This is a genomic window from Butyrivibrio sp. AE3004 (genome assembly GCF_000703165.1).
In the GTDB taxonomy this organism is placed as follows: Bacteria; Bacillota; Clostridia; order Lachnospirales; family Lachnospiraceae; genus Butyrivibrio.
Genome location: NZ_JNLQ01000002.1, coordinates 1,139,547 through 1,197,217, shown reverse-complemented (window position 1 = coordinate 1,197,217; position 57,671 = coordinate 1,139,547). Strand labels below are relative to the sequence as shown.

Below are 57,671 nucleotides of genomic sequence, written 5' to 3'. Positions count from 1 at the left end.
CTCTTTTTATTCGGATCAAGAGTTCTTGTGGGTACTTTCTCATATACCTTTGCGCAAAGTCCCAAAGCTTCCTCGGGCTTTATGCGCTCAAATTCCTTAACAGGAGCCAGGGCCTCCTCACATTTGCAGATAACTTCTGTTTTCTCAAGTGTAAATTCGCCTGCCAGTTCAGCGTTTCTGACATCTGTTCCGACATAAACCCTGTAGGTTCCCTTCTCCATAACATATGATGACTTGTGTTTTGTTTTTCCGCTGTCATCATAGGAAGACAACCAGTACTTGGGTATGTCAAAGCAGGTGCACTGCATCTGTCCGGCACCAAGAAGATCGGTTTTTGAAAAGCCGCACAAAACTCTCTTGGACTTTCCAAGCACTCCCTGAGGAGCTTCAACATAAACCTGTACAACTTCTTTTCCGGAAATATCACCTGTATTGGTAACCAATACCTCCAGTGAGATACCCTCAATCTCATCATAGGAGAATTCACCTATACCAACATCAAATGTGGTATAAGAAAGTCCAAATCCAAAGGGATAAAAAACAGAATCCTTATCAAAAGTTTCAAAATAACGATATCCCACATATATATCTTCAGACTGAAAATTTCTCTTATCTGATCCAAAATTTTCAGTTGAAGGATACTTTGAAATATCCTTTGCGATTGTATCAGAAAGCTTTCCGGAAGGAGTCACAGCACCTGAAAGTACATCGAGAACGGCATTTCCGCCTTCCTGACCTCCCTGCCATACGTAAAGCACAGCGTCAGGTCCGATTTCCTCAACCCACTTCATGTCTATGATATTTCCTACATTGAGAAGAACTATGGTTTTTGAGAAAGCTTCGCATACCTTCTTAAGAGATGCCTTCTCTTCATCCGTAAGAAGATAACTACCCTGCTCATTTTTATTATCCTGGTCTTCTCCTGCTGTTCTTCCGATTATAAAAACCGCAACCTCTGATTCCTCTGCAGCCTTTTTGGCAAATTCGTCACTAAAAGGCATTTCCTTTTGGAACCAGGGCTCTGCTGCCCAACCGATTCCTGTATCAAAAGGATTCTCTTTTACAAAAGCTTCGTATGCTTTTCGAACAGTAAGGTTCATTTTAAATTTCTTTGAAGCTTCGAGTGCTTCATAAATTCCGACAACATAGTCTACATTGACCATACCGCCCGAGCCTGTTCCACTCTTATAATAATTCATCTGGCTTCTGCCGAAAACAGAAAGCTTTGTTCCCTTTTTAAGCGGCAGTGTATTATTGTCGTTTTTTAAAAGAACAATGCCCTCTGCGGCTGCAGCTCTTGCTGTCTTCTTGAATTTCTCTATATCCCAGTTTTTTGCCATATATCACCTCATATAAAAATACTTAGAAGATTGAATTTAAACATTTATTTCAGCGATAAGTCCAAGCTCAGCTTTATTTGCTTCAAGGATAGGATTTACAACTTCGTTAAGGAATCTCTCAACCTGATGAGCACTGCATCCTGTATACTTCTTGGGATCCATGCACTCCTTAATCTTTTCCTCTGTCATATGGAAAGCAGGATCCTTAACGATCATTTCAAGCAGATCATTGTCAAGTCCGTCCTTCTTTACATGATCACCTGCGATCATTGAAAGCTCTCTGATCTTTTCATGGAGTTCCTGTCTGTTACCGCCAAGCTTCACTGCATCCATCATGATATTCTCTGTAGCCATGAAAGGAAGCTCAGACATAAGTCTCTTCTCGATAACCTTGGGATAAACCACAAGTCCGTCTGTTACGTTCATGCAAAGATCCAGAATACCGTCAATTGCAAGGAAACCTTCGGGAATTGAAAGTCTCTTGTTAGCAGAGTCATCAAGTGTTCTCTCAAACCACTGTGAGATCTCTGTGATAGCGGGATTGAGTGTATCTACGATCACGTATCTTGAAAGAGAACAGATTCTCTCACTTCTCATAGGATTTCTCTTGTAAGCCATTGCAGATGAACCGATCTGCTTTGCTTCATGGGGTTCTTCCACCTCTTTGAGGTGCTGAAGGAGTCTTATATCCTGAGCCATCTTGGTTGCTGAAGAAGCAATGCCTGCAAGAACATTTACAATCTTCATGTCAATCTTACGGCTATAGGTCTGTCCTGATACAGCCATGCAGCCCTTAAAGCCCATCTTGTCTGCCAGCATTGGATCAAGCTTATCAACCTTTGCGAGGTCACCGTCAAAAAGCTCAAGGAAAGATGCCTGTGTACCTGTTGTTCCCTTAGAGCCGAGAAGCTTCATATTATCAAGAACATAGTCAAGGTCCTCCAGATCTATTGTAAAATCCTGAAGCCACAGTGATGCTCTCTTACCTACTGTTGTGGGCTGTGCAGGCTGAAAATGTGTGAATCCGAGTGTAGGAAGATCCTTGTATTCATCAGCAAACTTTGCAAGACTTGCAATCACATTAAGCAGCTTTTTACGAACAAGCTTAAGTGCCTCTGTCATGATAATAATATCTGTATTATCTCCGACATAGCAGCTTGTTGCTCCAAGATGTATGATCCCTGCTGCCTTGGGACACTGCTGGCCATATGCATAAACATGACTCATTACATCATGGCGTACTTCTTTCTCACGTGCCTTGGCAACATCATAATTGATATCTTCAGAATGAGCTTTGAGTTCATCAATCTGCTCCTGTGTGATATTAAGGCCAAGTTCCTTTTCTATTTCAGCAAGTGCGATCCACAGTTTTCTCCAGGTTCTGAATTTCATATCCTGTGAAAAAATGTATTGCATTTCCTTGCTTGCATAACGCTCAGAAAGCGGACTGCTGTAACGATCTGTACTCATATTAATCCTCCTTTAAATAAAAAAGCGATTTACGCGTAGCTTCACGTTGTTCTCGCTACGCTACGTACGAACTCTCATCCATTTATCGCTCAAATTCTCCGCGAATATCCTCATCCGGTGGTGCAACAGGATAGTCTCCTGTGAAACAACCTTTGCAAATATCAAATTTATGTCCGACTATCTCTTCAAGGCGTTCCTCTTTCAGATATCCAAGAGAATCTGCCCCGATAATTTTGCAAATTTCGTCAATGCTTCTATTATAAGCGATCAGCTGGTCTCTGGCAGGCACGTCCGTTCCGAAGTAACATGGCCATAAAAACGGTGGTGAGCTTACACGCATATGAACTTCCGTAGCGCCTGCTTCACGAAGCATCCTTACTATTCTGTCAGAGGTTGTTCCTCGAACAATTGAGTCATCTATCATGATAACACGTTTACCCTTAACTGCGTTACTAAGTGCGTTGAGCTTTACCTGAACGCTGCTCTCACGGCTCTTTTGTCCGGGTTTTATGAAGGTTCTTCCGATATACTGATTTTTTACAAAAGCCTGACCGTATGGTATTCCTGATTCCATTGAATAACCAAGAGCCGCACAATTTCCGGATTCCGGAACCCCGACAACAACATCTGCCTCTACAGGTGAATCCATTGCCAAAAAGCGTCCTGCCTTTATTCTAGACTCATATACACTTACGCCGTCTATGATGCTGTCAGGTCTTGCAAAATAAATATACTCAAAAATGCAATGACCATGCTTAACACTGCCACACATCTGTCTGTTGGACTCAATGCCCTTCTGAGGTGAAATTGTCACAATCTCACCCGGTTCCACATCTCTTATAAACTCTGCACCTATTGTATCAAGAGCACAGGTCTCTGATGCCAGAATGTAGCAGTTATCCCTCTTACCGATAACAAGAGGTCTGAACCCGTTGGGGTCTCTTGCTCCTATAAGCTTTCTGGGAGACATTACAACAAGTGAATATGCACCCTTTATTTTCTGCATTGCGTTTGCAACGGCACGCTCAACACTTGGCGTATTAAGTCTCTCCCTTGCGATGTGGTATGCAATTACCTCAGAGTCGATGGTAGTCTGAAAAATCGCGCCGGTGTAAGCAAGTTCCTCTCTAAGCTCCGGAGCATTAACCAGGTTACCGTTATGGGCCATCGCAAGTGTCCCCTTAACGTAATTAAGGACAAGGGGCTGAGCGTTTTCTCTGGTGCTGCTGCCTGCTGTGGAATATCTCACATGCCCTACACCTATATCACCATGCATCCCTGAAAGAATATCATGATTAAACGCTTCATTAACCAGTCCCATGTCCTTATGACTCGTTACTTTTCCTTTGGGTCCCATTGTCTCGCTGACAGCAATACCGCAGCTCTCCTGCCCTCTATGCTGAAGTGACAACAACCCGTAGTAGATAGACTGAGCGACATCACCGCCATCGAAATCATACATTCCGAAAACGCCGCATTCTTCACCTATCTTATCGTTTTCATTATAAAATATTTCTGCCATAGTCTTTTTCCCGTAAATATTGTAATGCCATCCGCACTGATCTCATAGTGCAATAGCATTGCGTAAAATATTTGGACCAACAATCACAATACTACAATATCTTATTTTTATGTGCAACAAATAAATGTCGATATCATGCATATCTATGCACAATACCGACATTTCACTTATGCTCCGGGATATCTTTGTTCAAACCGATCAACCATAGCAAGAATTTCCTGTCTGTAGATCGGATACTGTTTAACAAGATCCTCGATTTCATTTTTAGCATTACCGGCTACAACATCACGGTTATAGTCCATCTGCTTTCTCAATTGTTGTCTCTGTTCAATAAGCTCGTGGCGAATCTCAACCTCTTCGCCATGATTAACAAGCGCAATTGCCTGGTGTATCCATATCTCCGGATCCTTGATGCGATATTTTCTGAGTGCAAATACAAGGTCTCTCTGATTTATGTCGAGCTGTCTTGTTGCCATCGCAAAACGCTCACGCTCAGTTTTTTCCTGAAGATATTTATCATAAAGCTGGATAAGTTCCCTGGAATTATTCACACCGTATTTCATGCATTCGTAATCTATAACATTTCTGCTGTTTATGTAACGGATTTTTACGGTATTCTCCAGTTGTATCAGTCTGGCTATGGTATTAAGTACTACCTTTTTTTCTCTTCTAAGATCATGAATCTTCTGATTAAGAAACAGGAAGGATAAAGCAGCCACAATTATAGCAACCATATATCCATATATAACATTTAGTTTAAGAGCAAGAGAAAGAATTGCCAGGGAAACAGTAATAACGCCAAGGGCAACCGCTACTATCAGCATAAGCTTTTGCATGTTTTCAGAGGTAACCTCAATATCCGCCTTTCTGAAATCGTATGCCTGCCGCTCCTCATCAAGACGTTTTAAATCATTTTTTACCTTCCGGTGATATTCCTCAGCTTCCTTAAGTGCTTCAGCTCCTTTTTTTACCTGTTTTTGCAGGCGATCGATCTTTTCAAACTCCTGATCTGTCATCCTGCTTTTTCTTTGATTAAAGTTCTTTTGCTGGTTCTCACTGTCTATTATTCTCTGTGCACATTCATTTATCTCAGCTCTGTTTTCGGGAGGAAGAGAATCTATCTCCTCCATGTCACGAAGATGTGATGTCACTATGCGATACTCGAACTGAAGTGCATCCATATCCCTGCTGGCCTCAGCCATCTGCTGCAGACAGTTTTCAACATATTCCTGCCTCTGCTCGGGATCGTCTATGTCTATATTTTTTCTCGTATAGACAATATCATTCCAGTTTTCAAGCTCATTTTGCTGATGACGTTCCTGACGATATGTACTTTTTTTCTTGAAAATATCAAAGAACCCCATTACTCAACCAATCCCCGGTACTCTTCCTTCATATCTGTGGTAATACGCTCCACCTCATCGTAATATTCGCTCATCTTCGCTCCCGAGCGATACAATTCCAAACTCCGAAGCTTTATGTTGGCGCTGCTTGCATCGTAAAGGTCATTTGCCTCATCCATACGCTGCTCAAGCTTTAGCGAAAGATTATGCGCCTCTTTATGAGCGCCGATAAATGCAACATACTCTTTTTCATCCATGATCATGCGCTTAGCTGCAAGATATCCTAAATAAGACTCATCATCTCCGCCATCCTCCCATGCCTTATGGAATAATTCAGCCGCTCTGTCATACATGAAAAGATGTGCATACATCACGCCCTGATTATGCTCTATTTTTGCTTTGACGTTTTTATCCATCTCCGACATATGCTTCTGCAGATAGCCATATTCCGCAAATGCCTGGTGAAGATGCCCCTGTTTCATAAGATATTCAGCTCTGGACATCCGCTTTTCATAAATGTCCATATCGGCATTATTCTTAAGGATCTCTTCTACAGAGCTTATCTCTTCCTTAGAAGAATAGCCCACATATTCCAAAATCAATCCCGCAAAGGCTGCTGCCGAACAATTATGTACAAGCATGCTTCGAAGCTCATCCGAAAGCTTACGAAGCGAGAGTTCGTCGCTTATCCAATCCACAAGACTCATATCAAATGAATCCGTATCTATAAGAAAAGCATTCTGCGTAATACAGTAGCACAATTCCTCTATTGAATAGATTCTGCGACCTATTTTCTCAAGATAATATGGTTTTAATGCGTACCTTCCGGTACAAAGTATAGGTGCACTCATACCGAAATCTCCTCATCAAAAAACATGCCGGAGGATTCAAATAATTCTCCGAATCCCATATCTTCTATATGTATATTAACCTTATCTGCTGCGCTCATCGAAACCTTCATCCTGACTCTTGTAGCTCTGGGCGGACGCTCCGGAAGGCCTTCAAGCTCAATTCTGTGTGTGTGTTTATCTCCTGCCGTAAGTGGTGTTATGACTATATCCAGCCAGTTCTCATCATCAAGGATCATATCCATTGAAGTTGTAACATCAAACCAGTTCTCACCGGCATCCAGAAGCGCATGATATACTTCCTGTCCCTGTTTTTTTACCATGATACCAAGATTGGACTTTAGCTTGCCGGCATCAAGAAGCACATATCTTCCCGCTCTGTCGCTTGGTCCAACCTTTTCCCTTGCAGCTATGCTGGCACCTTTACTAAAAAGGTTATTGCCCTGAAATACTCTTCTCGTTCTGCACAAATACTCAAGAGATTTGGACATCCACTGCTCTCTGAAGCCATCACCCAAAAGGAATACGGAACTTACAATCCTGCCCTCCATAAGTCCCTCGGAAAATTCCAAAAATCTGCTATCAAGCCTGGTCACCTGTTTAGCCCTGTCATCGGTATTCTCTGAAAGCTTTCCCTCTGAAAGAGCCATTTGATCATAAGTACTCTTGTCTATTGTAACAACGATCGGTTTGGTCCTGTGATTGAGCTTCATATCATAAACTGTCATCTCTCCAAAGCTGTAATCGCAGGCGATTACAGCATGGGAAAGCAGTTCATCAGGCTGATAAAGCATGTAATGATAAAGGCTGTCCTCATAGCTCTGGTAAAATGCATTTTTAACGGGAAGTGACAGTGCACCTGTAACCTCCGATAAAACTTCTATCATTCTGGAATCCATTGTCCTTGTAGTAAAGGCGATAGCATCCACCATATCCATAGACATCTCCATGGATAAAAGAGACAATGTTCTTTTTACAAACAATGTAAGAAGAGAGACCGGGTCATATCCTGTCCCGTCAACATCAACGCGCTTTCCGCATCTGGCATTCTCTATCAGATTATCGACTCTTACGCCCTCTCCCGACTCAATCTTGGAAATGGCCTCTTTTCCGTAAAACCACTGATTGACATCCTTTCTCTTGCAAAGAACGGTAGGTATGTTGTATGCCTCAGCTCCCGCAAGCGTTGATAAGGTTTCGGGCAGATCAGAATCAGATGCAAGAAAACTAATCTGGGAAACTTCCTCCCCCAGATCATATCCAAGCACGTATCTTCTTGCAGTTTTTGATTCTCTGAAAAATGACATAATTTAAAGCATCCTAAATAGTTTATTTGTGAGGAACCGCTTCTTGTAGTATTCAGCAAGAAGTCTGTCCACGGTATCATAATCCTGAAGAGTCTTACCTATCATAATATCGTTTATAATAGAATATCTTCCAGCTACCGTATCCTGAACAATATCATTCTTGGATATTGTTCCGCTTTCAGTAAGCTTACCTCCGCGTCCGTTATAATTCTCTTCTGTTATGTAGTACTGAATCTGCTCACCAAAGAACAGAATAAACGACGCATCGAAAATTCCCTGATACATTTCCTGCATTGGTACTGTCTTGTATTCCTCATTTTCATCCTCACTGGAAATGTAGTGAACAATACATTTTGTTCCGGGAGTGGTACGATATTCAATTATTGATTTATCGCAAAACCGTTGCATTTCCGGAAGCTCATTCTGATAGTACATAAAGAATGAGAAAAAGATATCTTTATCCAAAAAGCTCTTCAGAAATGCTCTCACAATGGCAGGCTCCGTTTTGAGGTTGTCATGATTGGATTCCGTAAGGAATCTGAGATATGCCATCTTGCACACATCAGGCAGTGTTACACCTTCCCTGGCAAGAGCCCCTATCCTCTCAAATACGTAGCTGTCGGTTACCATGTTATCAACAAAATAGTCATGAGCACACTTTGCAATAAATGCTCTCTCCAGCTCATCACCACCACCGCTTTTTTCGACATAGCCTTTGAAAAGCTCTATCTTATCACCGATATGAGCACCTGTATAAAGCAGCTGCACAAGCATTCTCTTTGCAAGTCCATAGGAATCTATTCCGGTTGAAACCGCAGTCTTCCAAAGGTCCCTCATCTCTTTGATGGTCCCGGTATAGCTCTCTGTAAGGAATGCTATTAACTGGTCATCATATTTGGACTGTGCGAAGGCATACCAGGCTATCCTTGAGTTATCCTCCGTGCATTCAAGAGAATCATTGTCCAAAAGTCTTCCGCACAGTCTCATGACAACTCTCGGATCGAGCTTATATGTTCCAAATCTGCTAACAAGGTTATAGGCTTTCTCGTAGTTGCCGGACATAACCATGAGCTCAAACATATTACTTCTGTCAGCGGTACCAAGCTTATCAAGCTCAACTTCATCCATGTATTCGGATAACTGACGTTCAAAGTTATTATCGTAGTAAAATCTGATAAGACTCTCTCTTATCCTTCTTCTGCATATACCTCTGATCTGCGGGCTCTCAGCCAGTTCCCTGTACCTTCCCACATTTTCCATTGTGATGGTATAGGAATTTTTCTCAAGCTCTCCCAAAAACAGATCTATGCTCACCTGCCCTTTTTGAATATAAGGCACAGCATAGGAAGCAAGCTGTCCCACGAGCATAAGCTTAGAATTACTGAAAGGAATTCCCTCAGCAAATCTGTAATCGTCTACGTCCGAAAGAAAAACAGAGTAATCACTGCCGTACAAAGGTACATATGCAACGCCTGAAACAAGAGGATATTCAACTTCTTTCTCAAGCTTGTCATAGACAACAATTACTTTTGTCATGCGATCATTGTCTGTTTTTATCTCATTACTGTAGAGGATGCGCATAACCTTATCACAGTTACTTGCATCGACCATCTGTCTGGTAAGAAGATTTTTATATAAATAACCAAGGTCCTTATTTATCCGGCCCTTATCAAGCTGTTCAAGCAGATATCTCTCAATCTGGATCCTGTAAGAATCATAAAGATCCGGATATTCATCTCTGTGCTCATGAAGATATCTGTAAAGTATTGCATTCTTCTCATAATCAAGGTCACTCTGATATGAAAAGAACATGAGAACCATCTTGGAAATATCACATGGAAGCATCCCATCCTCATCAAGGTAAATGGAAGCCATATAATATTCGTAAAGCCTCGTTATGTGAAGTTCGTTGTCAACGCCAAGAGCATACCAGGCAAAAGCCTTCTTATCCGTTCTGTTACCTTTTATCAAAAGCGAGCAGACGGCTTCCAAGGATTCCTTATCCTCTCTGAGCTCATAGCATTGCATGAGAATTCTGCAAAGCCTCTCGTTATAGTTCCTCTCCCTGGAGCCGAGATAAACAACCTGATCGATCAGTGCAGGCTGAAGTATTCTCTTCTTCGCTCCGTACTGAAGTGTCTGAAGTTCAAATTCTCCCATTCTTGAAAGCATTGTGGGAGACTCTGTCATAATATTCAGACTCTCTATAAATAGAATTGGACTTCTGCAGCCATCATAAAATTGCTGTTCCAAAAGCATCCATCTGCTTGAAAGGCTGGACGAATATTCCTCTGAAATATAAAGAAGAAGCCACGCTATTCTCCAGTTATCCGAATTTCTGGAAAAGATTCCCTCCATCATTCGGGAAACTTCATTTATCGAGTACTCATCCCTTGTAATTAGTGTAGTAAGGTACAGATAATAACAATAAAGCGTATCATTATCGGGATATTCCTCTTCCAAAACAGTCTTCATCTGGTCGAGTATCCATTTCCCCTCACTGACTCTTGAAGCAGTGATAAGATACTGGGCAGTATAGAGTCTGAATGCGGGATCCTTTGAGTCTATCGCATTCATTCTGTTTACAAGCTTACCGCTCTCAGACAGCCATTCTCTGGAGCCTATTTTTTTGCTTCTAAACGCCTCATAGGTTTTGACAAGCTCTACCGTCAGCTTCTTTTTCTCCATCTCCGTTGTTGACAGATGCTCTATTCCGAGATTCATCCTGACAGTTACGGGAATTACCACCTTTGTGTACGGTGTCTGGAAAGTAACAGCGCCATAATTATTACCGTCGTGCAACATATCTGCATCAATCCTGAATTTAAAGAAGCAGTTATTACCGATAAAATCATTGTCGGTTATATCCAGTGAGTCAGCAGACAGAAATGGCCCGTCAAACAATACTTCAAGGCGTGTATAACCCCAACCGTTTCTCGTAAGCATAATTGTATGCTCAGATACAGCTGTCGGATTTTTTATATCTATCTCGGTCCTGTCCGGAATATAAGAAATAGGCTGTTTTTTCTTTATGGAAATAAGAAACTCTTCCATGTTGGGTTCTGACATTGGAATAGCAGAAAGTCCACGATAGAGACTTTCAAATCCATCATCATTTTCCTCAAAAACATGGATAAACTCATCCGAATAGAAAAGCTTTTTGGCTTCATCCCAGTCTGTTTTTGCCAGATTCACAAAGTGAAACATGTTGCGAATCGGTCCCATGCTGGACATAACATGGCTTATCTCCACGCTTACAACAAAAGGAAGCTGATATTCTCCCTGATTTGAAATTACGTTGAACTCGCCCTTTATGGCATCTCCGGCACTTAAACCCGAGCCGTCGAATCTGTAGCCAACTTCATATTCATATCCGGAAAAATCAGCTGTTATGACCTGCATCCTGAGTTCAGAGCTGGAAACTACTCCCTGAACCGGTTTGTCCTTAGGTCCATAGATAATAAAGCTTCCCTCTGCGATCTCACCGGGCTTGATATTGAGTTCCAGCCTGGGAAGAGAGAAACTTAAAGATCTTTCATTATTTTCAAATTGTCCGTTTAATATGCGATCAATAATACTATTCACGAAAAGATTCCCCGAAGAAAACATATTCCTAGCTATTATACCATAAAATAAAGCTACTCAAAATTTTTGAGCAGCTTTATTTTATAATATTTTTAATCCTGCCTCAGTGCCTCAATCGGATCCATTCTGGCAGCTCTTCTTGCCGGATATATTCCAAAGAAAAGACCGTCCGCTATAGAAATAGAAACTACAAGGATCACATTTGAAAAACTGATGATAGGTGGAAATGACATAAACATTCCTACCACTTTTGTAAAAATAAACCCAAAAAGCATTCCTATCATACCACCAAGCAATGTGATAACTGCCGACTCTGTAAGAAATTGCAGCAATATGTAGGATGTTCTGGCACCGAGAGATTTTCTGATACCGATTTCCCTTGTCCTCTCAGTTACAGTTACAGTCATTATATTCATAACTCCTATGCCGCCAACAAGAAGGGAAATAGCAGCTATTAGTGCTACCACCAGAGTAACAATATTCAGAATATTGTTATACGCTCCCGCTATACTTGCAAAGGACTGTATCTGAACCGCACCTTCTCCTCTCACATCAATAATGTTCTCGGTAGCACTTTTTGCCTTTAAGGCAGTTTCATCAGCTGTTCCGGGCGTTGCATACACCTTAAAGCTTGTTATCTTATCGCCTGCCTGTCCCAGCTTTTCTGTCAAAAAAGTATATGGCACATAAAGCGAAATCCAATAGTATGCCTGCTCTTTTTTTCTCACTGCTTCACGTGCATTTTTGATTTCTTCATCCTTACTCTTTGTAACACCGATGACTGCACATTCCAGACTTTTGGGTCCTACATTTAGCGTAAAGCTTTTTTCCAAAACATCATCCGTATAAAAAAGCAATATTGCATCTTCCTGGGACAATACACATACAGCTGCCCCGGAATCAACCTCATCCTGCCTGAAAAATCTCCCCGAATACATTCCTTCGGTATTTTCTCTGGCAATATCAGGCATACCACCGGTAAGTCCAACATTACTCTCCTGCCTTTCGGTTACTATAGTTCCGTTCGCGCTAAGCGAATTTGTTATTCCGAGAACTTCGGGCACTGCTTCCTTTATTTTCTGTAAATCCCCGGATTCCAAATATCTGTCAGTTTTCTTTGCATCAATGTTGATAGTAATCCCGCCTGCAGACATATCATCAAGTGAGGAGTTTACATATCCCTTCATTCCGTTTCCTATTGAAAGAATAGTAATTACCGATGCTATACCTATGATTATACCGAGCATTGTAAGAAATGTTCGGCCTTTATTCTGTTTTATGCTGGAAATTGCACTTTTTAAATATTCCATAAGCCTTCATCCATTCTTAGACCAGTCTTTTTTCTAATCAGCAGGGCGCTTCCTCAGTTACGTGAAAGGGCATCTATAGGCTTTAATTTAGCGGCTTTCCTTGCAGGATATATTCCGAAAAACAATCCTATCATTATGGAAAAAGCTGCAGCACCCGTCACTATAACCGGGTCAATTACAGGCTTTAGATCAAGGAGTATGCAGCCCACATAAGCAACACCTATGCCCAGCGCTATCCCCACTATTCCTCCCATAAGAGAAATGATTGCTGACTCTGCAAGAAATTGCACCATAATGGCCTTTGTTCTCGCACCTATTGATTTCCTGATACCAATCTCTCTTGTTCTCTCCGTTACCGAAACCAGCATTATATTCATAACACCAATTCCTCCTACAAGAAGAGATATCGCCGCAACAAGCGACATGAATGCGGTGATAGCGCTCATTATCTGATCAACCTGGCCGGAAACATCCGACATACTCATGTAAAAAACAGCATCCTTACCGCGGAGGCCAAGCCTGTTTTCAAGAAATCTGGAAATACTTTTTACTATCGTATCAGGCTGATCCGATTTCCAAAAAATTTCCATAGTAGAGAACTCTGACGCATCTCTTCCAAAAGCATTTGCGTATGTGGTGAGTGGCATTTCAACCATTGCAAAATACCCTTCCATTTCAAGCATCTGCATGATCATATTTGACCAGTCTTCCTTGACACCGACTACTTCAAGTTCAACCGATGAGCCTTCAATCGACATTTCAAGAGTCTTCCCGACTGCATCCTTTGTCCCGAAAAGATGCTGCGCATCATTTTCCATAAGAACACATACTTTTGCAGCCTGATTCACCTGGTCTTCCGTAAAATAATTACCTGTCTTTATCTTGGTTCCAACAGAATACTGATAATCTGCACCTGCTGCAGTTATTGCTGCGTCATAGGCTCCTCTGTTGCCTGTAACAACCCCCATCTCAGAAGTTGAAAAGGTCGCACCCAAAAGACCCGGAAATTCTTCTTTTACAGCTTTAATATCCTCATTATTAAGCCATCTGTCGGAAACAGAAGCATCAATATAAATATCAGCAACATTACCACCGATAGCACTGACCTCATCGGCAACATAGGCCGACATTCCGTTACCTATCGTAATAACAGCTATAACCGACGCAATTCCAATTATGATTCCAAGCATAGTAAGACATGTTCGCATCTTATTGCCCAGAATATTTTTCATAGCACTTTCTATGTATTCAAAAAAAGTATCCATAGAGCCTTCCGTTATTCTGCGCTGCTTACCGCTGTTACCTTTGTGCCTTCAGTAAGTGTTGTGGGATCATCTGTGACTATTTCATCACCTTCCTTTATTCCTTCGGTAACCTCTGCATCTGTTGTTGTGGAAAGCCCGATAGTTACAGGTCTTCTTACAAGTACACCATCCTCTATAACAAATACATAATCTCCAACAGAATCAGTTCCGATATATTCATAAGGAACCACAACTACACCTTCCGCTTTATCGGTATGTATCTTATTGCCCGCTTCAACTCCGAGAATTATGCTGTCATCAGGATTTTTAATCTTTATCTGTCCATCAACCACCGGTACTCCGCTCGAGTTGTTTTTTGCAGTTCCGGAAATTTTTGAAACCTCACCCTCGTATTGTTTTCCGTTTATTGTGACATCAACCTTCTGGCCTTTTTTGATCTTGCTAAGATCAGACTTTGATATCTGAATATCTACCCTTACATCATCCGTACTTTCAATTGTCATTACCTTTGTACCGGGAGTGACGGTTGCACCCTCCTCCGTACCGATCTCTGTAATTACACCTGAAAAATCTGCTTTGATTCCGCCCTGTACAGCCTCAATATCCGCAATGGTATCTGTATTTTCAAGTTCAGCAAGTTCTCTTTGTGCCGCAAGTGAACTCTTTTCACCGGCAGTAAGAGCACCAAGCTCAGCTGAGGACTGTTCGCTAAGATCCTGTTTTTCCTCATTCAGAGCCGTAATCTGTCTGTTCCACTCCTGGATTTCAGGGTCATTGCTTATGGCATATGTCACTTCAGCTATAGCATCCTGGATTTCCAGTGCCATCTGGCTTTCACCGTCATCTGTTCTTCTTTCGTTTGGTGCCTCATTTTTCTGTGCAGCATCATAGCTGTCAGAAACACGATTTTGATCCACGTCCTGACTGACCTTTTGAAGATCCGTAAGTGTCTGATTCATTCTGGATGTTTTTTCCTGAATCTTATCATTAAGAGCATCCACTTCTTTTGTAATCACATCAAGACGATTGTTTATATCATGAATACTTCTTCCCTCAAGGACATCAGTTGCTTTGCCGTTCTTTTCGATACTACCGCTGTAGCTTCCGTTTGCCTGTTGAAGATTTAGCTCTGCCTGCTTTTTTGTTTTTTCAAGATTCGCTTCATCATAAGCGTAGATCACATCACCCTTGCCTACTCTGTCACCAACGGTCAGTCCAAGTTTACCGATAGGTGCCTGAAGCTTTGCGTAATAAGTTTTAGTCTCGTCCGAGGCCACATTACCACTTATCGAAACGATTACCTCTATATCACCTTTACCGACTTTAGTAATGTTTACGGATTTTGGTGCATTTTTTGCTTTGATATTTGCAAAAACAATACCTCCTATAACGAGTGCTGCAACACCAAGTACTATAAATTTTAAATAGCCTTTTTTCTTACCGGGTACGTAGGTTTCGTTATTCTCAGTAGTAATCCCCTCTGCTGTTTCCGAGCTATTTCTCTTTTTCTTTCCAAAAACCAGATTCATACTCTCTCCTCTTCTATAAACACATAATTACAATGAAAAGCTTTCATTTATCTCGTCATTAGCAATTTTTCCATCACTAATGGTAATTATCCTCTTCGCCTGTTTGGCTATTCCCGGATCATGTGTGATAAGAATAACCGTACGCCCCTCTGCATAAAGATTCTTGATCGTATTTATTATTTCTTTACTGGATCCGCTATCAAGATTTCCTGTTGGTTCATCCGCAAGCAGAATAGGCGGAGCCTGAGCAATTGCTCTTGCTATGGCAACTCTTTGCTGCTGACCACCTGAAAGTTCGGAAGGCTTGTGCGTCATTCTTTTTCCAAGTCCTACATGCTCCAAAGCCGCAACGGATAACTCTCTCCGCTTTTTCTTCGGAACACCTCTGTACATCAAAGGCAGCTCGACATTTTCAAGCGCAGTAAGTGACTGTATCAGATTAAAGCCCTGGAAAATAAATCCAATCTCCCTGTTTCGCACATCTGACTGTTCATCATCTGTCATATGTGACACATCCATACCATGCAAAAGATACTTTCCACTGGTTGGCGTATCCAGACAGCCAAGCATATTCATCAATGTGGATTTGCCCGAACCGGACTGACCGATAATGGCCACAAATTCCCCTTCTTCTATTGTAAGACTCACATGATCAAGAGCCCTGACTTCATTTTCACCGGGATTATATATCTTGCATATATCTTTCACTTCGACTAATGCCGGCATTATTTCCTCCAACCTTCTTTTTTCAATAAATAAACATTTTATATTCTATACCAAATCTATATATCAAACAATCATAAACCACTACATATTGATTGAATTGTACACCACTAACAACCATAATATATAACGTAATGAAATACAAGATGTCTTCATATCATTCTTTTATGTCACATGATAAAAAATAATATCACGCAAAAAAGCAGACCGGATTCCTTACACGAAATCCGGTCTGTTTTGCACTCATTTTAAATTATTTTGCAAGAAGCATCATTATATCATTGCTTCTCTGTACAAATTTTGTCATGGACTCTGCATCAAGAGGAGCATTCTGAATACGTGCAAGGTCATAGAGCTGCTCGCAAATTGTATTTACGTTTTCCCCTTCTTTGTTATCCATTACATATTTAACAAGTGGATGATTTGCATTTAGAATAAGTGTCTGACCACCCATTCCAAGATCACCCATCATCATGCCGTTTGCAGCATACATTTTCATCATATCCTGCATACGACGGGTTTCTTCGGAAACAGTAAGCATTGAGGAAATCTTCTTATCCTTAAGCTTTTCAATCTTAACTGTAAGCTGTTCATTTTTAACAGCCTTTTTCATCTGCTCTCCGATTGTCTTCTCAATCTCTTCGAATTCCTTCTCAGCCTTCTTGGAGGTCTTGCTCTTAAAGGTATCTGTAAGATCAGCATCGATTCTCTGGAATCTGATATCCTGATTTTTTGACTCAAGCTGCTGTATGAAAGGCACATCTATATTGTGATTGAGTATGAAAGCATCCATCTTCTGCGCCTTAAACATATTGATGTACTGGCTCTGCTGCTGTTCATCCGTAACGTAATAAATAGTGCGGGGCTCTTTTTCCTTATCGTCTTCCTTGGAATCCGTGTTAGCTTCACCCTCGCCATTTACTGCATTTCCGTTTTCATCAACAACCTCGGCCTCAACCTTATTACCGTTTTCATCCTTAGCTTCTTCTGCTGCAGCAGCCTCTTCAGCTTCCTTATTGATCTGAAGAGCTTCGGGAAGTGTTAAATATTTGCCGTCAAGGTTCTTGAAAAGAATATAATCATTCATCTTCTCACAGAACTTGTCATCCTTTAAGCAGCCATACTTAATGAAAGGTGAGATATCTTCCCAATATTTGTCATAGTTTTCCTTATCGGTTTTGCAAAGACCTGCAAGCTTCTCAGCCACCTTCTTGGAAATGTAATCTGAGATTTTCTTAACAAAACCATCATTCTGAAGTGCGCTTCTTGAAACGTTAAGAGGCAGGTCAGGACAATCGATAACTCCCTTAAGAAGCATTAAATATTCAGGTATAACTTCCTTTATATTATCAGCAATGAATACCTGGTTATTGTACAGCTTTATCACACCTTCAGCGGATTCAAACTCCATGTTGATCTTGGGGAAGTAAAGAATACCCTTTAAGTTGAAAGGATAATCCATGTTGAGGTGAATCCAGAAAAGAGGCTCCTTATAATCTCTGAAAACTTTTCTGTAAAACTCCTTATACTCATCATCGGTACAATCCTTGGGTGTCTTAGCCCAAAGAGGATGAGTATCGTTAAGAAGCTGAGGTCTTCTGCGGATCTTAAGCTTTTTCTCCTCTTCCTTCTTCTCTTCACCTTCTTTACCGGAATCGGTATTAGTCTCTTCCTTTTTCTCCGGCTCAATAACTTCAATTACAATATCGTCATCGCGTTTCTCTGATTCCTTTATTGTCTCAGTGCCTTCTTCGTTCTCTCTGCTAAGGTAAATCTCATAAGGCATAAATGAACAGTATTTCTCTATTACTTCACGAGCCTTATACTCATTGCAGAACTCAAGGCAGTCATCTGAAAGATGAAGTGTGATGGTTGTACCCACTTCCTTCTTTTCGCCGTCCTTCATCTCAAAATCAGATCCGCCGTCACAGGTCCAGTGTACTGATGCAGCATCTGATTTATATGAAAGTGTATCTATTTCAACATAATCGGAAACCATAAATGTTGAGTAAAATCCAAGTCCGAAATGTCCTATAATCTGGTCAGCATTTGCTTTATCCTTGTACTTGTTAAGGAAGTCCGTAGCACCGGAAAAAGCTACCTGGTTAATGTATTCCTCAACCTCTTCGGCTGTCATACCGATACCGTTATCTATAATCTTGATAGTCTTTTCCTTATCATTAAGAACAATATCCACACGGGGCTTAAAGCCATCGGGAAGTGTGTACTCACCCATCATGTCCATCTTGCGGATCTTGGTGATGGCATCACATGCATTTGAAACCACTTCTCTGTAAAAAATATCATGATCCGAATACAACCATTTCTTTATTATAGGGAACATGTTCTCAGAATTGATTGAAAGATTACCTCTTTTTTCCATTTGTATTGCCTCCGTAAATCATCGCAGTTACAAAATATATTATCCTGCGTTTTTCATATATTAAGGTGGATATATCAATGTTCTATTAGTTGTAGAATACCCACAAATATGAGTTTAAAACTGACCACGTTAAATGTCAATAAAAAATTAGCACTCAATCAAAATGAGTGCTAACAAAATGGTCTCAAATTTATATTTTTATGCATAATTTAACAAAACCAGCCATTTTTATAATATAGATTAAATAATTATAAACTGCCTTACAATTCTATAAACTCCATTTAATATTATGTTATTTCGTCTAAAATGATATTAGTAGAAAAAACATTAAGTGGCTAAGGCCGCGCATGGAGGTTATGATATGGCAGGTAGAAATAATACAAAAGTAAAGAAAAGTATTAGTAAAACTCTTCTGATAAGCCTTATGCCGATCATTGTAATTGGTATTGTGGCTATCATCATGTTCCTGACGCTGAGTGCAAAGAGCACCATTACAGAAATCACTCTTATGGATCTTGCCGCAGAAACCAAAGCAAATGCTTTAGATCTTGGCACTCCTTTCAAAATGCTTACAGCAAAATTCGGTGAATACTGCGACACAATGGAGCAGGTTCCTTTTGAAGATCATGACGCAATGTTAAAATATATTGAGCCCTCTGCTGAGTATAAGGCAGTCGAAAACTCCGGTATTTATATCGGCTTCTCAGATGATACATATATATTTGCTAATCACTCTGTTCAGGATTCATCCTGGAAACCGACAGAGCGCGAATGGTACAAACAGGGCCTTGGAAACGAAACCTTTGTAACAACAGATCCTTATGTGGATTCATCAACAAACTCACTTTGTGTAACCTTCGTGCGACAGAATGACTTTTACAATGGTGAATTTGGTGTCTGTGCTGCTGACGTATTTCTTACAGATCTTCAGAGCTCCGTATCAGAGTTAAAGCCCATGAAAACCGGTGGTTCCATGGTCATGGGTGGAGATTACATTATTTCATTCTTTGATAGTTCATTAAACGGAGTCAGGATTTCCGAAGCAAATAATGCATACTTAACAGAACTTAAGGCTTATGTTGAAAGCGGTTCCGAAGAGCCTATACTCATTAAGCAGGATGGTTCAAGTGACGAGTATTATATCTGTGCATATCCGATTCAGGGAACTCCCTGGACTCTTATTTCCTCAATAAGTAAGAATGAAGTACAGGCTTCCTCAAATAGATTCATGAGAATTGCCATGATTGCAATGATTCTTCTTATTGCCCTTATTGTTATCGTAATTCTCTTTACAATAAACAGAGTAATCACAAAGCCTGTTAAAGGTCTTTCAGAAAGCATCCTTAAGATTTCAGGCGGTGATTTCACTACCAAGATGCCTGCAGACAAAGGTGATGAGATCGGTCTTATCAGTAAAGAGATGGACAATTATGTTCATATCATGAACACAACCATCAATTCCATTCAGAGTAAGGCTGAACAGTTGAAAATGGACTCCTCCTCTTCAAGAGATGCTTCCGGTAAAATGTCAGAAGGCGCAAATGAGCAGTCCATCTCAATGGGCCAGATTCAGACTACCATGGATGATATCGCAAATGCAGTAAGTGAGCTTGCAAACAATGCAACACAGCTTGCAGGTGCTGTTGCAGATCTTACAGACAGCGGAACACGAACCAATGAGATCATGCTTGAATTGGTGGACCAGGCTGATATCGGACAGCATGATATGAATACGGTTCAGTCAAATATGGATGAGATCAATTCTTCAATGAATGAAATGAATGACGTTGTTTCAACCGTAGGTGAATCCGCTGATAAGATTACTGAGATTGTCGCAATGATCGACTCTATTTCACAACAGACTAATCTCCTCTCACTCAATGCCAGCATTGAAGCTGCAAGAGCAGGAGAAGCCGGCAAAGGTTTTGCGGTTGTTGCTGATGAAATCGGTAAGCTTGCGCAGAACAGCCAGGATGCCACAAAAGAAATCAGCAGCATCATATCCGAGATCACACAGCTTATACACAATCTTGCTGCCAAGTCTCAGGCCAATATGGATGCCATAAATAAAAACAGCGAAGCAGTTGCAAAAGCAGGTGACAGTTTCAACAAGATTTATGAAGATCTTAATACTACCGCTGCTACCATGAAAGATATGATAAGTATGATGGGTAATGTAAACGATATCGCTTCCAGCGTGGCAGCCATTTCGGAAGAACAGTCCGCAAGCTCCGAGGAAGTTACCGCTACCGTTACCTCCCTTGCTCAAAGTGCCCAGGATATTGCAACCGAATCCAAAGGCGTGGAAGATGCAGCAAATTCCGTATCAGATTCAGCTGTATCGATCAATGATGAGCTGAGTAAGTTCATTATCTAATATTATTAAAAAAAGCTCCCCTATCACACCGATACATGTGACAGGGGAGCTTTTTTCTTTTAGAATTTGTAATGGTCGCTAATCTTACTTTTTTTCACCTTGGTCTTTTTGTGATCATAAAAGGTGCCCTTTATCTTACATTTATTTAAGACAACGCCCTTTCCGGAATAGTTGCCACAGTCACCCTTGAATGTGCAGTTTGTGATCTTTACAGTCTTGGCAACAACCTTATTGTTTGAATTGAAATAAGGATTAAGAATATTGAAGGCAAAAAATTGTCCGTTTTTATCGCCCTTCTTTTTACAGGTAATGGTGGTATTTTTAATCGTTATATTTTTGCAAACAGAATTCTTGGGAACATTACCGCCGTTTGTATTGGGCTCTATCAAAATGCCACACTGAGGTGCTGCGCCGTTAGCCTTTTTTATTGTGCATTTATCTATCACGACATTACTTGCAGCAACTATAGCAATATTGTTTCGTCTGTTATTTGAAACCGTGCAGTTCTTTATGTTGATGTTACTGCACCCGGGTAATGAGCCATCACTGTTTGATGAGCCAAGATAAATACCATCTCCCCAGCAATCGGTTATATTCACATCAGTAATGGTTATGTTATTGCAATCCTTAACACTGATTCCATGACCCTCATCACTGTTTACTCTGCTGTGTCCATTTCTGTTTCCGACTATTTTGCCGCCATTTCCTTCAAGGCAAAAGCCGCTAGCCCTTACATCAATCGCACCAAATTCATCAAACTTAGTGGGAAGGACATTTAAAACCGTCCCCTTCGAAAACCTGAAGGTTATATTTGGCTTATCTACATAAATACCGATTCCCGTGCCTGAAAAATCAAGAATGTCTATATCATAAGTACCATCACCAAATACAACTGTTCCGCCACCGGCTTCACTTGCTTTTTCAAGTGCATCCTTAATTGCCTGTCTGTCTCCCTTTCCATCATTCACCTTAGCTCCAAAGTCCTCAGGTTTAAATTCTCCTGCCGCTTTTACGTTTACGGCAGCGGGAGCTGATATGCCAATTGCAGGTACTGAAATTACTGCAGCCATTAACATTGATAAAGCTTTTGTTTTAACCCTCATAAGAAACCCTCCTTATCCTCATTCGCTGTAATGTTTTCTATATATTTCGAAGAAACTGCGAGTCTTAACATTCTCCGATTCCGTTACATGAATCTTTCTATACAGATCCTCATTCAGCACTCTTGAAAGCTTGGAAGCAAATGCATCATATTTCTCTCCGAAAACTTCCTGCTTTTTCTCTTCAACAATCCTGACCTTATTTGCTTCGGTCTCTTCTCTGTTAAAGGTACTGATACACTTTAAGATAACATATGCATCATCTGTCTCTATGATGCTACTCACTTCACCGTTATCAAGATTGAATGCGGCAGTCTCAATTTCAGCTGACACATCACCCTTTCCAATAGTTACAGTGCCTTCCTCTGCCTGGTTATATTCCTCCATTAAAACAGAAAAATCTGTACCCTCTCTGACCTGCCGAAGTATCTGCTCCGCAGTATTTTTTACTGCACTCCTTTCCGAATCTTCAAAAGCAATTTTCTGCCCCATTGAATCAAGCTTCCAGGTATTAAGTACTATCTGCTCAACAGTAATGGTGCGGGCCTCGTCATCACTTATTTCAGGATTGATGTCTCTTATTATGTAATCATAGAGCTTATCTGCGGTTGCATATTCCTCATACATGATAACAAGCTGCTCTTCTGTAATATGCCCCATCGCCTTCTTTTCATCTTCATTTAATGAAGAGTAATACTCAGAGGCAGCTGCTTTTGCCTTAGCTGTTTCATCTTCCGAAAGTTCAATCCCTGATTCCCTGGCAAGCAGGTTCATGGCTTTTACCTGGGCGACTGTAGAGAGACATTTATCCTTGATATAGTTCTCCATATCGCTGTCACCTACAGTAACATTCCAGATATCTGTTCCAAAACCTGTTTCAAAGGTATTTTGTGAATTCACAAGGTACACCAAATATTCAGGTTCTGTACACGATAAATCTTCTATTCTGAAAAGTTCATTGTCAGTAAAACCTGTAGTCAGTACGATTTTCGTATTACTTATATTTGCGCAGCCCGAAAGTGAAGTTGACAAAAAAGTCGAAAGTGCTACTGTTACCAGAATTTTATGTATTCGTTTATTTATTTTTTTTGCTGATCTATTTGTCAATGTCATTTTAGTTTACCATCAGTATAAGTGTCCGGATAAATCTGACTGATTTGTTTTTGTCCGATTTATGCAAGTTTATCAAGTATGCTTCTGGCAACCTTAAGACCATTGGCACTTGCCTGCTGTAAGCCTCTTGTGATTCCTGCGCCGTCACCGATTGCTCTGAGGTGGCCGATGCTGGTTTCAAAGTCTTTGTTTACAATTACCTTGTTTGAGTAAAACTTAACCTCTACACCGTAAAGAAGAGTTTCCTCGGAAGCTATTCCTGGTGTTACCTTATCAAGTGCCTGTATCATTTCATCCAGGTCTACCATTATTCTGTGAGGGAAAACAAGTGAAAGATCTCCGGGAACCGCATCCTTTAATGTGGGAATGAGGTTATTTCTTGCAAGTCTTTCATCAGTTGTTCTTCTTCCTCTCCTGAAGTCACCGTAGGTCTGAACAAGGACCTTACCGTCACAAAGCATGTTTCCAAGCTCAGCTATTTTTCTTCCATATTCAATGGGAGTCTTAAACGGCTTTGTAAAATTCTTTGAAACAAGAAGTGCAAAATTGGTATTATCGGTTTTATATTCCTTGCTCTTATATGCATGGCCGTTAACCACTGCCAGTCCGCCTTCATAGTATTCTGTTGCAACCTCACCCGAAGGGTTTGTACAGAAGGTTCTTACTTTGTCATCAAAAGTAGGTGTATGGAAAATCAGCTTAGCCTCATAAAGATTCTGATTAAGGAACTGCATAACCTCATCTCTGACTTCCACACGAACGCCCACATCAACAGTTCCGGGTTTGGTCTCAATTCCAATCTTATCACATTGTGTATGGAACCAATCTGCTCCTTCACGTCCTACAGCAGAAACAATTTCCTTTGCTTTTATCACGCTGCCGTCATGAATTTTAACACCTGTGCAGATACCATCATCTACAAGGATCTCATCTACCATTGTGTTGAACAAAAGCTCTACACCTTTTTTCTCAAGATGCTCCTGCAGCTTTTTATATATCTTATATCCTTCTTCAGTGCCAAGGTGTCTGATAGGACATTCAACAAGCTTAAGGTTAGCATTTATAGCCTTTCTTCTGATCTCCCTGATCTCCTCTGCCTTGTCAACACCATATACATTGGTATCAGCACCGAATTTCAAATATATGTTATCAGACTCTTTGATAAGAGCAGTTGCTTCATCATATCCAAGGATGTCGGGAAGAGTTCCGCCGACATCAGGTGATAATGAAAGCTTACCGTCTGAAAATGCTCCGGCACCTGCAAAACCGGTAGTAATTGAGCAGGGTTTACATCCCATGCATTTTCCGGTAGTTCTCTTAGGGCACTGTCTCTTCTCAATGGATCTGCCCTTTTCAACAATCATAACCTTAAGTTCCGGACGCTTTTCTATAAGCTCATAAGCACAAAAAATACCTCCGGGACCTGCCCCAATAATCAGTACATCTACGTTTTTTTCCATAAAATAGTTCTCTTTTCTTTTTAATATATAAGGAAATATTCATTTTATAATTATCAAAAAAACATTTCCCATAAGATAATAATAGCTGCTACAGAAACTGCAGCAGCTATTAAATCCGTTTGATCAAATTTAGATTATGTCAGCTATTATTTCTTAGTAACTTTTTTAGCAGTTGTTTTCTTAGCTGCTGCCTTCTTAGGAGCTACTGTTGCTTTTTTAGGTTCTGCAGCCTTCTTAGCAGGCTCTTCCTTTACTTCAGCTTTCTTGCCGACAAACTTTAAAAGCTCAGCTTTTCTGAGGTCACCCTCTGCATTGATCTTACCTGAAAGATGTGCAGATGTGAAATCTTCCTTACCCTCAAGAATATCAATTAAATCAGCTGCTGATGTATAAACAAGAATGTCACGGTCAAAGTACTCATAAGGCTCAACATTTAATTTACCGTCTACGATCTCTACATAAAATGCGCCTTCGCCCTCGCCTGTTATATTGAACTGGTAAGCTGCATGCTCCTTAACATTGCTAACATCAGCATCCTTCAGTGCCTCTTTTACCTTTGCTACTACTTCTTCGTAAGTCATTTTTTCCTCCACTTCATAAAAAATATGTTTCCCAATCAAAACCTTACATATTATATCACAAAAATCGGCTCGTGAACTACTTAGTCACAATTTTTGGTATATTGTTTACAGTTATCTGCTGTTACTTCTGTATTGCACAGGAGTCATTCCATACTTTTTCTTGAAAAGTCTGTTAAAGTGTTCCACATTCTGATAGCCTGCTGCTTCAGCAACTCTCTCAACCTTCATGTTTCCGTTCTTAAGAAGAATGCTCGCTTTTTTAAGACGGATTTTCTTAACGTTTTCGCCAAAGGTCATGCCGGATTTTTCCTTTATGTATTTAGAAAGATACGGCTTTGACAGATAGAATTCCTTTGAGAGATCATCAAGTGTAACTGTAAGATAGTTTTCCTGAATGTAGTTAAGTATTGCGCTTATTCTCTCGTCCTTGGCGTCCGTACTTGCTTTAACCGCATCAAGCTGATTTACCGCAATCGTAAGAGCATTTATGGATGAGCGAATGATATCTTCATCTATTCCTACACCCCAGAATTTCTTGCCGTTGCTTGTAATACCAACGTATGTAACAGCCTTTGATGATGAACCTCTGCTAAGTGCGTGTTCCTCATAAACAGAAAGTTCATAGCTGATGTTAAAGTAGAGCTTGAAGGCATTACTTACAGCATCAAGACGACCATTTCCGTTTGCCTCAACAATATGCTCTTTTCCTGCATGTGAAAGAGTTACTTCAGCAAGGATACCGTTAACCTGCTTGAAGTGGCAGTCTGTCACTCTGAATACCGAATCATTGTGAACATATTTATCTTCAAATATCTGATAAATTCTGCCGGGTGCAAGCTCAGCATGCTCTTTGTCTGATATATCCTTGATCGTGTAGCTGATGTCCGCCTGCATTTCTCTGGGAACCATCATGCCGTAATTGTTCTTCAGGATGTAGCTTACGCCGCCTTTTCCGGACTGAGAATTGATTCTGATAACATCTCCATCATATTCTCTTCCAAGATCCTTAGGATCGATGGGCAGATAAGGAACACTCCAAATGCCATTGTCTTTTCCTGCTTCATGCCATGAGAAGCCTTTACTGATAGCATCCTGATGAGAACCTGAAAAAGCTGTAAATACAAGCTGACCGGCATAAGGCTGACGCTCAAATATTCTCATTCTTGTGAGGCGCTCATAAGCCTCTCCTATTTCATTGATATTGCCAAAATCAAGTCCCGGATCCACGCCGTGTGAATACATGTTAAGAGCAAGTGTAACGATGTCAACATTACCTGTTCTCTCGCCGTTTCCAAAAAGCGTGCCTTCGATACGGTCCGCTCCAGCAAGGCAGCCAAGCTCAGCATCACTTATTCCCGATCCTCTGTCATTATGAGGATGAAGTGAAAGCGTAACTGCATCACGATACTTAAGGTTTTTATGTATATACTCTACCTGAGTGGCAAAAACATGAGGCATAGCAATTTCAACGGTTGTAGGTATATTGATGATCGCTTTGTTTTCCTTTACCGGCTTCCATACGTCAAGTACCGCATTGCAGACCTCTACTGCATAATCAACTTCAGTTCCCGGGAAGCTCTCCGGTGAATACTCAAAGGAGAAATTACCTTTTGTCTCTTTCGCAAGCTTATCAAGAAGCTTTGCACCATCGATTGCAATCTGCTTTATATCTTCTTTATTCTTTTTGAAGACCTGCTCGCGCTGAGCAACCGAGGTTGAGTTATAAAGATGAATGATAGCTCTGGGTGCACCCTTTACAGCTTCAAAAGTTCTCTTTATTATATGCTCTCTTGCCTGGGTAAGAACCTGAACCGTAACATCATCGGGAATCATATTTTTTTCTATCAGAGTTCTTGCAAATTCAAACTCAGTCTCCGATGCAGCAGGGAATCCAATCTCAATTTCCTTGAATCCCAGATTTACAAGCATTGTGAAAAACTCAAGCTTTTCATCAAGACTCATAGGCTCAATTAGTGCCTGATTGCCGTCGCGAAGATCAACGCTGCACCAGATTGGCGGATGATCTACGTAGTCCTTCTTAACCCATTCATAGGTAGCCTTGGGTGGCATGAAATACTGTCTCTGATACTTCTCGAAATTCTTCATAATACTCCTCCTATATAAACTTTTATATCTGCACAAATATCTTCGGATGTCTGTTTTTGCAATGTCCGAAAAAATACATATGACACTAAAACCACTATCCTCAAATTTTCTGTCGATTCATTAATATTGATTTGCAAATATGTAGTGCAATTAATTCATAAAACAAATAACATCAATGATTATTGATGATTTTTATTTTAACACTTGTTTATAATTTTAGTAGTGAAGAATTTAATCAGTTTTCTTGATTTATTTTAATATATTGTTAAAAACATGTCTATTTAGAATCAATCATACGCTTTGAATAAGCATACTCATTTATAAGATATAGATTTATTTATAAGAGATAGATTTACTAATTAAATGATAATTTGTTTTTGTACGTAATATCGACATATTTTTTTATAAAAATCTAATAATTTCTCCCCTATAAGTATGCTATGATAAAAATTGTGAGAAGCTACTTTTTAAGAATGTGTGACATTTTAAAATTCAGGAAGGAGATGTGCGGCAATGGCAGAAAATAACAAGTGGAGATGCAGAGCTGACGACCTTAAGGGTACTCAGACGGAAAAAAACCTGCTTGCAGCATTTGCAGGAGAATCAGAGGCAAGAAACAAATATACTTTCTTCGCTTCAAAGGCAAAAAAAGATGGTTATGTTCAGATTTCCAATATTTTTGCGGAAACCGCTGCCAATGAAAAAGAGCATGCGGAAATCTGGTATAAAATCCTGACCGGTATAGGCAGTACGATTGAAAACCTGAAGGTTGCTGCCGAAGGTGAGGGCTATGAATGGAAAGAAATGTATCCCTCCTTTGCCAAGACAGCACGGGAAGAAGGATTCGATGAGATTGCTGAGTTGTTCGAAAGTGTTGCTGCTATCGAAAAAGAACATGAGGAGCGCTACAAACAGCTTCTTAAGAATATAGAGGATAAGGTTGTTTTCTCAAGAGATGGCGATGCCATCTGGCAATGCAGTAACTGCGGACATATCGTTATCGGTCCCGATGCACCTGAAGTTTGCCCTGTATGCAACCATCCTCAGGCTTATTTCCAGTTAAAGCCCGAAAACTATTAAAAACATTTTCTGCCAGGTATGTTTTCCATAGTGAAAGCCTTCCGTGGCAGCATTATTAAGGAGGTTTCTTATGAAGATTTTTAAATGTGAAAAATGCGGTAACATGGTCATCAAGATTAACAACGCAGCCTGTTCTCCCGTGTGCTGTGGTGATCCGATGACAGAACTTATCCCCGGAACATCTGACGGTGCAACAGAGAAGCATGTTCCTGTTGCAACTGTAGACGGAAACAAGGTTACCGTAACAGTAGGTGAAGTTGAGCATCCTATGATGGAAAATCACTATATCCAGTACATTTGGCTTGAGACTGATAAGGGCTTTATGCAAAAGAACCTCAAACCCGATCAGAAACCGTGCGCAGAGTTTATTCTTGCTGATGGTGAAAAAGCTATTGCTGTTTATGAGTACTGCAACCTCCACGGACTTTGGAAGGCTGATATCTGAATGCCGTATCAGTAAAGAATCATTTTTAGTCTTGCAGGAAATGCATAGCAATTTATTATAAAATGACAAAATAAGAGCTTCCAACGCATTGTGATCTTGAATCACCGGTTTGGAAGCTCCTTTTTATATCTTAATTATTGCTATCAGCAGAAACATCTGTAGTCTCTGTAGTCTCTGTCGTATCTTCTGTAGAATCTGTATTTTCTTCTGTTGTCTCAGCTGCTGTATCTGTGCTCTCTTCTGTTGTCTCAGCTGCTGTATCTGTGCTCTCTTCTGTTGTCTCAGCTGTAGTATCTGTACTCTCTTCTGTTGTTTCAGCTGTAGGAACTACATCTTCTGAGATTTCTGTATCCGCTGTCTGTGTTGCAGGGTTCTTAGAAGCATATACTCTCCAGCCTGCGAAGCAGCATACAGCCAATAAAAGCAAAAGCGATAAGCCTTTTATTATCTTCTGATTTCTTTTATGCTTTGCAAGCCTTGCTTTTCTGCCTTTCTTTTCTTTTTTGTAAGCGTCAACTTTTTCCTGACTCATACCTTTTTCCTCCCCTATAAATAAAAAATAATTATGACTTATTGAAACTATTATACGCCCTGTACGATAATTCCAATACAGTTTTTTATGTTAGCAGGAAAATGTGTTTTTTTATTGAAATCTCAAAAGATTTTATTTTGTTGCTTCGGCAAGAATTTTATAGGCTCTGTACTTTGAAAAATTGAATTCCCTTATCTTATTATACTTTCCTTTATTATCCCGATAGTCATGATCATAACTTGATGCGAATTCATGCAATAAGTCTTTGTTTCCTGCAAATGCCGGAACAGCATCTTCGGATACTTCATTGATAAGATAATAGCTTAAAGAGCTGTCCCATTCAGGTCCCACTGCAGTCTTTTCTCCCATACGAGCAAGGTCATAACGTGCAACCTGATAATCCGGATTTGAAAATACAAATATCAGATACATAACTGTGACGGTGATCATACACAAATTAAAAACAGGAAGCTGTCCGATAAACATCCCTGCAATCAGGTAGGAAAGACATAGTGCCATCACTGCAAGGAACCATAAAACAAAAACTCTCATAAAGGTGAGGTTATATGCTTTTATGTACATAAACATTCTAAAGGCACTCGATGCCAGCATGATATATGTACATAGTCCAATTATTATCAGAACAACCCTCAGTACCCTGCTCTTTTTAAATAATCTTTGACACAAGGTAACCATTAGCAGATTAATTAGTGCAACCGCAAGAAGCTGATAGAATCCTTCGTGCGCATATTCTGCATAGGTATATTTTGCAGGCAGAGTCATATTGCCCATAAACAAAAAGACAATCTGTATAACACTGAAAAACAGATAAACCATGCAAAGAAGACCTGAAAATGTAATAGCTATAATAGGATTAAATCCAGCATTTTTATTGTCTTCGTTAATAAAGCTGTCTTTGCTAAGAGCCTTGACAACAGTATAGAAAAGCCATACCGACCAGATGAGCATAACCCCTATTCCAAAGACATCCCAGATATTTTCAAACTCATATATAAAATCAAATGCATGTCTCAAAACATCTGAAAAAATAGCATCAGCCGATGCAAGAAGAACTATAACAAAAGCCAGTAGCGGAATTGATATGCATACACCTATAACAGCTGCCATAATATTCTTCTTTTTCTCAGCATTTATTGTCTTTCCATGGGTTGTGACCCATTCTATAAGATCTCTTACAGGATCGGCAATATTCGCCAAAGGTCTGATCATAGTTAGCACTACCGCGTTAAACCACCCGATTATATCCCAGTTATTTGTATCCACATACATATGGAGTAAAAAGCAAACCATAAGCAGATCTATTGCAAATTCATTTATCCACAGCAGTTCTGCGTTCGCAGTCATGCACTTTGAAATCGAAAGAAGCATTAATGAAATTATATAAAATATATTGAGCCCTCTTTTTCCGGCTTTACTATAAAAAATAGAAAAACCGTCCCGTTTTCTCGCCCATTCTAAAAGGAAAAGTGTTACCGCCATATAAATCGGATATGTTATCCCCGATGTATTTTGATACAGGCATATCGTCCGGACCACTGCATATATCAATGCTATTATTCCATACTTCGCAAAAGAAACTCCGTCAGGCTTAGTTCTACTCATAGTGCTGCCTGTCCCCGCATAAGTTGCAGGTCCAAACTGGGTTTTACCGTATTCAGGTACTCCGTATTCATTTCCCTGTATAACTGCCTCTCCTCCCGATTCCGTATCATATACATCATTGTTCCCAAATCCCTGATTTCCCATACTTGTCCTCCTTTATAAACGCACTTTCATTTCTTACTTACTGTTGTCGTGTGTCCGTTCAACTACTGTATTTCTGATCGCATTTTTTATAAACAAGTGTATTTGTTTTTCCTGATAAATATTGATAATTATTAATACCATTATCAAATCACAAGTACATCATTGGACAGTGCCTTACAATACTTTTATTTATCAATCATCAGTACTATCATCCGGTACATATTCCAATATATCTCCCGGCTGACAATTCAATTCTCTGCATATCGCCTCCAGTGTTTGAAATCTGACAGCCTTTGCTTTGTTATTTTTTAAAATTGAAAGATTGGCAAGTGTTATATCTACTTTTCCCGCAAGCTCTGTAAGTCCTATTTTCCGCTTTGCCATCATCACATCCAAATTGACTATGATTGCCATTTCTTCCTCCACTAAATTGTCAGATCATTTTCTTCCTTGTAGTTGACTGCTTTGTCAAAGACCTTTGCCAGTACTTTGCTAAGAATACCTGCAAAAAGGAAAACTGCAGCAACTACAATCGAAGCAGGAGTAAAATAAACGAAGTTCCTGAGAATTTTTATCGCTGCTATTGCAAAGGCGTAATTTCCCATACGATAAAGACTTGTCACATTCTCATGAATAAAGCAGTTGTCTTCTATCACTGTCTTCATCATTTTTCTAAGTTCAAAAAGAATCAAGAGTGAAAAAGCGCCTGCCAGCATGATTGATATCACGGCAAATAAATAATTGTTTTTGATTTCAGCATATTCAGTAGCATCTCCCAAAGCAAAAACTACGCTATCCACTGCTTTTCTAAGACCAAAAGGAACTGTAATCTCAATTACCATTCCAATCACCAATGCTATATCAAGAAATCTTTTGAACCAAATATTTAATTTATCACTCATATCCCGCTCTCTCCCCGGTCATATTCCGCTGATAAAATGCTGTTATAGTAGTAAATATGCCCCTGTTAATGCTGTCGATGTTTACTTTGCTCTTTTTCTTTATAGCATGCGCACTTTTGAAAGTCAATAATTATTTATTGTTTTTCGATAAACATGTGACCTGACTTATAATAGTGGGCTTATAATAAGCTTTCTATTTATCAATAATTACGTAGTAATTTCTATAAGATAAAAAAATCCCATGGTTTCATTGAAATCATGAGATTTAGTGAATTTATATTCCTTATTATTACTGAGTTTATATTTTCTATTTAAAACTCATCCTTAAATCAGCTCACCACTAAAGTGCTGAATCTCGTGCTGGATTATCTGAGCTGTAAAGTCCGTATATTTGCCATGTTTCTTTTCAAAATTCTGATCAAGATAATCCACCTCTATTTCCTTATAGCGAGTACAAGATCTTACTCCCTCTAAAGAAAGACAGCTTTCCTTGGTTTCATACCTTCCGGCTTTTTTTGTAATAACAGGATTTATCATAGGAACAGAAAATGGTCCCATAGCCACAACTATGATCTGCTTTCTCACTCCTATCATATTAGCAGCCATGCCAACGCATCTGTCCCTGTTTGCATTTAATGTATCAATAAGATCCTGTACAACCTGCTTATCATCTTCTGTTGCAGGCTCTGATTTTAACTGTAAAAACATCGGATCTCTTACTATATGTTTAACCATTGTCTACGTCTCCTCTATAACAGTATTTATCTGCATGCAACAGCTTCCAATCTACCATAAAACTGCTCATAAAAGTCCGAGTTGATATCATACGGAGCAATAAAGAAGTTCTGAAGAATCTGCATATTAACAGCCTTGAGTTCAACTTCAGGCATATCCTCTGCTTTATCCGATATATTTTTGATAAAATAGTGCCATTTATCAATATATGCTTCATAACGGCCAAGCTCAGGTGTGTCAATCCATTTCTTGATTTTAATCTTAGTCTGTCTCTCCTTATGGCATTCATTCACCTGTAAAAAATATCTGTGTGTATTATTTTCAAAAATCCTTCCAAGAGGGAACAATCTGCAGATCCCGGGTCTGAAAGGATGGATACTGCATCTGCCCGCATCATTAAGAAACGTACAGCTCTCTTTATCCGATATAGAACGCTCTTCGTTTCTTCCTGTTTGGTTTTGGCTCTTACCGCTCATCATTTTTAGACATGGAAGTATAATTCCATCCGCTACTCGAAGTTCAAGATTCTCAGAAAGAAGTTCCTCAAAAGTCTTCCCCAATCCTTTTTCCAATCGGAAAACATCATAAGGGTCCAGTGTAATTGAATCTCCCATTCCGCAACAGCAGGCATGGCATCCGCTGCAATCATCAACACCAAGCTTAGCCATATCGCCTATGTCATAAAGTTTACCATCCGATATATCTTTTAAATCAACATCTCGTAACATATTTATCCATTTATAAACTCTTTATACGAGCTTCATTTCTCCTAATATTTTTAATGCAATATCACAGGCAGTTCAGCCTGTTTAGTAATCTTTGTCATAGCTTCGGATTTTTCCACTTCAGAAAAAACAGTACTGTCATCCTTAGGATTAATTCTGAACATGGGCGTTCCGTCCCCCGCCATAAAGGCTCTGACGTATTCCTCAATACTGTTGATTTTATAAGGAAAACTCATAGCGCCCATCGAAAGCTGAGGAAACGCATGAATATCAGACCCCGCTGACATGAGAAAATTATTGTCCTTCGCATATTTAAAACCAAGTGCATTCTGATAATCGGGATTGCCGGAATTATAAACCTCCGCTCCATCACACACAGAAGGCATCAGATGTATCGCGGATAAATATCCTCTCTCCCGATATGGATGAGCCTGGATCATGATTCCGCCGGCAGCATGGACCAGATCATATACTTCCTTGCGGGATTTTTGCTCTATGTCTTCATTTTCCAAGAGCCATTTCTTATCCACCCCGTAAAGAAGGTACTCATCTCCCTGAAAATTGTATTCTATTCCAAACATAACGTTGAAATCATAGCCCTCAGCCTCCTTAAGAGCATGCTCATAACCACTGCAGTACAGCTCAACCCTCTCTCTCCACGGAAGGTTCTTAGGAACACAGCTGTTACCTGTAAAGAAATGATCCGTTACAATCATGCCACTATAGCCAAGTCCCATCATATACTCAATATAGTCTACTGCCGGCGTGCATGAGCATGCACTGGCCTCAGCTGTATGAAGATGTGTCTCATATAAATAATTCATGTAAATTAACGCTCCAAAAAATATTATAATTTATCAGCTGTCCAATAATCAGCCCTTTGGAAAATCGTCATGAATAAGTCCAAGGTCTCTAAAGTCGTCCTCAATTCCATCTTCAAAATCAAATCCCTCGCTTAACTCTTCCATGTATTCAGGATTAGTTACAATACTTCTGAAGAGGCCATGACATCCCTCAGAACAGTCAACCCACGTATCATCAAAATTACCTGTATACCAGGGATCAGCTACATCCCCGCTTCTGTCTGCAAACTCCAGCATCTTATATACCTTGCCTTCCGGGTCCCCGTTAAACAATCTCTTTAAATCCCTGATATTTGCGCTGTCCATTCCTACTATATAATCAAATTTGGAGTAATCATTCCGGGACGTAAGTCTGGCTCTCTTTGCTGAAACCCCAAGCTCATTATCGGAAGTTCCTATGCCATGTTCACGTAGCTTCTCCCTTGCCGGAGGATATACCGGGCTTCCCTGTCCATTCCATATTTCATCTGTATGTGTCGCAGATGATTCAATATGAAACTTATCTTCCATTTTCTGTTTACGGACAATATCCTTCATAATAAATTCTGCCATAGTTGAGCGGCATATGTTGCCGTGGCAGACAAATAGTATATTTATCATATTGGTTTTCCTTGTGTTTCCTGGGGGTGTACACCTTTTTGAAATAATGATTTTGGCATAATATATGCATAATTTGCCATATTTTTGCCGGCAAAAGGTGTAATGTAAGGTGTAAAAGATTTAAGTTTACACCTTGAGTTTTTTACACAACGTTTAGCTTTTCTACCTCGGCTATTGCGTCTTCAAAGTTGACGTGAGTGTAGATATTAAGCGTAGTTCAAATTTCGGAATGTCCCATAAGGTACTGCAAAGTTTTTGGATTCATTCCTGATTTTGCCATATTGGAACAATAAGTATGGCGGCATACATGCGGTGTGACTTTAGGCATCTGAATTTTGTAGATAGAGTTATACTTTTCTACAATATGCTTAAAGTAGTGATCCCAATGAAGTGAATATGTAATGCTTCCGTCCTTGTCATAGTAAAGAAATCCAGTATATCCATCGATGATAGGTTCGACTTTTGGAGGCTTTCTGCGTGTAATGATTTTTCTAAAGCATTCCTCAACATCAGGTGTCATAGGAATATCTCTTGTTCCGCAGGTGGTCTTTGTTTTTTCAATGTAGTAGCCTGTTCCGGAGCGCTTTTGAAGCTGATGATCAACCTTGATTTTGTGGTTTTTAAAATCAATATCAGATAGTGTTAATCCACAAAATTCAGATATGCGCAGTCCTGTGTGGAAGAGTATGTAGATTCCTTCATAGTATCTACAAAAATGAGCATCCTCTTTTACAAATTTGAGGAATTTACGCTCCTCTTCACGTGTTATGGCAAGTCTTGTGTGACTGTCATTTACTACTACTGATGCAAGCTCAAAATCAAAGGGGCTCTTTCTGATAAGATCATCATCTACAGCCATTTTGAATGCCGGCTTAAGTACACCTCTTATTGAGTGGATAGAACTATAGCTCTTTCCATTTGCCTGAAGCTTTATCAGCCAACACTTTGCATCTGAAAGACGAACAGTATCTATACGCTTTTTTCCAAAAGGATCCTTTTTGAGAAAGTTAATTACAGTTTTATATCCTGCTCTGGTTGTGGGTCTGACACCGGTTTTGGTACTCGTGTATTTTTCGACCAAATCAAGCACTGTCATGTTTCCTCCGTTAGAAACGATATGATCAAATAAATCTGCATGGATCTGACGTTCCATTTCACGAAGAGATAAAGTTTTTACCTTGCCTTTAGGAGTCAAATCATTGTGATCAAGTCTCCAACTGTATACATATTTTTCCTTTCCATTAGGATCAACGTATTTGAACTGATATCGGCCATCTTTGCGCTGGGTTTCTCCGTTGTGTAAAATTCTACCTCTGTTATCCTTTCTTTTTATACTCATAGTAGCAATCCTCCTTCTTTAAATTGGCGAAGGTGAACTGCCCGACATATTGTATTATATCAATCGGACAGTTCATCTGCCATGTGTTTTTGTTCGGTGTGGGTATTCGCTTTTATACGGCTATAGCCTGATCAAGGAACTCTTCAAATAGGCGTCTTTTGATTCTTATATGTGAACCTATCTCAAGGATGAATAACTTGTTACTATGCTCTGCAATAAGGCTTCTGAGTCTTTTCTCACCGATGCCGTAATATTCAGCAGCCTCCTGTATCGAAAGAGAGTACTTGTCCGCAATTGAAACTGATTTGCCAGAAGTGTTCTCTTTTTCAGATGATGCATCTTTGACCGCCTTCTTCATTTCGAACAAGACTCCATATGCCAACGGAGCCATCACAGGAACCCTTCCTGGTTTCTCTGTATACTCATAGATTACAGTTATTCCGTTTCTTCGCTTTTTGCTTAATTCTTCACATAGATTGTTATGCATAAAGCTCACCACCTTTCACTAATGAAAATGCTCTGGGCTTCCAATTGGAATTATCAGCCCGAAGCAGATCGTATACATATATTCTGTTTGGCTTGCCGAGCCCTCTGTGTCTCCTGAGCACAAGATCGCATCCTTCAAGTTCTTTCAAAAGCTCATTGATCTTTTTGTTACCGCAATTCATAAGGTTCATCATTTCTTCGATGGTAGAATAGATAAACACACATCCTTGTTCATCGCGCCAGTCGCTTCCATTCGACTCCGAAAGACACCTTCGATCCAGCAGAATCATATAGAGCAACTTTGCATCATTTGATATTTCTGCATATGCAGGATCCAAAAATAATTGCTTGGGTAATCGATAAAACATCCTCGTGTCATTGCATAATTCCTCAAATTTTTTATTTGTCATTTTTCATGTCCTTTCTTTTTCGTTGTACCTAAATAATCAAATTGTTTTTTCGGTATAACCAATTTTATGTTGAATTCAACATAAAATTGGCAAGCAGTGCATCGGTATATATCGATGCGTTTTTTGCTTGTTGGGAGAATATCTCCCAATCCCTCAAAAACCTCGTTTCACTCGGAGCTACCCATCGTCATTTGCGACGCTGAATGCAATACTCTGGAAATAAAAAAGAGAGAATCATCAAATCACTCTGATGAAATCTCTCTTCTTAACAACTGCCAGGGTTAGCAAGAATCATATTTAACTTGTGCAGAATATTTTTGAGCATCTGCAACAATTCCTGCTGGTCTTCATGGATGTCCTGAATATCCTGAAGGTAAATGCATCCGGTTGCATTTGCTTTCTTAGCATACTGGTTAAGGGTATTGGAATTGATCTGAAGTAGTTTTACGATTTCCTTCATATCACTCAAATCCAATCGGATCACATAACCGTTAAGAGCCATTTTCCGAATATAGGCAGACATGTTAGTAATTCCTGCTTCCGCCATTCTCCTTTTAATTATGTCCCGTGTTCCGGGCTTAAACTTAATACAGATGCTGTCTACATATTCTCGCATTTACTTTTTCCTCCTTTAGTTATAAAAAAGACATCCCTGATGGATGCCTCGTTTCCAATCCCATCTAATCCATCAATAGTGTGTTTTAGACACACTATGATAGGATAGGATTAGTATTAATAAAGTCAGTATTATTTTTCTCAGTCTTATTACTTTGTCTTTTCGACATGTCTGGACGTTTCAAAAAGACATTTCCTGAAGTCTGATTTTCAGACTTCTCGTATGTCCATATCGAAACACTGTAGTCTGTTTTGAACACACGGAGCTGAGTTATCCACATCCTCTATTAGCTATGTCTTTACCATTGCAGCCTCACCTCCTTAAACACCTGAATTCGTATATTTGGAATTTACTATCGGGAAAAAATCGGGAATTTTTTTCTTGTGGCGAATCATCTGTAGACTTCCGATTACTAAAAAATTTTTTTGGGGTATCAAAAAAGCCCAAACTGCAAGGAGTTTGAGCTTTTGAAAAATCGTATAGATGTTTTGCTTACCGATTTTTGGGTATAGTAAACACACAGATAGTACAGAATAGATGTTCGATATATGTCAAGCATTGTATATTATTTGATCTCAATCGGGATAGTTCGAGATAGTTGCGAAATTACCGTCACAAATTCGAGCCTCATTTTGAATAGCTTCAGAAACCAAATTTATCGAATTCTCAATAACCTCCATATATTCCTCTCTCGAGAATGCAACAAACGGGTACATCGATTTTTCACATAAAGGCTTGTAATACATCATTTTGATTTTCTTTGGTATTGATCCCTTTGGAAGATAATCTATATAATCAGGAAATTTTTCAAGTCCTTTTATTTCTGTATACCAACCAGAATCCGGATGTGAATTTAAATATTCCCATTCAAGATAATATAAGTCCTTCATACGATCATCCTTGGGAAAAAGCCGCTTGATCGAATCCCAATCCTCTTGGGAGCCTTTGGTTTTCTCTGCAAGTTCAGGGATAGCCTTAATTCTTTTCCATGAAGCTGCAATTCTCACAGGATCACGCATGATTCTTTGCATCTCAGCGTCAGTAATAAGATGAGAGTAATATCCAAGAAGAAAAGAAAGTTCTTCATTAGATTTAATAACGTTTTTTCTCGCCATGATATATTTATCATAGAATCCCTTACAGTCGCTTGCTGTCTTACGACTGGAATTCATCCAATGTGTTATTTGTCTTGATGGAACAAAATCAGTTCCTTCTTCATTAAGCAAATTACAATCCGGGCCAATATTACCCACACAAAAACCATGTTTATCTAATTTGGGAAAGCGCTTTAACACTTCATCTGCGACCCATAAATGCGTAACCCAAGAAGCCATTACTTCTCCTCCAATATTCAAAGAATTATTAAGGCCTTCCGTCAAAAATATAGAATCACCTCTTATTTACCTGCTATGAGAACTTGCTCAGTAATTTCTAGCAATTCAGCAGCTGCCTGCTCGTTTTCTACACGAATAAGATTGTCGTAAAAATCAGCTTTTCCTAATAGATTCATTCCGCCATGCCGCACAAGCTTTTTATCTATCACAGCATAATGCTCACAATCGTTGTCAGTGGTTCTGACAATAATTCCGCTTCGCCTCATCTCATCTATAAGGATATGTATGTCAATTGCATCACCATACCCAACCATATCAGGGCTACTTGTTATGACCGTCACTGCAACACCTGATTCCTGACGATGTTTTATTAGAGAAATCATTCTTTCAACTTTCATTCTGCTTATCTGTGTTTTCAAGCAATATGAGAGTATTAACCTTACGCTTTGCTATGAGATAGGCAGCCAATACCGTTTTGCCAAAAGCAGGCGGAGCACACAAAATGCCATTCTCATACTTCTCAAGTTGCATTGATGCTAACTGTTGCTGCTCCCTAAGTTCACCTCTAAAATCTACTCTGATGGGTCTTCCGTAGGAACGCTTATCATTTATGTCAACTGAGATATTTGCTTCATTGCATTTTGATATGATTTTTTCTAACAATCCAATGGGCACTTTTATATATCCTTCAGTTTCTTTCCACATGGATATAGTACTTAAATTGTAGTAATTTGAATGCCCTATACGCTTATTCTTGGCAAATTCAGGATTATCTATTGTTGCCATACCTTTAATCTGATTTTGGATGGGAGGCAACAGATTAAGTGCATCCACATAAGTACCATCATCTAATACTATGTGTAATTCACCTCCTATAACATTTTGGGCAAAGAAACGTTCATCCTTTTTCCAAGGACGTATTTGCCCATTATCTTTAGCATATTTAGTTACAGGTATAAGGGACATCTGCTCCTTGTTCCACTCTTGTAAATAAGAAGAGATTTCTTCTAATGAAATTTTCTTCATGGATCTTAGCTTTTCCCACTGATCGGGATATGCATTCCAAGATTCATCAATAAATGCGCTATTACCTCTGAGTAACGCACGACCCTGAAGAGGTAGTGCGACAAGATTTCCTAGTTTACTCAAAACATCCTGGGAAGGATACATACGGTCATAGTACTTAAAAGAGGGGAGATTGATATAAGAAGCACCTCTATCTAATAGGGCAAATCCAAAGCTACGCGCTAAAGCTGCTGGAATTGCAGTTTTAAAGAATATCCATATATGAGCACCTTTTCCAGAGCGTGATCTTTCAGTTAGTGCATCAATATTGGCAAGCTTGCAAATATGACGAAGCGCATCGACTTCGCTTTTCCATAAATCGTCTGTATTAGCATCGTCGTTTTTATAAGCGTCCTTTTCATGATTATCGAAGTCAAAGACCAGAAAACGGCATGTGTTATTTGGAAATAAAGGATATACACCTATAACATCCGTACAATCATCTCTCTGACCTTTTAGATGATTAAGAATCTTCCATGGAACCAGTTCATCCCACTCCTTATATCTACAATCCTCATCACAGAATTTTTTCTTGTCGGCTTTTTTAGGGCAAGAGGGATTATTCCACCATGCTTTGCAACGAGGGAAATATCCGCCCACTTTGCCACGCACTGCGTAAACATCTGTACGTCCCCAGAAATAGCTATAGAATTCTTTGGCCATATCAAGATCAGGTGTGGTATGAATAATTCTACCTGCCTGATCATCATCGTATTCATCGGAAATGTCGACAGTATCGATTACATTATCTGCACTGTAGGAAATGTTATTTTCATCTAATAGCTTTTTGAGATTTGAATTTTCATCCTGAAGATTTCTTATTATATTTCTCAAAGAATTAAGGTCATGTTCTGTCGGACGCATAATTATTCCTTTCAAAATGAAAAAAGAACCCGATGCATCAGGTTCTTCCAAGTGTAATCCGAAGATAGCCACTACGATTCATATAATTATAATAGCAGATAACCCCACATGTTTCAGCACTTTTTTGGCATATAATTCTCTAGTGAAATTTTATCAGAAATTTCCGTGGGGAATTTTATTGTACCTAAATTTAGCCCCTTAGCTACATGTCGTATTTTGGAATATACTTTATTATCTCCATAATCACGTTCAAATATAGCAAGTACTTGGGACGGAGCATTTGTTAATGTTTTAATGTCTTTTTTTAATGCTGATACAGGTACATATTCATGTATTTTCTCGTCCATTCTGAGACCTAAGCATAAATTTACACCACCTACCACTTTTTCTACGTATAGATATGGTTGGTTATTGTTGCTATCACCAACTATTTTGGTTATAGATGTAAATTTGGTTATTGCTGGAAGAGCTTCAAGCTTAAGCTGAGTGGTTCCATCCATTCGCATTACTATTTCATCACAGCTAAGCTTTTTCTCAACACATTTTTTATAAAAGAATTCTGAATGATGATCAAGAAGTTTGCCAGCCTCATCAATCATATTAAGACCTGTTAAATGCTGATAGTTTCTTGCGAGAAAAACAACTTCTATGTGCTTAATCATATTTGTATCTTTGTCTCTATAGATAATGATAAACTGCTTATCCTCAAGAGATGATTTATAACTTGACGCGCAATTTATAGCAATTCTTCTAGCTTCATCTATGGTATATCCGCTCATATAAGCTCCCAAAAAAATCTTTACATTTTAAAAGAGAGTGGTCACACCATTGTGTGACTCGCTCTCTTTAATGGCTAATTTTAGTGTTGTCTGCCAACTGCTATAAAGCAAAGTACAGGTTTTAGTGTTGCCTGCCAACTATCGATTGCATCATCAATCGACAAGTGTTTCAGATTATAGTGTTAGCCTCACTTAAGAAAGCACGCTTTCTTAAATAAAATATACCTTTTATAAACAATAAAATCAATGCGTAATATATCCAAAAATAATTGAATTTTTAGTTACGTTTTATACAACAGTCGGGAGTTCACCATCAAAAGTTGTAAACGAGGTGTAAATCAGATATCCATCTACCCGGAAATGGCTTATTTATGCCACTTTTAGAAGCGGGTACATATATTGCCGTGGCAGACGAATAGTATATTTATCATTGAAAATAGCTCCTTTTTATTCCTAGTTATTCCGAGTTATGCGCACCGTTGCGGGATTTGAAAAGTGTTAAGATGTCACGGTGACAGAGTGATTATAACACAGATTGTGTAATAATACGGAATATCTGGGAATATCGTGGACATCAAAAGTAGTAAAAAAGTAGTAAGACTGAGTTTGAACATTATCCTAGAAGCTATTGTTTCATCCAATCTTCTTTATTGATTTCCATTTCTATAACATTCCAGGGTTTCTTGTTCACTATTTCCTTATCAATGAAACCAACTTTCTTATAACAATTATGAGCAAGTTCATTGCTTTCAAAAACGCCAATTGTCACAACATCAACACCAAGTATCTCAAAAGCGTACTTCAGACCAACCTGTAACATCTGAGTTCCATAACCCTTGCCACGAATGGAATCATCTATTACAACCCATCCAAAACGAAGGATCTTATTATTTCCATGTAAATATCTCATAATAAAATGCCCGAAAACACCGTTTTCATCAAACGCAATCCATGGATAAAAATTATCAGGCTCCTTACAATCTCCATTATTCAATCGATATTTCTCATCAATAATATCTGCCGATATTGGAAATGCACCAAAAAGTTCACCTCCCCACTTGAGGAATGCATCCTCATCTTTTACCCATTCTACGATTTTTGCAGCGTCACCACTTTTGTATTGTCGTAATCTAACCATAATAAATACCTCATCAAAGCATTAACCTGCAGGTTAACCCTCAATCAAAACATCTACTTCTTCATCAGATGGTTCTTCGAATAATGATGTAACCTTGTTTAGCAAGCCTTATTATCCTTTGCAACGTTCCATATACTTGTACACCTTCGGATCTTCTCCCAACGATATGACATGTTCCGGCATCTCTTTTGCCACAAACCCAAGTCTTTGATATAGGGAAATAGCTTTATCATTTTCCGGATGCGGATCAACCCACACTACTTCTGCACCATTTCTAAATGCTTCTTCAATTGCATGAAAAATGGCCTGTGTTGCAATTCCACGACCTCTTGCAAATTTAAGTAACTTAATATCAAGAGAAGCGCTACGATGTTCCTCATCAATCCTATACTGCGTTTCACCACAATATTTTCCGTCTTCAAAAATCGAATAGTGATTCTCCTTGGGCTTTATCAGGAAAGTACATAACTGTTATAACTCTATTAGTATTATCCGGTACAAGCTGCATCCAGCTCATTCCTCCGCCTGTCACCTGTACTCTTCCAGCTTTAGGCGTTTCCCAATAATTTGCCTCGCCGTCAGTGAATTTGATTAGACATACCAATCCATGAAAATACTCGTCATCAATTCTTATCTGGTAATACGGATAATACTGAAATCACCATCCCAGATCTCGATTCAACCTTTTATGCTTCATACCTTCTCCTTAAAAATCCGCACCACATCTGCATTTTTAATATGATACCATTTCTGAGTATAGTAAAAAAGAGACTTTCACAGATTTGTGGAAGTCTCTTAATAATTTACTTATTTCATCCAAGTTTTTAACATCAAGATAGCAATTACCTTTGTAAACCTTTAGGAATGAACTCTATTTTCAATGTGCTGTCCATTGCCTCAGCAAGACGCTTAAGCAACGCTATGCTAGGATTTCGTGTTCCTTTTTCAAGGCGAGAAATATCAGCCTGACTAATTCCGCTTTTCTCAGCAAGCTCTATCTGCGTCATCCCAGCTCTTATCCTTGCATCTAGTATAGCCCTTGTTATATCCATTTCAGGTTGCAAAGCTTCATATTCTTTTTTAAATTCTGGATCTTGCATCAATTCATTAGTAAGCTCTTGTAAATCACTCATATATGCCAGCCTCCTTCCTTCTATGGTAATCAGTCCTTCTCTGTTTAGCTAAATCTATTTCACTTATGGGAGTTTTCTGTTGTTTTTTAATGAAACCATTTGTCGCTATAATAATCTTATCCTTATCGAAGAAATATAGTATTCTAACTAAATCATTTCCCTCTATTATCCTAAGTTCAAAAATTCCATCCTCAAGTTCCTTAGAAAGGGGTTCTCTTGCCATGTTCCCATATTCTTCAAGCAGATGCAGATTAGCAACCACTTTAGCTTTCATCTTAATATCGAGACTCCTAATAAACACTCCAACAGGCTTTTTACCATCTGACTCTCTGTAAAAATCAACTGTAAAATTAGACACCATTATCCCTTTCTTTATGTTATATATAACATAATTACTATTTTTCGTCAATCATTCTCTACTTCCCATGCAGCTGGAAAGATAGTCGTATAGCTTCTCAGCAGCACTAAAAATCAATATTGTTATCGTCTTGAGTTCCATATAAATCAAAAATATAATCATTTGGAAGATCATTTATGTTGATTTGGAACTTTTTCTCTTTCCAACATAAGTTTTTGTTAAATCATTTATGTTAAATACGACTTTTTAACTAGCAAACATAAACATTTGCTTGTTATTTTATGTCTGCTGTTCTATTTCGCATTTCTAACATAATTTCAAATTAGTTTTATTATGTTAGCTGAAGGATTTTCTAGTACTAACATTATTTCTGTTCAAATTCTTTATGTTACTTACGAGTTTCTAATTGTCGCTTTCCCTTATTGCAAAATATGTCATCGACAGCACATTCGTGCCGGCCTTGCTCAGATTGAAACATCAATCGAGCCCCCATCTGAAACCGGAGCTGTCATTGCAGGCATCACTACATTTACCCCCTGCACTGCCAGGTTTCCAACCGCTACAGAAGCTGACTGTCCGCCGCCCATGCCGGGAATACTGCCTGCTTTTCCAAGCTCATGCCTGATCATATCTTTAAGATATTCCACATTTGCTTTCACTATTGCTTTGTTTTCCGAAGCCCTGTGCTTTCTCTTAAGATCCTCGGAATCCTCTTTGCTCATATGCGGGTCAACGACTTCCATATCTTCAAGCATCTCCATGGTTTCTTCCAGCTCTTCGAGTTCTTCTTCGCCAAATTCAGAAATTATCTTGTTCATGTCGGCCAGCATTTCGTCTGACATATTAGCCACGCTCTCTTCTATCTGCGAGAGGGCTTCCTCGAACTGAACCGCCACCTCACTTTGTTCGGCGGCATATCGGTCGTCACATCCTAAATCCGCTTCGCGGATGATGACTTCCTCCAGCATCTCCTCACGCTCGTCGAAGATTTCATCCTCTTTCTCAGTGATTTTTTCTTCCTCTGCCTGCGTTATGGCACTCTGAATACCCCTGATGGCATCTTCCTGTTTATCAAATTGCTCATCCTGCTTCTGAGCACGGGCAACCATCTCTTCCAGTTCCAAATGATGTTTCTTTTTTCTTGCCACCATTTCCATACGTTTTGCATGGATTAACGCAAGCTGCAGTTCCTCAGGATCACCATCCCCGGCGGAAATCTTTCTCTTAATCTGCGTCACAGCTCTTTTTGCTGCCAGTACTGCCTGCCCGGCACTGTTTGATGTCTTGGCACTCTGTATTTTGGATGCAACCTCTTTATAATTATAAGTCGGCTTAGGAGCTGTCTTTTCCTCTGCTGAATCCGGAGAACCGGATGATGTAAGAAAGTCTTTTATCTTTTTATTATTCTGATCTTGCTGAGAATCCTGTTTAAGTGCGCGAATCATCTGACGCATCTGCTGTGATAATCCTTTTCTATCATCAACCGCATTGTCTGTTCTTCTGTCAAAGCATGATACAAAAGGATTTACCGGCATCTTTCCCATAACTGTATTCTTCATGGCTCCGTCTTGCTTCCTGGCATAAAGATTCCCCCGGGCATCCTTCATGTATGGTGAGCTATATAGATTATTCGCAATAAATGATATATTCATGCCGTACCTCATTACATGTATGAATCGTATTTATACAATTCCTCTCGCGCCAACCGTACGCTGCATAGCAGCAATTTCCACTGTGCGGCTGTGTTCATAAAACATCAGCCTCTGAAATCTATCTTTGTTCCTACCATCTGCTCAGCCTGAGTCATAACTTTTCCGGACGCATTATTGTATGAGTATGTCTGCACCTTGGAGAGAAGTTCATCCATCGAATCTGCTTCAAATGTTACATATTCCTCATCATCTTTAATCTTGGAATCGTCTCTATCAGTATCTTCCTTTTCAGCTTTTTTATCCCTGGCTTTTTGGATGCGTTCCTCCTGCGCCTTCTTTTCTGCTTTCTTCTTCTCCTGCAGTTTCTGAGCCTTCTTCTCTGCTGCTTTCTTTTCTGTATGCTTTTTATGAATATCTGATGATTTATTGACTGTAGCAAAAAAGCTCTCCTTGCCGCTTCCATCAACGCTCATTCCGAAATTCTTAACGCTAGCGCCACTGCCGGCAAGCCCCATCTTTGCCTGCTCCATTTTTGTCTGTGCCATGGCAATGATTCCCTCATACTTTTTGCGATATGATTCATCCGTCGCCATCCGCTCAAGCTTCTCTTCATCAATAAGGACTACCATTTTGTTGGCGTTACCATAGGAGGCAGCATTCTGCTGAACCTGTGCTTTCATATCCTTACTGACAGCAATGAACTCCATGTTATGATATTTTGATTTCAGCGAATTATAGTAGTCCTTTGCCTTATCGGAAAGCTGCACATCTCCAATAGTCATCCCATATTCAGTTTTTCCGGGCACAAGTGAACTCGTGGTATCTATAGGACTCCACGCTTTTGTTTCTACTTTTGCCTGCTGAGAATTTTTTGCTGAACCAGCCTGATCTGCCTTACCTGTATCAGGAGTCTTAGATACTCCTGATTTCTCATTATAGACACTCTGCTTTATTTGCTGATATGCGGAAATACCATTAATTCCTGCCATACTCATCTACCTCCTTGTAAAAAAGCCGACATCCATTTCATTCATATATATCTAAAAACGCACAGTAAGACACTTATTCATTTCTTATATATTTTTATCGTCTTAACTACCGCCAAAATACACCCTGGAAATATTAAGATAATATAAATTTCTTTGTCACTTTTCAAAATACTTCATACATAGCGGAAACAGAAATGATACATAAAACATCTGAATAAAGCATGTTATAACTGTTCCGGCAGCACCCGTTATCAGGCCCTTAAGTATGGGAATAAGAATAAGACTGATTCCATAATAGCCAAGAAGTCCTGTCGTAAGTCTCGTAACTCTTGTCATCACAGGGACGTCAGTTGAAAACCTGATAAAGCGCGATTCCAATACCCAGCCTGCCAGGAAACCGATACACCAACCTACTCCTTTAAATGTATCCTTAGCCATTTTTGCGCCATCTACCAACAGTTTACCTGCCGCGTCATAATCAGCGGGATAAGGTTTGACTGCGGCAAATACAGCAACAGCAACAGAAATGCCTATGCCAATACACATCACCAATATATCTTTTTCAGGATGCTTCTCAAGCCATGACATTAGTTTAACTGTCAGCCACATAACGATCAGCCCGGATCCGACACCTACAAAAACATCCTGAGGCGTATGCACCCCAAGGAAGTTACGGCTAAATGCAATAAGTACAAGAATAATCCCCATTACAATGCGAAGTGGTTTTGAGAGATCTTTTTTTATTGCGCTGCCGCCAAACAAAGCCGCAGCATTCATGCTGTGTCCACTGGGAAAAGAATACCCTGTTGCCGTCACAACAGCTTCGCTGTCCGGAATGATTCGGGCATCTCTGATCCATGGGCGGTATACACAGGCTGACACTTTAAGTAATCCGTTCACTATCCTGCTTCCGCTAAAGCCCATCAGAAGATACTTTCCGCTTGATAGTTATATATATATATCTAATTATACCAAATTATGCGAATATCCATACCATGAATGACTATCGGATAATATCTGATGCACAGCTGCGATAATTCTTTTTCGGATTAGTAACCACATAATTTATTTACTATTTTTTGTCGGATATTTATAATTAATGATGTAATGATAAAAAGTAAAATTTTGCCCCTTACTGTTGATACGAATTGCTGAAGCTGACAAGGAGAGATAGATGCATATGAAGTCATTAAAGAAAGTTATCATAGCTCTACTGATCATTATTTTAGTGCCTCCTCTGGCATATTTTCTTTTCATGTGTTATTTAACTCTCGTTGAGTACAGGCCTGATGCTACAGAAACAATTGAACCTGTTCATAATGAAAAAACTATGGATTCTACAGATGACAGCTACACTATTGCCTCTTGGAACATTGGTTATGGCGCTCTTGGTGATAATGCAGACTTTTTCATGGATGGCGGAAAAAGTGTAAATACTGCCAGTAAGGAACGCGTAGAGCAAAATATCAAGGGCATGCAGGAAGTTCTTAATGAAATTTCACCCGATTTTGTATTTCTGCAGGAAGTTGACAGAAATTCCGACAGGTCTCACAGAATAAACGAAGCTTATGAAATCGCCTCATCAATGGATGGATTTAGCAGCGCCTTTGCTATCAACTTTAAGGTTCCTTTCATTCCATATCCGTTCCCTCCCATAGGGAAAGTTGATGGCGGACTATTTACATTATCCGCTTATGATATTGAAAATGCTGAAAGAGTATCTCTTCCCTGCCCGTTTGGCTGGCCGCTTAGACTTGGAAATCTGAAGAGGTGTTTGCTCGTATCAAGAATTCCGATAGAAGAAAGCGAAAAGGAACTCGTGCTTGTTAATCTTCACCTTGAAGCCTATGATTCCGGAGAAGGAAAGGCACAACAGACAGCTCTTCTTAAAACATTTTTGGAGCAGGAATGTGAAAAAGGCAACTATGTTGTTGCAGGAGGCGATTTTAATCAGACCTTCTCCAGCATAGATACCTCTAAATTCCCTGTACATGAAGATAATTGGCAAGCAGGAACAATTGATGCGGATTCTTTTGATGAATATTTTAATATCTTCATGGACGGTGATACGGCAAGCGGCAGATCGCTTTTAGCGCCTTATGAAGGAGCAGATAAATCCTCTTTCCAGTTCTACATAATTGATGGATTTCTGGTATCTAAGAATATAGATACCTTGAGTGTAGAAACACTTGATTATGACTTTAAGGTATCAGATCACAATCCGGTTGTCCTTAAATTCAAACTTGGCAAATAAAAAAGAAACAAATATGCCATAAAGCAGTCACCAAAAACATGTCATTGGATATATACCCGGATGCTGTATTTTGGCATATTTGTCTGTGCCTGTCCTCCAACGTAATTGGTGCCATTTCTATTATTTTTCCAATATATATCAACATAGGCGGGGTTTGCATTGGGATATATAGAAACCATAACTACCGCATCTCTATAATCCTGTGTAGGATCATAAGCTCCGCTACTATTCCCCATGACATATTTCGTTCCACCGTCACGTTTTGTTCCTTTGCCATAGGCTACGACTCCTGCAGGTAACGACTGCCTGCTTGGATAGATTTTTCCGTTTCCGGGATTATAAGCTCCATAAGCATTGTTGCCTGCATTACCGCCAATTCCCGACCAGCTAAGTCCGGCTGCACTGGCACTTGCCGAATCTGTTACTCCCGAATAGTACAATTCAATAGCTGCAGAAGCAGCCTGACGCATAGTATAAATATCATAGGCCTCGCGGGATCTCTCAACTAAATTTGTAAAAATAGGAATTGTGATGGCAACGAGCACGGCAATGATTGCAACAACAATCAAAAGCTCTGCTACTGTGAGTCCTTTGTTGTTCTTTTTTACCGTTAATCCAATCATAGAAACCTCCCAAGGCGCAGCATCATTTTTTAAGTTTCAATCCAAATGCAGCACCAATTAACTAATTCTTTCATTTCAAAAAAATCAGTAAATATAAATCCCCCAAATGTTTTATCCCTACTATTATATCGGCACTTTTACCTGTTATCTTTATCAATAAACTCCAGTATTACTACCGCTGCCAGACAGTATACTATTGTCCACATTATGAGCCATGACCAGCATTCATAAACCGCATCTTTCTCAAATCTGTACGCTTCAACCTGATTTTGTTTGGCAGTCTCCATAAGGATATCATTTTTATAATTGTTTTCTTCTAAAAATTTAAAGGCCTCAAGAACAGGCTTCTGACCATCTACTTCTATATTCCTCATTTTCATTGCATTGTTCCATACGCTTACCATGGGAAGTGAATTATAGTCTCCCTGAGCGCACAATGCTGTAAGCCCCCACTTAGTTGCAGTCAGATCGGTAAACGGCATAACAGATTGAGGCAGGTTAAAAAAGCCACCGGAAAACAGCAGCTGAACTATCAGCATAAAAGGCATTACAGTCATGGCCGCTGTCGTTGTTCTTGAAAATGCAGATATCAAAAGAGCAAGCATATCCGCACAATAAGTTATAAGGAACAAGGTTATTCCTATATCCACGACTGCCCAATCTGTAATAAGGCTTTTCTTTGGAATTTCAACACTCATTATTTGAAACACAATAATGGTAATTACCGATTGCGCAATGCACAGAACAGCCTGGTAAATTACATGAGCTGCCACATACGATGTTATGTGAAGTCCGGATCTGTGGTCTCTCTTAACAATTGCACGCTCTCTGCATATGACCTGGATTGAATTAAAAAAGCCATTCCATATGCAAATGCAGGCCACTGCGAAGCATCCCATCAGCGTTCCTTCCATTGTTTTGTATAGATTCTGTCCAACCGTAAAAGCCACAAGTCCGGCTATTATGGCCGACATCGGTAGCACCTTCCAATCATTTTGAAACAAAAACATCCTGAACAGTTTTCCCAGATAGATTATTGTCTGTAAAAAATGTCCTGTATGTCTGATAGGTCTTCTTCTCATTTTTCTTCACCCCACTTTCCCTTCATGAGGTCTGCAAATTTAGCGATAAATTCCTCGCCATTTCCTTCTCCGCCCACATCCCGTGGATTTATTTCCAAAAGTATCTCTTCCATCGATTTTCTGCCAAAGAACTCATATGCCTCTTCTATAGCCCCGAAGAATGCAAGCCTTCCCGTATTGTTCTTGTCCTTTACAAGTACAATGACATCATCAAAAAGATCCGCCACTCTGTCCGGTGTATGCGTTATAACTATTACAATTTTACCTTCATCTGCAATCGTTCTAAGCTTTGTAAAAAGCCCTCTTGCAACAACACCGTCAAGTCCCGAATCCGGTTCATCCAATATAAAAAGAGTGGGATCCGATATAAATTCCATAGCTATGGACACTCTCTTTTTTTGTCCACCCGAAAGCTTATCGACAAGATTATTTTTTACGGCAGAAAGGCCGAACTGGTCAAGAACCTTTGTTATGCGCTCAATTTTCTCCATTATGGGCATATTTGAGGGAAGGCGAAGTGCCGCTGCATCAGCCAGAGTAAGAGTAACAGTATCATTACCGCGAACAAGATCCTGCTGGGGAACAAATCCAATGTCATACATCATCTTTCCGTAGTCATTGTAAACATCCATATCTCCGAGAGTCACTTTTGCATTTGCTTTTTCGTAACCTGTTATGGCATTCAGAAATGTGGTTTTTCCGGCTCCGGAGCCTCCGAGAAGAAGTACCATATGCCCTTTAGGTATTGTCATATGGATATCCCTCAGCAATGTTTTCTTCCTGAAATATGAAAACACCGTCTTATCAGTGATGTTTATCGTAAGACCGTCATCAATAGCACTAACGTCTTTACCCGGCCCATCTTCATCATCATAGTCAGACCATCTCTGAATCTTTTTGGTTGGCATAAACTTCTTTGAAAAGCCCCAGTATAGCATAGTGATGCTTCCAAAGAAGACAAAGGCCAAAATCCAGATTTTCTTTTTTCCAAAGACATTTATGAGCCCTAATGTTGCTCTGATATTGTAAATAACCTTTGCTATACTGAGCGAAAGCGCCACAATTATTACGAGCAGATAAAACTTAGTTTCTTTATCTACCGCATACATCAATATCTCAACCGGGTAGTATAAAGCTGCAACAATAGCATATCTTCTCCCATCCTCTTCTCTGTAAGCGCAGAGACTGAGCTGATATTCCCTTACGATCGGCACCAGGGACCAGATAGGTTTGCCCCCGCACTTTTTAAAGATGTTCCATAATCCGATTGATGTCAAAATATATGTAGCTATTTGAACTGCATCCAGATATATTTGATTCATATTTCCCCCTCATATGAAAATAAATATTTTATGTAACTATATATCTTTTACTGACTCATATATGAACGATAATCTATAGATCAAAAGTAAACTTTGTTCATTGATGATACTATGAATAAGTTATATTTTAATAATACCATTTACGATAAAATGTATAAACCCAAATTAAAATAAAATGAGTAATAGAAGTCACATCCATAGAGAAGCTTTTTCTTATACGCATCAAAGCGGATTCTGTATAATAAAAAAGTCATTCGTAACATTGATTTTCTTTATATCAATGTTGAATGACTTTTTCTTTATGTTCTGTACTTTTATGTATGAACTATCCGCTTGCTTAAATCAGATATCACTATCATCATTACTCCATAGAAGTTTAATGGTTGTTTCGATATTATCTCTGTCCATCTGCTTATAATCAAGGTTCTTGCCGGTTATGGAGTTCTCATATTCAGAGAGTGTATCAAGTTCATCCCAGGGTATCAGGCAGGCATGTATTCTGTTCTTAGGATCCTTAGTGATCCTTGTGGAGTGATCTTTTTTATACATCTCCTCTCTCTCTTTTAATTCTTCCTGTGTCATGCATCTGTAGCCCATAGAATAATGGAAAGCACACCACCTCTTATGCTCAGATTTTGCGAGATTTTCCATGCACTCAGCTCCTATCTCACCGGCGCCTGATATTCCAAGTCTTTCCATAAGACAGGACAGATAATCAGCACTTGCCCTGCAGCTCATCCTGTCAAAATATGAACAGTCCTTCCACTGCTCTTCTGCAGACTCATTATCACCTCTGTAATAATGATTTATCATCTTCGCCATCTCATCAATGTTTCTTCCGTATATGATTTCAGCATCAAAGGTATCAGTTATCTCGCAATGGAGGTCATCTTTATAGAATATTACAGAGCCATCGCAGCACTGATAAATCGGAACCTGATATCCTGCCTTTGCGAGTATCTCAGTTATTCCGTAAGCCATTTCGCGGCCGGCAGTTTCATTTCCTACTGCAATGTAAATTCCGGTAAGTGTAGAAGCATTTTCCTTCACATACTCTGTTAGTTCCACGCTTCTTCCATCATATGATTTGAGACTTATATCATAATTTTCCAGCATTGCCTCATAACGCACTCTATAGAATCCGTCCTTCTTATCGGCAGCAGGATCAAAAACACAGGCTCTGAATTCACTTCCCTCAAACTGTCCGCTTGCGACCATTCTCCTTAAGAGTTCCTGTCCCACACGGCCAAAGCCTATTATCAGTGTATCCACATTTCGCTCAGCTTTTCCCTCGCTATCAAACGGGATCGTATTACATACAGGGTATTTTTTCAGAAGGATTCTCGCCGTAAGCTCAGGACCATTAAAAGCAAAAACACTTCCGTAGCCATAATTATTACCGAGCGCCTGGAAATAATTGTTCTCAATATCCTCACGCCCCAAAAGAACCAGCTCCGTCTGGACCGGATCTATACCAAATTCCTGAAGACTATTCATCATCTTCGATGCATAATCAAAATTTGAATCTTCATTTTCAGATAATGCACTTACACGTATTTTACCCTTATATCTTTTTAATGAAATTCTTTGAAGGAACTTCTTAGATGGTTTTTTTGCGCTATTATCCGAAAACCATATTCCGCCCATATTCCTGATTGTAGCTTCGTAACCGGCTCCTTTTCCAACATACACAACGGATACCTTTCCATTCTTAACAAGCTCTCTTCCGATTGCTATTGTATGCTCATTTATTCCGTATATTATCTCTATATCATGTATCATCAAAAAGAATGTTCTGAGTTTCCTCAAAACGCCATCGCCTATCAGCATGATCACAGCACTGACAAGAGAATAATATGCAAAAAAATGTATCAGCCAGTAGAAAAGTGAAATCAAATGGCTGCTTCCGACAGCTCTGGTGAATTTTTCGTAATTATCACCGCCTGTATTACCGAACATTTTTCCCAGATCAACTACTGTTCTGAGAACTGCGCTTAATGGCTCTGCACTATATATGGAAGCGTTAATTATTCCATATATTCCGAGGCCTCCGATTATAGCGATAAAAAACGCAATCTGGGTCCACTTCGCCATATGTTCACTGTCTACTGCCAACCACAACGCAATTGAAAAGAATACAGCCGCCGAGATTAAGATAATCAAAATACTTTCCATATATGTCACCCTTTATTGCATATCAGTTGATATTATATTTAACCTGTTTCTCGGAAGATAATACCGAATCCGAAAACTGTTTTTTTGCTTCATCTATCAGCTCTTTATAATTCTTATAATGTGTGCGCTTTATATTCATCCTGTCGCTGCTAATAAGTATTGAATCCTCTCCTCCAAGATAAAGCATTCCTCTGTCAATATCTGCAACGCATCCATAGTTGTTCGTCTCATATAAAAGCATTCCGTATCCGGAACAGGCTGCCATCAGGTTACTGTCTTCATCACATATGATATTGGTCAGAGTCACGTTGGCATCAACAGAGCTAATAATTTCCTGTTTATCCATATCCCAAATGCGGACCTTATAATCATCTCCCTGTAAAACAAGATGTTTACTGTCCTTTGTAAAGGACATGAATACTCTCAAATAAGTGTCCATAGGAATCTCAGAAACTGTCTCCATACTTTCTGTATCCGCTACTCTGACTACCCCATCCATACATGTTATGGCAAGATATTTTCCGTCAGGACTAAGCGCCATATATTTCTTCCCAAAGACGTTGGTAACTGTACGAAGCTTATCATCCTTAAAATATGTAGACTCTCCGTTTTCAGTTTTAGCTGCGTAGAGGTTTTCTCCTGCTTCTGAAATATATATCTGCTTGCCATCCGCTGAAGAAATCATGCTTCCAACCTTGCCATCGTATTGCATTGCAATAATCGTCTCTTCACTTTGAAGATCAAGTGTAAGGCTGTTCCAGCTGCTCCATATATTGGCTATTTTCCCGTCATTTGAGATATTGAGTTCATACATGCTACTTTCAAATCCATACTTTTCAAGATCAATCTTTTCAGTATTCTTATTTTTCAGGTCGATTTTCCACAGGCATCTCCTGTCATGTAAATAGACAATATCTCCTCTGAAAATAACATCATCAATACTCTCTCCACTGTCAAAGGAGTAAAGCTCTTTTCCTTCCTTATCAAAAAAGCTTACTTTTCCGAAATCCATACTTGGTCCCATCGCAAATATCTCATTATCATCTGATACGGAAATAGGTCTCATAGTCTGATCAAAATTCATAAACTCTTTTGCATCAGGCGCTTCATGCCATGAAAGGACATGCACATCAGGTGAAGAAAATGAGTTAAACACAATTGCACCTTTAAAGTAGATAGCCTCTCTGATTGAATCATTAGTATCAAACTGAAAATCTGAATGTATACGTCCTTTTGAAAAATCAACAAAATCAATATTTCCCTGTTTGTAGCCGACTCTTCCGTAAGGGCTTCCTACCGTCAGACCAAGCATTGTAGCATCTGCAGGCAGATTAAATGAAGCCTTCACCTCTCCGTTTTTCTCATCCAGAGTGATTGCGCAGGTCTCAACTGTCACCACAATATCACTTACATTTTCATCACCTTCCTGATATTCATGTGCGGAAATCAGTGAACTAAATGACAAAATACTGTTTACATGTACGTCCAGTTCTTTTGTCCATAAAATGTTGCCGTCTTTATCAATAAGGTCTACGACAGCTCTTTTAAAGCCGTTATCCAGCATGTCATCATTAGCGGACACAACAGCATAGTTTCCATTATCAGTTCTGGTAAAATCCATCATCATCCCCTCTGATAAAGGAGCATCTATTACTGTCGCACTGTCCGGATCAATTATTGAAAAATAATTATGTCCAGCATCATCTCCAAGGTGTCCCGCTACATAAACGCCTTCAGAAATATTGTACTTTCCTCCGCCCTTGTAATACATATTTGTATTATTCGGAATTGTAGTTACGGTTTCACCTGTTGCAGGATCAAACACTTCTACTGACTCACAGCATACGAGAAGAGCTTTGTTCTTGTTCTCACATACCTCGCAGCTCACGATCATATCACTTGTATCTTTTGAATATATAACATTCCCTTCATAATCATACTTGATAAGATTATAATCCGTTGTTACATATACACCCGTTGCATCCGCATCAGCACTATTTACCATTTCGATATAATTTGAAGAATTGACACCGGGCTCAATTGTAGCTGCAAGAGACCAGTCTTCTGCATTCCATACATAAACTTTATTACCGTTATCAATAGTAATAAGCTTCGTAGCGTCATCTGACCTCTTCATCTTGGAAAGAGGCAGACTGTGCGTCAGATTTCTGTCAAAAGAAATGTCGTTGCCGCTATCATATGCATAGAGCGCCTTAGAGAGTGCGTACTCTGCTTCAGGTACATAAGGTCTGTCATCCTCTTTAGAAGGCAGTCCCTTCATCGCCACAAGTACTGCGTCTTCTCTGTTTCCGGATTCAAAAAGTGAAAGCGCCTCTTCAGCATAGAACCTTGATTGGTTTTCCTGTTTCCCCTGATATTGGACAGTAATCTCATCTGCAAGCTTCGTTTTCTCATCAGCAAGTTCCTTCATCTGAGTGGCAACATTGGCGTTATAAATACCAAAGGAAATACCTGAAACCGCCACGACTGTAGCTGCAGATGCTCCAAGTGTTATAGTCTTTCTGATAACACGCTCTCTGTGACGCTGTCTTAGTTCATCATATGTACATCCGATCACAGGTGCGGCAAGTCTTAAAAGCTCCGTCTTATACTTGGTGTTTCTCTCCTTCTTCGTAGCACCTCTTACATCAGCTGCCAGAGGTTCCACAGGATTCCCCTCTTCATCCTTAAGAAGCTGAGGCGGAAAAGACTCTTCCGGTTCACCTTCTATAAGAACTGCGAGCACATGATTTCTGTCGTGCATCTTTATGAAATTGTCTATTTCCTTACATACCCAGTAGGATTCCGGTGTTCGTGGAGAACAAATGACAATCAGATATTTTGATTCGGCAAGTGCCATAGAAATATTATTATCAAGATCACTTCCGATAGGCAGCTCTTCCTGGTCTCTGAAAACCCTGCCCATCTTCTTTTTTCCCGTCTTATTCTGTACAGACTTTGGTATCTTATAGGTCTCAAGTCCTGTATGAATCTTCTTTGCAACCTCCATGTCAAGAGGCGCATGTCTGTAGCTGATAAAT

48 protein-coding genes and 1 pseudogene (2 of these 49 cut by a window edge) are annotated in these 57,671 nt (G+C 39.5%); 4 read left to right on the top strand and 45 right to left on the bottom strand.

Annotated features, from left to right (window positions below; translation table 11 throughout):
• The 12 genes from BV60_RS0108420 to htpG all read right to left on the bottom strand — a co-directional run.
• On the bottom strand, window positions 1-1,340 hold the start of the coding sequence (locus tag BV60_RS0108420) for a glycoside hydrolase family 3 protein (protein ID WP_029320875.1). The gene continues 1,468 nt to the left of window position 1, outside the view; only the first 1,340 of its 2,808 coding nucleotides appear in the window; it begins with the start codon at window positions 1,338-1,340; its stop codon lies off the left edge, out of view.
• 36 nt (window positions 1,341-1,376) lie between these two features.
• Window positions 1,377-2,810, bottom strand: a complete 1,434-nt coding sequence (gene purB, locus BV60_RS0108415) for an adenylosuccinate lyase (RefSeq protein WP_029320873.1) — start codon at window positions 2,808-2,810, stop codon at window positions 1,377-1,379.
• Window positions 2,811-2,892: 82 nt separating this feature from the next.
• Window positions 2,893-4,332, bottom strand: a complete 1,440-nt coding sequence (gene purF / locus BV60_RS0108410; RefSeq protein WP_029320871.1) for an amidophosphoribosyltransferase — start codon at window positions 4,330-4,332, stop codon at window positions 2,893-2,895.
• A 167-nt stretch (window positions 4,333-4,499) separates the two neighbouring features.
• Complete coding sequence (locus BV60_RS0108405) at window positions 4,500-5,696, bottom strand: hypothetical protein (RefSeq protein WP_029320869.1); 1,197 nt, start codon at window positions 5,694-5,696, stop codon at window positions 4,500-4,502.
• Window positions 5,696-6,526: a hypothetical protein gene (locus BV60_RS0108400; protein ID WP_029320867.1), complete on the bottom strand. Its 831-nt coding sequence runs from the start codon at window positions 6,524-6,526 to the stop codon at window positions 5,696-5,698. Before BV60_RS0108400 ends, BV60_RS0108405 begins: the two co-directional genes overlap by 1 nt.
• Window positions 6,523-7,830 (bottom strand): DUF5716 family protein, encoded by a 1,308-nt coding sequence (locus BV60_RS0108395; protein ID WP_029320865.1) that lies wholly within the window; start codon window positions 7,828-7,830, stop codon window positions 6,523-6,525. Before BV60_RS0108395 ends, BV60_RS0108400 begins: the two co-directional genes overlap by 4 nt.
• Window positions 7,831-7,833: 3 nt before the next feature.
• Window positions 7,834-11,415 (bottom strand): DUF5717 family protein, encoded by a 3,582-nt coding sequence (locus tag BV60_RS0108390; RefSeq protein ID WP_029320864.1) that lies wholly within the window; start codon window positions 11,413-11,415, stop codon window positions 7,834-7,836.
• A gap of 92 nt (window positions 11,416-11,507) precedes the next feature.
• Entirely contained in the window at window positions 11,508-12,725 is a 1,218-nt protein-coding gene (locus BV60_RS0108385; protein ID WP_029320863.1) for an ABC transporter permease, read from the bottom strand.
• Window positions 12,726-12,778: 53 nt separating this feature from the next.
• Window positions 12,779-13,990, bottom strand: a complete 1,212-nt coding sequence (locus BV60_RS0108380; RefSeq protein ID WP_029320862.1) for an ABC transporter permease — start codon at window positions 13,988-13,990, stop codon at window positions 12,779-12,781.
• Window positions 13,991-14,001: 11 nt separating this feature from the next.
• The gene (locus BV60_RS0108375) at window positions 14,002-15,519 is read right to left on the bottom strand and encodes an efflux RND transporter periplasmic adaptor subunit (protein WP_029320860.1); all 1,518 of its coding nucleotides are present in this window, start codon (window positions 15,517-15,519) and stop codon (window positions 14,002-14,004) included.
• Between the two features lie 27 nt (window positions 15,520-15,546).
• Window positions 15,547-16,245, bottom strand: coding sequence for an ABC transporter ATP-binding protein (locus BV60_RS0108370; protein WP_029320858.1), 699 nt, complete (start codon window positions 16,243-16,245; stop codon window positions 15,547-15,549).
• Window positions 16,246-16,495: 250 nt separating this feature from the next.
• A complete protein-coding gene (gene htpG / locus BV60_RS0108365) occupies window positions 16,496-18,625 on the bottom strand; it encodes a molecular chaperone HtpG (protein ID WP_029320856.1) in 2,130 nt (709 codons plus the stop codon).
• Window positions 18,626-18,986: 361 nt separating this feature from the next.
• On the opposite strand from htpG, the gene BV60_RS0108360 reads away from it, so the two are divergent.
• On the top strand, window positions 18,987-21,002 hold the full coding sequence (locus BV60_RS0108360; protein ID WP_029320854.1) for a methyl-accepting chemotaxis protein: 2,016 nt from the start codon (window positions 18,987-18,989) through the stop codon (window positions 21,000-21,002).
• A 59-nt stretch (window positions 21,003-21,061) separates the two neighbouring features.
• Here the strand turns inward: BV60_RS0108360 and BV60_RS0108355 are convergent, their stop codons facing one another.
• The 5 genes from BV60_RS0108355 to BV60_RS0108335 all read right to left on the bottom strand — a co-directional run bounded on the left by BV60_RS0108355 (window position 21,062) and on the right by BV60_RS0108335 (window position 27,362).
• Complete coding sequence (locus tag BV60_RS0108355; protein ID WP_029320852.1) at window positions 21,062-22,105, bottom strand: right-handed parallel beta-helix repeat-containing protein; 1,044 nt, start codon at window positions 22,103-22,105, stop codon at window positions 21,062-21,064.
• 18 nt (window positions 22,106-22,123) lie between these two features.
• The gene (locus tag BV60_RS0108350) at window positions 22,124-23,215 is read right to left on the bottom strand and encodes a peptidylprolyl isomerase (protein WP_051656598.1); all 1,092 of its coding nucleotides are present in this window, start codon (window positions 23,213-23,215) and stop codon (window positions 22,124-22,126) included.
• A 59-nt stretch (window positions 23,216-23,274) separates the two neighbouring features.
• Window positions 23,275-24,675: an NAD(P)/FAD-dependent oxidoreductase gene (locus BV60_RS0108345; RefSeq protein WP_029320848.1), complete on the bottom strand. Its 1,401-nt coding sequence runs from the start codon at window positions 24,673-24,675 to the stop codon at window positions 23,275-23,277.
• A gap of 146 nt (window positions 24,676-24,821) precedes the next feature.
• Window positions 24,822-25,256 (bottom strand): SCP2 sterol-binding domain-containing protein, encoded by a 435-nt coding sequence (locus BV60_RS0108340; protein WP_029320846.1) that lies wholly within the window; start codon window positions 25,254-25,256, stop codon window positions 24,822-24,824.
• 111 nt (window positions 25,257-25,367) lie between these two features.
• On the bottom strand, window positions 25,368-27,362 hold the full coding sequence (locus BV60_RS0108335; RefSeq protein WP_029320845.1) for a 2-isopropylmalate synthase: 1,995 nt from the start codon (window positions 27,360-27,362) through the stop codon (window positions 25,368-25,370).
• Window positions 27,363-27,875: 513 nt separating this feature from the next.
• Here BV60_RS0108335 and rbr point away from each other — a divergent pair.
• Together rbr and BV60_RS0108325 are read left to right on the top strand one after the other, a co-directional pair.
• On the top strand, window positions 27,876-28,442 hold the full coding sequence (rbr, locus tag BV60_RS0108330) for a rubrerythrin (protein WP_029320843.1): 567 nt from the start codon (window positions 27,876-27,878) through the stop codon (window positions 28,440-28,442).
• Window positions 28,443-28,512: 70 nt separating this feature from the next.
• Window positions 28,513-28,887 (top strand): desulfoferrodoxin family protein, encoded by a 375-nt coding sequence (locus BV60_RS0108325; RefSeq protein ID WP_029320841.1) that lies wholly within the window; start codon window positions 28,513-28,515, stop codon window positions 28,885-28,887.
• A gap of 130 nt (window positions 28,888-29,017) precedes the next feature.
• Here BV60_RS0108325 and BV60_RS0108320 read toward each other — a convergent pair whose 3' ends face one another.
• The 23 genes and pseudogenes from BV60_RS0108320 to BV60_RS0108205 form a co-directional block, all read right to left on the bottom strand.
• Window positions 29,018-29,419, bottom strand: a complete 402-nt coding sequence (locus BV60_RS0108320; protein WP_051656597.1) for a hypothetical protein — start codon at window positions 29,417-29,419, stop codon at window positions 29,018-29,020.
• 132 nt (window positions 29,420-29,551) lie between these two features.
• Window positions 29,552-31,186 carry a DUF4153 domain-containing protein gene (locus BV60_RS0108315; RefSeq protein ID WP_029320836.1) on the bottom strand — a complete coding sequence of 545 codons (1,635 nt, stop codon included), beginning with the start codon at window positions 31,184-31,186 and terminating at the stop codon, window positions 29,552-29,554.
• Between the two features lie 192 nt (window positions 31,187-31,378).
• Complete coding sequence (locus tag BV60_RS0108310; protein ID WP_029320835.1) at window positions 31,379-31,600, bottom strand: helix-turn-helix domain-containing protein; 222 nt, start codon at window positions 31,598-31,600, stop codon at window positions 31,379-31,381.
• 11 nt (window positions 31,601-31,611) lie between these two features.
• Window positions 31,612-32,088, bottom strand: coding sequence for a DUF2975 domain-containing protein (locus BV60_RS0108305; protein ID WP_029320833.1), 477 nt, complete (start codon window positions 32,086-32,088; stop codon window positions 31,612-31,614).
• A 324-nt stretch (window positions 32,089-32,412) separates the two neighbouring features.
• Window positions 32,413-32,823 carry a peptide deformylase gene (locus tag BV60_RS0108300; protein ID WP_029320831.1) on the bottom strand — a complete coding sequence of 137 codons (411 nt, stop codon included), beginning with the start codon at window positions 32,821-32,823 and terminating at the stop codon, window positions 32,413-32,415.
• A gap of 26 nt (window positions 32,824-32,849) precedes the next feature.
• Window positions 32,850-33,551, bottom strand: a complete 702-nt coding sequence (locus BV60_RS0108295; RefSeq protein WP_029320829.1) for a YkgJ family cysteine cluster protein — start codon at window positions 33,549-33,551, stop codon at window positions 32,850-32,852.
• Window positions 33,552-33,601: 50 nt separating this feature from the next.
• Window positions 33,602-34,372, bottom strand: a complete 771-nt coding sequence (locus BV60_RS0108290; RefSeq protein WP_051656596.1) for a PHP domain-containing protein — start codon at window positions 34,370-34,372, stop codon at window positions 33,602-33,604.
• 48 nt (window positions 34,373-34,420) lie between these two features.
• Complete coding sequence (locus tag BV60_RS0108285; RefSeq protein ID WP_442856307.1) at window positions 34,421-34,963, bottom strand: low molecular weight protein-tyrosine-phosphatase; 543 nt, start codon at window positions 34,961-34,963, stop codon at window positions 34,421-34,423.
• A 190-nt stretch (window positions 34,964-35,153) separates the two neighbouring features.
• Window positions 35,154-36,350, bottom strand: a pseudogene (locus tag BV60_RS21015) (tyrosine-type recombinase/integrase).
• Window positions 36,351-36,462: 112 nt separating this feature from the next.
• Window positions 36,463-36,837, bottom strand: a complete 375-nt coding sequence (locus tag BV60_RS0108275; RefSeq protein ID WP_255358105.1) for an excisionase — start codon at window positions 36,835-36,837, stop codon at window positions 36,463-36,465.
• Entirely contained in the window at window positions 36,830-37,246 is a 417-nt protein-coding gene (locus tag BV60_RS0108270) for a replication initiator protein A (protein ID WP_051656595.1), read from the bottom strand. The genes BV60_RS0108275 and BV60_RS0108270 overlap by 8 nt, the downstream gene beginning before the upstream one ends.
• 265 nt (window positions 37,247-37,511) lie before the next feature.
• Complete coding sequence (locus BV60_RS0108265) at window positions 37,512-37,862, bottom strand: plasmid mobilization protein (RefSeq protein ID WP_029320820.1); 351 nt, start codon at window positions 37,860-37,862, stop codon at window positions 37,512-37,514.
• Between the two features lie 575 nt (window positions 37,863-38,437).
• Window positions 38,438-39,196 (bottom strand): zinc dependent phospholipase C family protein, encoded by a 759-nt coding sequence (locus BV60_RS0108260; RefSeq protein ID WP_029320819.1) that lies wholly within the window; start codon window positions 39,194-39,196, stop codon window positions 38,438-38,440.
• 62 nt (window positions 39,197-39,258) lie between these two features.
• Entirely contained in the window at window positions 39,259-39,594 is a 336-nt protein-coding gene (locus BV60_RS21830) for a hypothetical protein (protein ID WP_029320818.1), read from the bottom strand.
• On the bottom strand, window positions 39,584-41,140 hold the full coding sequence (locus BV60_RS0108250) for a TOTE conflict system archaeo-eukaryotic primase domain-containing protein (RefSeq protein WP_197029545.1): 1,557 nt from the start codon (window positions 41,138-41,140) through the stop codon (window positions 39,584-39,586). The genes BV60_RS21830 and BV60_RS0108250 overlap by 11 nt, the downstream gene beginning before the upstream one ends.
• A 98-nt stretch (window positions 41,141-41,238) precedes the next feature.
• Entirely contained in the window at window positions 41,239-41,904 is a 666-nt protein-coding gene (locus tag BV60_RS0108245; RefSeq protein ID WP_029320816.1) for a PBECR4 domain-containing protein, read from the bottom strand.
• A gap of 625 nt (window positions 41,905-42,529) precedes the next feature.
• Window positions 42,530-43,042, bottom strand: a complete 513-nt coding sequence (locus tag BV60_RS0108240) for a GNAT family N-acetyltransferase (RefSeq protein ID WP_029320814.1) — start codon at window positions 43,040-43,042, stop codon at window positions 42,530-42,532.
• 111 nt (window positions 43,043-43,153) lie between these two features.
• A complete protein-coding gene (locus BV60_RS24375) occupies window positions 43,154-43,495 on the bottom strand; it encodes a GNAT family N-acetyltransferase (protein WP_255358144.1) in 342 nt (113 codons plus the stop codon).
• A gap of 389 nt (window positions 43,496-43,884) precedes the next feature.
• Window positions 43,885-44,175: a helix-turn-helix domain-containing protein gene (locus BV60_RS0108225; protein WP_029320812.1), complete on the bottom strand. Its 291-nt coding sequence runs from the start codon at window positions 44,173-44,175 to the stop codon at window positions 43,885-43,887.
• The gene (locus BV60_RS0108220) at window positions 44,168-44,584 is read right to left on the bottom strand and encodes a type II toxin-antitoxin system RelE/ParE family toxin (RefSeq protein WP_330376228.1); all 417 of its coding nucleotides are present in this window, start codon (window positions 44,582-44,584) and stop codon (window positions 44,168-44,170) included. Before BV60_RS0108220 ends, BV60_RS0108225 begins: the two co-directional genes overlap by 8 nt.
• A 413-nt stretch (window positions 44,585-44,997) precedes the next feature.
• Window positions 44,998-46,185, bottom strand: a complete 1,188-nt coding sequence (locus BV60_RS0108215) for a hypothetical protein (protein ID WP_029320810.1) — start codon at window positions 46,183-46,185, stop codon at window positions 44,998-45,000.
• A gap of 104 nt (window positions 46,186-46,289) precedes the next feature.
• Window positions 46,290-47,174 carry a DUF6033 family protein gene (locus BV60_RS0108210; RefSeq protein ID WP_051656593.1) on the bottom strand — a complete coding sequence of 295 codons (885 nt, stop codon included), beginning with the start codon at window positions 47,172-47,174 and terminating at the stop codon, window positions 46,290-46,292.
• A 156-nt stretch (window positions 47,175-47,330) separates the two neighbouring features.
• Complete coding sequence (locus BV60_RS0108205; RefSeq protein WP_029320806.1) at window positions 47,331-48,098, bottom strand: phosphatase PAP2 family protein; 768 nt, start codon at window positions 48,096-48,098, stop codon at window positions 47,331-47,333.
• A gap of 256 nt (window positions 48,099-48,354) precedes the next feature.
• Between BV60_RS0108205 and BV60_RS0108200 the strand changes: the two genes are divergently transcribed.
• Window positions 48,355-49,428 (top strand): endonuclease/exonuclease/phosphatase family protein, encoded by a 1,074-nt coding sequence (locus BV60_RS0108200; RefSeq protein WP_029320804.1) that lies wholly within the window; start codon window positions 48,355-48,357, stop codon window positions 49,426-49,428.
• Between the two features lie 41 nt (window positions 49,429-49,469).
• Here BV60_RS0108200 and BV60_RS21825 read toward each other — a convergent pair whose 3' ends face one another.
• From BV60_RS21825 to BV60_RS0108175, 5 genes are all read right to left on the bottom strand, one after another.
• A complete protein-coding gene (locus tag BV60_RS21825; RefSeq protein ID WP_051656591.1) occupies window positions 49,470-50,051 on the bottom strand; it encodes a type II secretion system protein in 582 nt (193 codons plus the stop codon).
• A 137-nt stretch (window positions 50,052-50,188) separates the two neighbouring features.
• On the bottom strand, window positions 50,189-51,133 hold the full coding sequence (locus tag BV60_RS0108190; RefSeq protein WP_029320800.1) for an ABC transporter permease: 945 nt from the start codon (window positions 51,131-51,133) through the stop codon (window positions 50,189-50,191).
• The gene (locus BV60_RS0108185) at window positions 51,130-52,455 is read right to left on the bottom strand and encodes an ATP-binding cassette domain-containing protein (protein WP_029320799.1); all 1,326 of its coding nucleotides are present in this window, start codon (window positions 52,453-52,455) and stop codon (window positions 51,130-51,132) included. Before BV60_RS0108185 ends, BV60_RS0108190 begins: the two co-directional genes overlap by 4 nt.
• Before the next feature lie 342 nt (window positions 52,456-52,797).
• Window positions 52,798-54,630 (bottom strand): hypothetical protein, encoded by a 1,833-nt coding sequence (locus BV60_RS0108180; protein ID WP_029320798.1) that lies wholly within the window; start codon window positions 54,628-54,630, stop codon window positions 52,798-52,800.
• A gap of 22 nt (window positions 54,631-54,652) precedes the next feature.
• Window positions 54,653-57,671: the 3' portion of a TIR domain-containing protein gene (locus BV60_RS0108175; RefSeq protein ID WP_029320797.1), read on the bottom strand. It continues 14 nt past the right edge of the window; only the last 3,019 of its 3,033 coding nucleotides appear in the window; its start codon lies off the right edge, out of view — the gene reads right to left on this strand; the stop codon is at window positions 54,653-54,655.

What these genes read in the sequence shown, in the direction of transcription:
- BV60_RS0108385 (WP_029320863.1), bottom strand. Translation starts at nt 12,725, where the DNA reads ATGGAATATTTAAAAAGTGCAATTTCCAGCATAAAACAGAATAAAGGC.
- BV60_RS0108310 (WP_029320835.1), bottom strand. Translation starts at nt 31,600, where the DNA reads ATGGCAATCATAGTCAATTTGGATGTGATGATGGCAAAGCGGAAAATA.
- BV60_RS21830 (WP_029320818.1), bottom strand. Translation starts at nt 39,594, where the DNA reads ATGAAAGTTGAAAGAATGATTTCTCTAATAAAACATCGTCAGGAATCA.
- BV60_RS0108375 (WP_029320860.1), bottom strand. Translation starts at nt 15,519, where the DNA reads ATGAATCTGGTTTTTGGAAAGAAAAAGAGAAATAGCTCGGAAACAGCA.
- BV60_RS0108185 (WP_029320799.1), bottom strand. Translation starts at nt 52,455, where the DNA reads ATGAATCAAATATATCTGGATGCAGTTCAAATAGCTACATATATTTTG.
- BV60_RS0108205 (WP_029320806.1), bottom strand. Translation starts at nt 48,098, where the DNA reads ATGGGCTTTAGCGGAAGCAGGATAGTGAACGGATTACTTAAAGTGTCA.
- BV60_RS0108210 (WP_051656593.1), bottom strand. Translation starts at nt 47,174, where the DNA reads ATGGCAGGAATTAATGGTATTTCCGCATATCAGCAAATAAAGCAGAGT.
- BV60_RS0108345 (WP_029320848.1), bottom strand. Translation starts at nt 24,675, where the DNA reads ATGGAAAAAAACGTAGATGTACTGATTATTGGGGCAGGTCCCGGAGGT.
- BV60_RS0108325 (WP_029320841.1), top strand. Translation starts at nt 28,513, where the DNA reads ATGAAGATTTTTAAATGTGAAAAATGCGGTAACATGGTCATCAAGATT.
- purB (WP_029320873.1), bottom strand. Translation starts at nt 2,810, where the DNA reads ATGAGTACAGATCGTTACAGCAGTCCGCTTTCTGAGCGTTATGCAAGC.
- BV60_RS0108360 (WP_029320854.1), top strand. Translation starts at nt 18,987, where the DNA reads ATGGCAGGTAGAAATAATACAAAAGTAAAGAAAAGTATTAGTAAAACT.
- BV60_RS0108245 (WP_029320816.1), bottom strand. Translation starts at nt 41,904, where the DNA reads ATGAGCGGATATACCATAGATGAAGCTAGAAGAATTGCTATAAATTGC.
- BV60_RS0108405 (WP_029320869.1), bottom strand. Translation starts at nt 5,696, where the DNA reads ATGGGGTTCTTTGATATTTTCAAGAAAAAAAGTACATATCGTCAGGAA.
- BV60_RS0108395 (WP_029320865.1), bottom strand. Translation starts at nt 7,830, where the DNA reads ATGTCATTTTTCAGAGAATCAAAAACTGCAAGAAGATACGTGCTTGGA.
- BV60_RS0108340 (WP_029320846.1), bottom strand. Translation starts at nt 25,256, where the DNA reads ATGACTTACGAAGAAGTAGTAGCAAAGGTAAAAGAGGCACTGAAGGAT.
- BV60_RS0108380 (WP_029320862.1), bottom strand. Translation starts at nt 13,990, where the DNA reads ATGGATACTTTTTTTGAATACATAGAAAGTGCTATGAAAAATATTCTG.
- BV60_RS0108290 (WP_051656596.1), bottom strand. Translation starts at nt 34,372, where the DNA reads ATGAATTATTTATATGAGACACATCTTCATACAGCTGAGGCCAGTGCA.
- BV60_RS0108400 (WP_029320867.1), bottom strand. Translation starts at nt 6,526, where the DNA reads ATGAGTGCACCTATACTTTGTACCGGAAGGTACGCATTAAAACCATAT.
- BV60_RS0108285 (WP_442856307.1), bottom strand. Translation starts at nt 34,963, where the DNA reads ATGGCAGAATTTATTATGAAGGATATTGTCCGTAAACAGAAAATGGAA.
- BV60_RS0108350 (WP_051656598.1), bottom strand. Translation starts at nt 23,215, where the DNA reads ATGACATTGACAAATAGATCAGCAAAAAAAATAAATAAACGAATACAT.
- BV60_RS0108320 (WP_051656597.1), bottom strand. Translation starts at nt 29,419, where the DNA reads ATGAGTCAGGAAAAAGTTGACGCTTACAAAAAAGAAAAGAAAGGCAGA.
- BV60_RS0108275 (WP_255358105.1), bottom strand. Translation starts at nt 36,837, where the DNA reads ATGCATAACAATCTATGTGAAGAATTAAGCAAAAAGCGAAGAAACGGA.
- BV60_RS21825 (WP_051656591.1), bottom strand. Translation starts at nt 50,051, where the DNA reads ATGATTGGATTAACGGTAAAAAAGAACAACAAAGGACTCACAGTAGCA.
- BV60_RS0108215 (WP_029320810.1), bottom strand. Translation starts at nt 46,185, where the DNA reads ATGAATATATCATTTATTGCGAATAATCTATATAGCTCACCATACATG.
- BV60_RS0108240 (WP_029320814.1), bottom strand. Translation starts at nt 43,042, where the DNA reads ATGGTTAGATTACGACAATACAAAAGTGGTGACGCTGCAAAAATCGTA.
- BV60_RS0108315 (WP_029320836.1), bottom strand. Translation starts at nt 31,186, where the DNA reads ATGGGAAATCAGGGATTTGGGAACAATGATGTATATGATACGGAATCG.
- BV60_RS0108295 (WP_029320829.1), bottom strand. Translation starts at nt 33,551, where the DNA reads ATGTTACGAGATGTTGATTTAAAAGATATATCGGATGGTAAACTTTAT.
- htpG (WP_029320856.1), bottom strand. Translation starts at nt 18,625, where the DNA reads ATGGAAAAAAGAGGTAATCTTTCAATCAATTCTGAGAACATGTTCCCT.
- BV60_RS0108190 (WP_029320800.1), bottom strand. Translation starts at nt 51,133, where the DNA reads ATGAGAAGAAGACCTATCAGACATACAGGACATTTTTTACAGACAATA.
- BV60_RS0108370 (WP_029320858.1), bottom strand. Translation starts at nt 16,245, where the DNA reads ATGCCGGCATTAGTCGAAGTGAAAGATATATGCAAGATATATAATCCC.
- BV60_RS0108265 (WP_029320820.1), bottom strand. Translation starts at nt 37,862, where the DNA reads ATGCGAGAATATGTAGACAGCATCTGTATTAAGTTTAAGCCCGGAACA.
- BV60_RS0108300 (WP_029320831.1), bottom strand. Translation starts at nt 32,823, where the DNA reads ATGGTTAAACATATAGTAAGAGATCCGATGTTTTTACAGTTAAAATCA.
- BV60_RS0108180 (WP_029320798.1), bottom strand. Translation starts at nt 54,630, where the DNA reads ATGGAAAGTATTTTGATTATCTTAATCTCGGCGGCTGTATTCTTTTCA.
- BV60_RS0108270 (WP_051656595.1), bottom strand. Translation starts at nt 37,246, where the DNA reads ATGACAAATAAAAAATTTGAGGAATTATGCAATGACACGAGGATGTTT.
- BV60_RS0108335 (WP_029320845.1), bottom strand. Translation starts at nt 27,362, where the DNA reads ATGAAGAATTTCGAGAAGTATCAGAGACAGTATTTCATGCCACCCAAG.
- BV60_RS0108225 (WP_029320812.1), bottom strand. Translation starts at nt 44,175, where the DNA reads ATGAGTGATTTACAAGAGCTTACTAATGAATTGATGCAAGATCCAGAA.
- BV60_RS0108305 (WP_029320833.1), bottom strand. Translation starts at nt 32,088, where the DNA reads ATGAGTGATAAATTAAATATTTGGTTCAAAAGATTTCTTGATATAGCA.
- purF (WP_029320871.1), bottom strand. Translation starts at nt 4,332, where the DNA reads ATGGCAGAAATATTTTATAATGAAAACGATAAGATAGGTGAAGAATGC.
- BV60_RS0108200 (WP_029320804.1), top strand. Translation starts at nt 48,355, where the DNA reads ATGAAGTCATTAAAGAAAGTTATCATAGCTCTACTGATCATTATTTTA.
- BV60_RS0108260 (WP_029320819.1), bottom strand. Translation starts at nt 39,196, where the DNA reads ATGGCTTCTTGGGTTACGCATTTATGGGTCGCAGATGAAGTGTTAAAG.
- BV60_RS0108355 (WP_029320852.1), bottom strand. Translation starts at nt 22,105, where the DNA reads ATGAGGGTTAAAACAAAAGCTTTATCAATGTTAATGGCTGCAGTAATT.
- rbr (WP_029320843.1), top strand. Translation starts at nt 27,876, where the DNA reads ATGGCAGAAAATAACAAGTGGAGATGCAGAGCTGACGACCTTAAGGGT.